We start from the raw sequence: 57671 nt of genomic DNA, 5'->3' as shown, positions 1-57671 counted from the left end.
GGACGGTGACCTCACTGCCGGCGACATCGGCTGCGAGCGGAGGGCGGCATGACATCCTGCCTACAGGCAGACGCCGCATGGGGCTCGCTGTATCCAAAAATGTGGGCAAGGCCGTGACCAGGAACAAGGTCAAGCGCAGATTCAGGCAACTTGCCGGATCCAAGGAGGACCTGCTGCCATCCTCCTGTGATCTGGTCATGCGTGCCAAACCCAGCGCTGCTAAAGCCACCTACAAGCAGTTGGAGGAGCAAGTGGACAGGCTCTTCCGTGACCTTATGCTCAAGACCGGAAAGACTGCCAGCGGTCTCTATATACAGGGACAGTCAGATCCGCAGTCCACCGGGTCCAAGCGTCAACCGGTTCAAGAGCCGGAAGTTACAGAAGGATGCCGAGCATGAGCGGCCTGGCTTCCCGGGCTCTGCAGAATGCAGTCCGCTGGTATCAGCGCCACATTTCACCCTTGTCGCCGCCGAGGTGCCGCTACTACCCGACTTGTTCCCAGTACGCTTTGACCGCTCTGAGGCGGTTCGGAGCCTTGCGTGGAACTATCCTGGCCGTCCTGCGGTTATTGCGTTGCACGCCCTTTAACAACGGCGGAATCGATGACGTGCCCCAAAGGTTTTCCATCTTCTATCGGTTCTCGTGGTCCAAGGCTCATGAGGAGGCCCGGCTGACCCCCATGGCCCCAGACAAGGAGACGGCCTGACAATGTTCCAAAACAACGACACTTTCACTTTCGATACGGGCATATACGGCTTCTTCTACAAGATCCTGTACCCGATCGAGTGGCTCATGACCTACATCATGACCTACTGCCACAAGTTCCTGACCCTGATCGGGTTCCATAAGGGTCCCGGCGTGGCCTGGGCGCTCTCGGTAGTGATGCTGGTGCTTGTCGTCAACCTGTGCGTGCTGCCGCTCTTCATCAAGCAGCTGCGATCCATGCAAAAGATGCAGGCTCTGCAGCCCAAGCTGATGAAGATCCAGAACAAGTACCGCAACAAGAAGGATCCAGCCAGCCGAGAGGCTATGAGCCGGGAAACAATGAAGGTCTACCAGGATAATCATGCCAACCCCATGGGGTCCTGTCTGCCAATGCTGGTCCAGGGCCCGGTCTTCATGACCATGTTCTACGTGCTTTCGGCTGTGCCCTTCATCGCCCGGGGTAAGCGGGCACCCCTTGGAGCCTTCAATCGACAGGTGGCGCGAGAATTCGAAGAGACCACCTTTTTCGGGCTGCGGATTTCGGACAACTTCATGTCCGCCCAGGGTGCGGGCCGCATAGTCATTGTGGTCTTTATCGTGCTCATGTGCCTGGCCATGTTCTATTCACAGTTCCACAACGTCCGGCGGAACATGCCCAGATCGGCCATGCAGGGGCAGCAATACAAGATGCAGCAGATGATGGCCTTCATCTTCCCGGTCATGTACATTTTTTCCGGCATCTACTTCCCCTTCGCCGTGCTGATCTACTGGCTGACCAACAACCTTTGGAATCTGGGCCGAACCCTCTTCCAGGTCCGCCATATGCCCACTCCTGGTTCGCCGGCCGCAGAGAGCAAAGAGGAGCGAGATCACCGCCATGAAAATGCCCGCCGCAAGCGCCAGGGGCTGCCCTCGTTGGAGGAGGAACAGTTGATGGAGGCCAAGCGGTTGGAAGAGGAGGCCCGAAACAACAAGAACGTCTCCCACCAGCGTTCTCAGCCCCATCGCAAACGTCGCGGCCGTTGATGCGGCTATTGGCGGTGGTGGCCGGCGTGGTGACCCGGCTTTCGGTCGGGCGAATACTGGAGTAGTCTGCAATCATTACGTCCGTGTATCCTCAATACTGGACACTCGATCGGTGACCAGGAATCCAGTGGACCTTAGGTTATGAATCGGATGTAAACGCGTGTAAGGAGAGCATAGATGTCTCAGTCTCTGGACCAGGGAAAGACCATCGAACAACTCAATGAGGAGGCGGATGTCGCCGCCGACTATCTTGAGGGGTTGCTGGACATCGTCGATTACGAGGGCGATATCGAGATGGGTGTGCGCAACCACCGTCCAACCGTGCAGATTGTGGCTGACGACGATACGGACATCAAGCATCTGATCGGCAAGGACGGCGAGGTGGTCGATGCTCTGCAACAGCTGACACGCTTGGCCGTGCAGCAGAAGATAGGGGAGCGCTCCCATCTGATCGTGGATGTAGACGGCTTCCTGCGGCGCAAGCGCGAACATCTTCGCGAGCAGGCCCTGGATGCGATTGACGAGGTTCGTGAGACCGGCGATCCAGTCAATATGAAGCCAATGAACTCCTTTGAGCGCAAAATCGTTCATGACATGGTTCGCGAGGAGGGACTGAAGTCACGCTCCCATGGTGAGGAACCCCACCGTTACGTCACCATCTACCTGAAAGCCAAGAGCGAAGGTGAGGACCTGCCTGACGATGTCGAGGACGAGCCAGTCGGGTATGATGCCCCGCTGGATGAGGATGAAACTGATCAGGTCGACGATTCGGCTGACTATGAGGCTGATGAAGATCCTGGGGATACTGATAGGTAGTGACTGGAAAGCCACACAGGGCTATGCATCGATGAAGTATTTATGACGTTGGCTTTTTGGATTGGTCCACTGTTCGGCGCGGTCATACTGTCGAAGTCTGTTGTGCTATCTTCCAGTGCTGTGCTTTTGGCCGGTGTTTAGTGTTGTCTGGCTGCTGATAGTGCTTAGTTTCCCATGCTGCTTAATTCGGATTGCTCTTGGTTGATGATTCTCTATCAGAGACTACCCCCTATGCTGTTCGGCTAGGATGCAGGTGTATGACTCTCGACGCTCTTTTGCGGTTGAAAACTATATGGTGGTAAAGGTCTTAGGAATGCAGCTGTTTTCGATTCTGGCATAGTGAAATCCCGCTTGATACGAGACTGCATGATGCCGTCGTTGTCTGCGGTTTTGACTGACTAGACGTGGAAAGTGAATGTGAGGAGTTGAAATGGCTGTTGTGGATGATGAGCTGAATGATAGTCCGCTCTTGAGGCAAGTGCTCGGTGATGCTCTGGTACCCATGCAGCGTTTTCACGACAAGCTCTTACGCGAAGGTGTGCAGAAGGGCATTATCGGCCCTCGCGATGAAGACATTATTTGGGAGCGGCACATACTTAATTCAGCGGCTATTGTGCCTTTCGTGCAAGAGCGACTGAACACTGACAGTCACACGGCAACTGTGGCGGATATAGGTTCCGGTGGGGGCTTCCCAGGTATTGTGCTGGCTGCCTGCCTTCCGCAGTGCAATGTTGTTCTTGTCGAACCAATGGAGCGGCGTGTAATTTGGCTGCAGGAAGTCATTGATGAGTTGCACCTGACTAATACGGTTGTGCTTCGCAAGCGTGCAGAGGATCTGATTCAACAATCCTCCAAGGCTTCGATGAGGCACAACAAAAAGGGTCCACGGAGTCGCCGTCACGGTCGTCGTCGAATCGAGGAACAGCCTGTTTCCGATAACAGCCGTGGCGGTTCTTTAACCTCAACCGCAGCCAGGAATGCTGACAGCCAACAAGGTGTAAATGGCCATGACTCTTCAACTGCGACGGGTGAAGCAGGTCTAGCAGACCCCCACTCCAATCTTTCAATTCCACAGACTTTTGATGTCGTGACATGCCGAGCTGTAGCCCCCATGACTAAGCTCGCCGGATGGACCCTACCTCTTTTACGATCGAGAGGTCAGCTTATTGCGCTTAAGGGTCGTTCGGCGCAAGCGGAGCTCGATAAGGCAGCCAAAGAGATAAAAAAATGTCATGGAGAGAATCCACGGGTTTGCCTAGCTCCAGTCGCACCCGGCCTTGAGGATACTCACGTGGTTCTCGTGGACAAGCACTAAAGTACGACGCTGATAGCTTTATTAAATAACTTTGGTGTCTGAGATACGAGCCAATCAGAAGATTTGAATAGTCTAAATAAGATAATAAATAATCAGTATTTAACATAGAGCCTTGTTGAAAGCTTGATTAGAGATGACGGATTAAGCTCTACCAGATTTAATAGGTCTTTTCCAGACGGCAGCTTAGCCGATGATCAATCGACATGAATGGAATGTTAGATTAAGGGGAAGCATGCACGTTGGTGATTTATATTGTTTGCCTCGGTTGTGCTTCCAGCCAGGATCTTTCTAGTTTTTTGATACTTAAGTTTTAAAACGGTGCAATAGATAACAGATAGAATAGAGTATATCTTATTATATTATTTAAAATAATGACATTCTATGTCTTGAATAATATTATGCACACCACTTTGCTTCTTTAGTTTGTTGGGCCGGAGATATTATTGCATCCTGATTTTGTTGTCCAAGCAGTATTAGACTGTTCGTAGGATGTTTTATCTCAGAATTAGGTATACCGCCATCTTTCTATTGTTGGATTAACCGTCTCAGGAGATGTTGTATTTTGGAAGCTGCAGGATCCATGCATTTATATACTTCATGTACCAGATCGTCGTAGTTATGCGTTTCTTATTGTACTCACTCACCTATTTTCCTTACACCAAGAGAGGTTATTGTTTCTATCCTTCGTGACGATCTTCGCGGTTTTCGTATTAATATTGGTAAGGGTAGGGCAGATTCGTGCGTATGCATGGAGACTGTATGAGTTATTGATTAATCAGCCAAGACTAAATTTTTAAAAGAGTCCCGAGAGCGAACAACCTCTGTTCCGTAAGTTAAAGAGGCCAAAGAATCGAGCTATAAGAGAGCTATTCACCAGTTTTAGATGTGTCTACGGAAGAATGTTTCACGTGAAACATTGTGAAATGTACGTTTTTTACCCAGTAACACCGAAACTGAGCATCTTTGATAGCAGGCGCAACTGGTCCAAAAGACGTGGCAGACTGTTTGAGTATGTTATACGGGAACATGCGTCCATCCGCAACTACTATATTCAAGGCATCTTTAAATACAACAATATTCAGTCTGCGCTTCCAATGGATGCTTTATATATGTAGAGATAGATCGTAATGTTTCACGTGAAACTATCAACTCAGAATGAAGCAATCAGGATTAGGGTTATTGAAGTAAAGGCAAAAGGATGTTGTAATGCCTTATATATCTTCTTCAGGGAAAGGTTGTCAATGGTCTTGCTTCTTAGTTGCTTTCTTCAACCATAATCACACGAAGTAAATATAGTGCTGACGAATACATTGAAGCATTTTGTTTAACAACTTAAAAAACTAATCCTTAAAATTGAATATCAAGTTCTGTTCCATTGATCCGTCAGTAATATCGTTGGTAGGCAAACAGATTACGAAAATAAAATATACAAAACTAAATCGCCTAATTACGTCCGTCGACAATTAACGGGGTAACGATACTTTCCAGACAATATAGATGTTTCACGTGAAACAGCACATTGCCGTACAGTTGTATGAGGTTTGTAGTTCAAAGGTTTAATTAGAGAATTACGGCAGCATTTATAATAGCTATCCAACAGGTGGATGAAATCATTGACTATAGCCATGAATAGTGCTGCTTAATTTGGTGACGTAGTTCATTTATCAATTTGCTGCTAATAAGTTATGCACAATTTTGACTTGACGCTTGAATTATCCACATCGTCGTTTGTAGACCATGGCATGGGATGTGAAGCGTCAGACTTGTCAATAATCACAAGGCAAATCTAATAATCTAGGAGAAGGGTCAGCCGGTGTGGCGTCGTTGGGTCTATCCACACTTATCCACAGTTATGAACAGTGACCGTGTATAACTATCAGCCGTTTTAACATGTCCAACTAGGACGGGAAAATTGAATGGTTATCAAAAGGAGGAAGGTTCGTGACCGCATCGAAGAAGGTGAAACCCGTTTCGAGAAATACCCCGGATCTTGGTGAGAAGTCCAAGCCGAACGCATCAGGTATGGAGTCGGCAACGGATATCCTGACTCGCATATTCGCTGACGGGACTGGCTCGGTGTCTGGTTCGGAGATGGCAGATCTTTCTGCGCGCTATCAGGCCTTACGCCAGGCTGAATTCCCTCACCCTTCAAAAACGCGCTTCATTGCAGTTGCAAATCAAAAAGGTGGTGTAGGGAAAACCACGACAACTGTCAATTTGGCATGTGCATTTGCTGAGTTCAACGAACGTGTATTGGTAATCGATATGGATCCACAAGGTAACGCTTCTACTGCATTGGGGGTAGCTCATGAATCCGGGACTCCATCAACATATGATGTGCTCGAGGGTCGTCTCGGTATTGACGACGTTAAGGTGGTTTCCCCTGGATTCCCCAACCTTGAGGTTGTCCCGTCTTCTATTGATCTAAGTGGTGCTGAGCTGGAAGTTGCGGATATGCCCAACCGCAATCAGCTCATGAAGAAAGCGGTTGCCGACTATCTTAAAATCTGCCACCAGCATTATGACTATGTTCTGGTTGATTGCCCTCCTAGTCTCGGATTATTAGTTCTGAATGCCATGTGTTCAGTTAATGAGGTATTGATCCCTGTGCAAGCTGAGTACTATGCTCTTGAAGGACTGCAACAATTGCTGCATACCATAGGACTTGTTCAGCAAAGCTATAATCCTTATCTCGTAATCTCAACCATGTTGTTGACTATGTACGACAGGCGGACGTTGCTCAGCAAGGAAGTGTTTGATCAAGTCAAGGAACATTATCCAGAGATTGTGCTTAATACGACCATCCCGCGTTCCGTCAAAATCTCTGAAGCTCCCAGCTTCCAGCAAAGCGTTGTTACCTACGACCCTAAAGGAGCCGGTGCTATCGCTTATGAAGAGGCGGCGTTAGAAATCGCACAGAGATCCGAACAAGTACTGGAACATATTGCCAATAGAAGACAGGGGGAGTGAGGACATGACAAGCCGTTCACGGTTAGGCAAGGGCTTGGGGGCTCTGTTTCCCGCTCTGCCAGGTGAAGAAGACGAAACCAATGCCGACAAAGGTCAGCAACAAGATAACAAAGTACCGAATTCCGGCAACAAGCAGCCCACTCTTCAAGGCTTGGGTGCAGAACCAGACGGACATCATCGCACAGAGACGGACGTTTCGGAAAAAGATGGAGCCAAAGGAGAACGTAGTACAACGCATTCGGGCCGTGCAAGCTCTCAACAAGCAGCTTCAGTAAAGTCTACTGAGAGCGGTCGTAAACGTTCGACCATGGGACAAAAGCGTGTCAGCATTTCCGAGTCGCTCAACGTAGATGTTTCACGTGAAACATCTACTTCGAAGAGGACTACCAAGCGTCGGTCAGTCCCGTCCATCAGCAGCCTGGAACACCCAAGTGATCTATTCTTTGGCCCTACGACGACAAATGTTTCACGTGAAACATTGCCGATGATGGAATCAAGTAAGGCTGTCGATCCTCGGACAAGAAAGACTCAGCAAAGCGTTAACCGCACACCTATTGTTGGGAATAATACTGAGCCGACTAATGCGACAAAGGGCAATAGCCAAGAGGAGCTGAAACCCGTCCAAGGTGGGTACTTGGCCGAGGTGCAGGTGGACGATATTAGGCCAAATGCTCAGCAGCCGAGACAAATCTTCGATGAAGATGAACTGTTGGAGCTTTCCCGTTCAATCAAGGAAGTTGGTGTATTGCAGCCCATAGTGGTGCGAAGATCACCTCTTGTAGACGGTCCAAGAACTATCGAGAATAAGACAATCTCAGTTGACGGCGCGAGAAGCAAATCCACGGCATTTGATAGTAAGACCGGTGAGGAACAATCTAGCCAGCTTTCAAATCAGGGCGAAACGGGTCCGAAGCAAACAACCCATTATGAAATCATAATGGGTGAACGTCGTTGGCGTGCTACTCGATTGGCTGGGTTGGATACCATACCTGCAATTGTGAAAACAACGGGCGACGACACCATGTTGCGCGATGCCTTGCTCGAGAATCTCCATAGAGTGGCTCTGAATCCGTTGGAAGAAGCAGCCGCTTATCAGCAAATGATTGATGAGTTCGGCTTGACACAGGACGGTTTGTCTAAGTCAATCTCTAAGTCCAGACCTCAGATCACGAACACGCTCCGATTGTTGAAGTTGCCCCCGAGCGTGCAGAAAAAAGTAAGCTCAGGTGTGTTGTCAGCTGGGCATGCCCGAGCCTTGCTTACTTTGCCGGATGAAAAGTCTATGACTGCTTTGGCGGACAAGATTATTGCTGAAGGTCTGTCGGTAAGATCTACTGAGGAACTTGTCGCCTTGCAGACTGGGCAGGTTAAGAAGAGGGCAAAGAAGCCTAGGGTAAACGCCTGGGCTAATAGTCCTGTACGCCAGGATCTGGAAAGTCATTTTGATACCAAGGTAGCCATTAAGGGCACTAAAAAGCACGGGAAAATAGAAATCGTATTTTCTTCGCCTGAAGACATGGACCGCATCGTTGCCATTCTTTTGGAAAAGAGTCAATCTGCAGGCAATGACAGTCATTCGGGTGATAGAGGCTGGGTTTGATCCCATTCTGAAAGTGAGACTTCAGGATTTGTTTATCCAAACCTTGCCGTTAAAGTGAGCGATTGCTTCATAACCCGATCGAGTTTGGTTTGAGCTGATGAGCAATCGCTAAACTTGTCTTAGGGCCAGAATGATTGGGCATCATAGGTATGTTCCATTCACTGATCAGATATATCAGTGCTGAAAAGTTTGACTAAACAGCATGAAGCTGGAAAACAGTCAGCCGGCAGGCAGTTGGATTGTGAATCGCTACAGACCTGGTTACTCAGGTCATTTTGTCGGGCAGCTATATCGGGTCGTATTGGTCTCTCGCCTTCATAGTTGTCAGTAGTGTGATGGGTATATTCAATCGCAAGATATACAGTTAGTGGTTGGTGGCAAAGTCACCTATTCGGCCATGATGGAATTGTTGTTTGTGTGTTTATCATCTGGTAAGTAATAAGCCCTTGCTTTTGTGCGGCTTTTCAATGAGGTTGGCCTTAGCCGTTGAGGTGAGGTGACAGATTCGTGCAGCGCAACCTTGAGAATTTCAGTTGTGGCGTTAGAAAGAGGTGGGCTCTGTTGTGGCAAGTTGCATCAGTGGAAAGTGGCTTGTGTCAGCAGAGGATGATTTGAGCTGCTGTGGGGCAGGGAATGTTCCTGTTGAGTAGGGTATCCGGTGGATGTCAATGAGGAATAAAAGGAAACTAAGTATAGGCAGCTGCGCATAATCGATAAACGAAGTGCCTGGCAATTGTAAACTGCCAGGCACGTAAATTCTTGTTTGCCGAGGCGCGTATCAAGCCCTATCGGTTATCCAAATTCGTAAGATACTCCTGAGCATCTAAAGCAGCACGGCAACCCATGCCAGCAGCGGAAATGGCCTGACGATAGATCTTGTCGGTGACATCACCAGCGGCAAAGACCCCAGGTGTAGAAGTCTTCGTTGACCCACCTTCGACCAGGATATAGCCGTCCTGATCCAGATCAACTTGGCCATTAAGGAAAGCAGTCTGAGGAGTGAATCCAATGGCTACGAAGACTCCATTAGCTGGAATAGTGGACTGCTGGTCAGTGGCTGTATTGCGGACATCCAAAGAGGTTACGCCGCTATCGTCGCCGTTGATCCGAGTGACGACCGAATCAAGAAGGAAGTTGATCTTGTCATTTGCCTTGGCACGGTCCACCATGATTTTTGAAGCGCGGAAGCCCTGGCGACGGTGGATCAGTGTAACAGAAGAGCCAAAACGGGTCAGGAAGTCCGCGTCACCCATAGCAGAGTCGCCTCCACCAACCACTACAATGGGCTTGTCCTTGAAGAAGAAGCCGTCGCATGTGGCGCAGTAGGATACCCCTCGTCCTGAGAACTCGCGCTCGCCGGGAATATCCAATTTACGATATTGCGAGCCAGTGGTGATGACGACGACTCGAGCTTGATATTCTTCGCCGCCATCGGTGGTGATCCGCTTGACGTCTCCGCTCAAGTCAACTGAGACGACATCATCGTATTCAATCTGAGCACCAAAATGTTCGGCCTGATCACGCATCTGATCCATAAGATCGGGGCCGAGCACTGCTTTAGGGAATCCAGGGAAGTTCTCTACTTCCGTTGTGTTCATAAGCTGACCGCCAGGTGTTAGGGCTCCTGCAATAACGAGTGGAGCATATCCAGCCCTGCTAAGATAAATGGCGGCGGTGTAACCTGCTGGTCCGGACCCTATAACAATCGCATCATGAACAGTTTGCTTCATAACGCTACTGTATCTATTCAGGATGACTGAGTCACATGCGGTGGGCGAAAAAGAGCGCTTGTTAGCTCACAGTAAGCTCGGTTCTGACAGGGGCAGGCTATTCTTGAACCATGGAGAAAACTGTGATAGTCGCCATCCTAACCAATCTTGGGACGATTCTGGTGCTGATCTGGTTTATGCTCCGAGTTGATCGATTGCTGCGGGAGCATCCCAGCCATCAAACAGATGATAAGAGCGAGGATGACAGCTGGCATAGCTGGCGTTTTTGGAATCCTCCAAGCCCTGATGACAACAACGACGAGTTGGGCGCCGATTCTCTGACAACAGACAAAAGCCTTGGGGCTGATGAAGATATGACTGCTAGGAGTGCCGGCCGGTGTTCATCATCAACTCAGGAAGAAACTGTTGAAAGTTCTTCGCGCGCTTCAAACAAGAGCGAGGAAAGCAAAAAAACAAGTAAGGAATCTAGCTAGGCCGTAGACAGCTCAATCATGGTGGGGTATTGTTTCAATTGTTTGTTCGATCTTACGAAAGTATGATCTTTTAACAAGGACGGATGCGCCTGTAATATGTATCCACTGATCTGCAAGGTCTCTATGGGCTCTTATTGATGGCTTTTGAGCGGTCGCGGGGGAGCGATCCGGTCGTAAGCGATATGACGCGAAAGATGAATTCAGATAGGAAGATCGTGTTCTCAGCGATGAGGACCAACAAATTACGGTTAATGAATTGACGCAACAATGCCAGTGACGGAATTGCGATTTACTGGTGCGGACTTAGCTTTCGTTCGAAGTTCTTGATGCCATAGTAGCGATGACTCGATTCTCGAAGGCAGAAAAGCAGTGATGTCTACACCTTATATGTAGTCAATTCAGCTTGATAAACATCTTGGTAAAACCATTCTGTGCCGATTGGTGCAGAACTCCCAATGATTGCTGTCCTAGAAAGGTTGTATTCATTTTTATCTGACCCATTGCTTTATTAGACTCGCACTTTTAACTGGCGGGATTCGCTGCCGGTCATAGGCGTTGTGCCGTGAAGTAAGTCGATCACCCCAGAATGTTTCACGTGAAACATTCGATATCGACCACGATTGCATGCATGGGTGTGGAGCGATACAGCAGTATATTGTGAGTTGAGTTCCGGAGAATGACCGGCCATTCTGGCATCGGCTATTTATTAGACCGCCTCTCTTCTGCAGGTCAGCCTAGTCGACAATATAAAAACCGAGACTAGGTTGAGCATACCTTTCAATCAGTGTTGGCTTTGGCTGAGTAGTGAAGGAGAAGTGGAGGTCAAGATTAACGGATAGAGGGAGCGGAATAACCGACGATGAGTGGTGACCGTTGAACAACTGACGTTTGGTGGCCAGAGAAGAATGAACGCAGAATAGAGCGTCGTGATTAACGAGTACAAACTGTTGGTCCGTGTAGTGTGCTCATCTTGTGCACTATCTGCCCTGCCTGTATTCGCAGGCTACGTATATTGCAAGTCCGCGTGATGCATATTGGGCAATTTACACACCATGCATCATGCGGACTTTCCTCATGCTAACCGAATGGTAGGCAGAACCAGATAGGCTTTGGGATTTCAGTCGGTTCGTTTTTGATTCAAAACTGATTGAACCAATGCCGTGTATAGCTCTGGCAAGTTGTAGCCGGCCGCCTGGGCTGATTGGGGCAGAAGCGAGGTGTCCGTCATGCCGGGCGCCACGTTGGACTCCAGGAATTGCGGCTGACCTTGGGCATCAACAATGAAGTCGGTGCGTGAGATATCGCGGAGTCCCAAAGCCTGGTGGGCAGTCAGTGCAGCATCGCTCACAGCCTGTGTGGTTTTGGCGTCCAGTCGGGCTGGAACATAAAACTCCGTTGGGCCGGGGGTGGAACGAGCCTCGAAGTCGTAGGTGCCTGAGGGAGTCCAGATTTCGAGCGGAGGCAGAACCAGGGGATGTCCGTCGAATTCGAGTATGGAGACGGAGACTTCAGTGCCTGTGACAGCCTGTTCGATTAGAGCCACATCACCGTAGGCGAAGCAGTTGATCAACGCCTGAGTGAGCTGACTCTGTTCAGTCACCATGGTGCAACCCATGGCTGAACCACCCATGGTGGGCTTGATGAAGAGCGGGAGCCCCAGCGAACCTAGAAGCATATCGATAACGGGTTCGACTCCCAGCTCGCGGAACATGGACTCGGGCAAGGTCACGGAATGTGGCGTCTGCAACCCGGCCATGCGGACAACATTCTTGGCGATGGGTTTGCTCCAGGCGGTCCGGGAGGCCTTGGCCCGGGATCCAATATAAGGCAGTTCCGCCATCTCTAAGACATCACGGATGGAGCCGTCTTCGCCGTTGGCGCCGTGCAGCAGAGGCCAGACCAGATCAGGGCGGGTCGACTCATCGGTCAGGTAGGGCAGGAGCGAGCCATCCATGTCGTGGACGTGGACCGTCCATCCGGCCTCCTCCAGGAATCCCTGGACGCGATGCCCCGAGCTGATGGAGACGTCGCGCTCATGGCTGAGGCCGCCGCAGATAACCAGGAGGGATTTATCGGCACGTTTGGTGGCCTTGCTCGCCAGGGAGAGGACATCGTCCATGGTGAACGGCGTGGCCTCACGAGTGGAGCGATGCGAGGTCCGCCTGGCTCTTTTGGCCGGTTCGCCAGCAGTTGTGGCCGCAGTGGTGGTTGCGGTGTTGGCCGGGCTGGCGACTGCGGTTGTCATCGCGCTCGCAGTTGTCTTGGCCTTGCCGGCTGCCGGAGTTTTGCCGCCGGTCTGCTGCCGTGGTGTCTTGCTGTGCTTGGCCGCCATGATTCAGCCCCTTTCCTTGCCGCTGTCGGGCTCGAACAGCCGGACGGTGGCGAGTTCATTCTCGATGACCGTTGACAGTCTGCGTATTCCCTCTCGGATCCGATCGGGAGTGGGGTAGCAGAAAGACAGGCGCATATGGTCCGCGCCCTCCCCGTTATCGTAGAAGGCTGTGCCTGACACGTAAGCCACCTTGGCGGTAATCGCCCTGGGCAGCATGTCCTTGGCGTTGAGCCCTTGGGGTATCTGCAGCCAGATGTAGAAGCCGCCCTTGGGCTTCAGCCACGAACAGTAGGGCAGATATTCCTTCAAGGCCTCATCCATGGCATCGCAGCGTTCCTTGTACATTCCCCGGTAGCCGTTGATCTGCGATTTCCAGTCAAAGTTGTCCAGATAGGTGGTGATGGTCATCTGGCTCATGTTGGAGGGGCAGAGAATGGCTGACTCGTTGGCCAAAACCAGCTTCTGTCGGATGCCAGGGGGTGCAACCATCCAGGCCACGCGCATGCCTGGGGCGATAATCTTGGAGAAGCTGCTCAGGTAGACAATGCCCTCGGAGTCGTAAGAGCGCAGGGCCGGATAGGTCTGGCCGTCGAAGGCCAGCAGTCCATAGGGATTGTCCTCCACTATGAGCACATGGTATTTTTTAGCGATCTCGATGACTCGTGGCCGTCGCTCGACGCTCATAGTGGCGCCGGCAGGATTGTGGAAGTTAGGTACGGTGTAGAGGAACTTGACTGCCTTGCCCTGGTGGCGTTGCTCCAGAATGGTTTCCTCCAGAGCCTCGGGAATCAGCCCGTCTCCGTCCATGGCCACGTTGACAACATCGACCTGGAAGGATTGGAAGACACCCAGAGCGCCCACATAGTTGGGCGCCTCAGCCAGCACCACATCGCCGGGGTCGCACATGATCCTGGTAATCAGGTCCAGTCCAGACTGGGAACCGTTGACGATAACTACATCATCCGGCTGGACGTCCTTGATGCCTTCCAGCTCCATAATGGGCAGCACGTCTTCGCGCAGATGGGGATCGCCCTGCGCTGACCCATACTGCCAGGCCACCTGGCCCTTGCTCCGCAGCATGTCGCCGAGCTGGTCGGCCAACTTATCAAAGGGCATCCGGCCCAGGTAGGGCATCCCGCCAGCCAGTGAGACCACCTCAGGCCGATTGGCCACGGCGAAGAGGGCACGAATCTCGGATGCGCGCATCTGCTCGGCTCGTGTTGCATAGGAGCTATACCAAGGATCGTTCTTGATAACCTTGGACGCAATATTGGGATCATCCGCCATAACTGACTTCCGCCTTCCTGCCGCCGTTGTCTAAGGAAACTGTATTACCTGCGGGCGTTATGTAGGAGGAAAAATCCAACACATTACCATTTCGGTACACCCCATGATATCGGCATATGTATGGGTGGGCAGTCATGTCTGGCCGATGGGGTCCAAGGAGCTTGCAGGCAATTGTGGTTGACAGGTGGTCTGTGAGTCGACGTCGGGGTGATTCGCCTTGTTGCCGCCGACCCATAGTCATGCTCAGAAGGCTTGGACGGAAGTGAAGCGCAGGGTGTTTCCTGGCATGCCGTCCATGGGCACCCAGACGACCAGGTCCTGAGTCGTCACCGGCTCGCGTAGGGTGACCTGGGTGGTTCCTGAGGCATCGAAGCTGAAGTCGGCCAGCGGCTGTCCCTGGTTGGGCTGAGCTGCCGTGGAATTCGCATAGATTTGGGCGTGGCCGCCACTCTGAGGCGCGACGATGGTCAGGCGAGAGACCTCTTCCGGCTGGGTCAGATGCATATACCATCCATAACCCTGAAGGCCGGCAGGCTTGTTGAGGAAGAGCTGGCGACTGGTCTGATATGCCGTGGTGTTCTTGGGCTTGGGCGGATCGGGAACCTTTCCTGCCTCCTTATCAGCGTGGCTGACCTTATCGGTATCAGCATCTGCGCCAGCCTGAGCCTGATCATCGCCGTTGTCATTGCTGGAGGGAGTTGCTTCCTCGCTCTCATTGGTCTTGCCTGGGAAGGGCACGTTAGACATGACCGGCCAGCCGCCCTCACTTTTGCCGACTTTGGATCGTGACCCAGTAATGGTCGAGAGGGCCCAGACCAGGGCCACCACAACGATTACCGCCGCTATGGCAATAACCACTGAGCGAGTTGTGAAGCGACCGAACAGGCGGGTGTCAGCCATATCGGTATCATCATTCAGATCCTTATCCTGCTCATCGTCAGGAAGTACCGAGTAAGTCACCGGCACGGGCATGGAGTGGATTTCAGGTGTGAAGCTGGGGGGCAGGGGCTCCATGACTGTGGTCTGCTGCTCCTCCTCATCGAAATCAGTGTTCTTGGAGGAGCGGGCTGCCTGGGTAGGGGCCTTGGTCTTTTCAGAAGTAGCGGAGGAGCGAGGGTGTTCACTCCGGGCTGCGGGTTCTCCTTCACTTTCGACATGAGATTTGGCGGCCGCAGCGTCTGTTTGGCGCGTATGTGAACCTCTGCTGTCCTGTGAAGCGTTCAGGTTGGACGTTGCCTTGGCCTGGTTGCTGCCGACTGCCGGACCGTTCTCCCCGCTGCTGGACTTGTGGAAGTCCCACTGGGAGAAGCCTCGTTCCACGGGATTGTTGGCAGTCACACCGTTGCCGCTGAGAGCCTCGGAGGGTTTACGCTGATTGCCTTTGACGGTCGGCACCCGTCCGGTCACAGCCTTGGACTCTTCCTCATACATGGCTGCGGGCCTGGCCGTTGTCGCCCTGAGTGCGCTCACATCCATGGCCTCCGTCTTGCGGGAGGAGCTGTTCAGCGAGCGCAGCCGCTGGCGTTCGTCAAAGAGCGAGAAGAGATCGGTATCCGTATCCTCTGGATTGAGCATCTCGATCTCGCTACGGCCGGGGAAGAGCAGTTGGTTGGTCTTCCAATGCGGCTCATAGTGAGACACGGTCTGCGCGGCAGGCAGGGCCGAGGAGGTCAGACCTGCGGGAAGCGGGAGTACGTTCTTGGGATCCACCTGGCGCAGGGCCACAGCCTCGATGGAGGCACGGCCGTCCAGCTCGGGCCAGATCAGATCGCTGTCGGTCAGTTCCTCAGGCGGAACCCAGGGGCTGAGCAGGGCCGAAAGCTCCGCCAGGGTGACCAGTGGGACCGGTACGGCTCCCTGCTCATTAGCCAGCCCCAATCCACGCATGCAGATGATTCTGAACTCTTCTGGGGTCTGCTTGGGCAGTTTCTGCAGACTGGGCTGCCGCCCGTCCTGATCGGCCCGTCTGGTCAGCATGGCATAGAGCACACCGGCCAGCTCACGTATGGCATATTCCTCGTCCGTCAGTCCCATCTCAGTTGAGACCGACGGGTGTTCAAGCATGGGCGATATGGGGGCATCGGCCAGGGTGATCGAGGCTGGAGCCAGCCTGATGGTGCTCGTGGAGACCGCATAATCGACCATGCCGGCGGCATGCAGGGTGCGCATGGCCTCGGTGACCTCTCCCATGATGGTGCCGATGGCCCGGTCGCTGAGCGTTTCCCCGGCGGGTCCGTGCATGTAGTCCCTCAGGGACATGCCAGCATCGGGGGCGGTGACGATCAGGGAGACCTTGTCACGAGTATGCAGTTGGTAGACCGGGGTGAAACGGCGGTCCTTGCTCAGCGCCAGGCTGGAGGCGTTGACGTTGATCCGGTCCATGCAGGTGGAATCCCCGGCGATGAAGAGCTGGCAGTCCCTATCCAGGACCTTGTCCTTGGCCCGCCAGGCGCTCAGACCGTTCGCGCGGCGGAGCAGGGTGACCAGGGTATATCTGCCGAGGATGGTGTCTCCGATATGCGCGTTCATGGTTGCCGAGCTCTCATCAGAAGTGGGGCGTCGCCTGTAGTCGACGACACCGTGGTGGACCTTGCTGTTCCTAGGTACAATCCTAACGGGTTGCGGGGTCGGAGGGGCCGGCGGAGGTCCGGCTATCGCGGATTCTCCATCAGTATCGAACTCAGGGGCCTCCTCAAGGTTCTCCAATGCTGCGTCTATGCCGGGCAGGGCGGAATCGGGGGAGGAGGAGTGCACCACCCTGACCGAGCGGTCGGCCAATCGGGAGGGTCGTCCTTGCAGAGCGTCCAGGCTGCGGACGGGGTGCCTGGCTGTCCTGCCCAGCCGACGGGCCAGGTCGAGCAGAAGCTGGATAAATTCTTCCGTGCGCAGGGCTACCAGGGTCACGGTATAGATAATTGCCGTCAGCAGGGTAATGACTATGCAGATGAGGAGCGCCTGCACCCAGCTCATGTGACCCTGCTGGCCCTGAATCCAGGCACCGACAAGATGGGTCACTGGAGTTTTGACCGTCAGGGCGGCTGCCAGGGCCAATCCTGCAGCCAGGAAAGCCTTGGCGTAGGTGATCAGAATCCGCCGCTCGTCCAGATTCCCCTGGAAGGGGCTGCGCAGCATGTGAGCCAGAACAGGGAAGCTGATGAGATTGCTCAGGGACAAGCTCAGCCCTACCATCGCCGCCCAGTAACGGGGAGGTAACAAGCGTATGGATACCAGAAGCACTGCCACCTGGATGGTGTTGGAGACGGCTGCGAAGATGAAGGGATGCCGGCCATCCTCGAAGGCGTAGAAGGTGCGCTGAATGAGCAGGAAGGCGCTCGTGGGAACCAGCCCCAGGGAAAGCGTTATCAGCGGTCCTGAGATAAGGACAGACTCGTGCACGCTTACCGAGGGCAGCAGGGCTCGGGTGATGGGCACCGGAATGGCCAGGAGGACTGCGGCGAAGAAGAACATGACCAGTCCGACATTGCGCAGGGCCTGGCTCAGATCATTGCGGGCATCCCCTATGCGGCCGTCAGAAACCGCCTTGGACAGCTTGGGGAAGAGGGCCGTGCTGACTGAGACGGCTACCAGCGAGTAGGGCAGTATGAAGATGGTGTAGGCGTTCTGATAGGAGCCGTTGCCGGCAATGTCGAATGGGTTGCCCTCCAGGGGGGCGCCGTTGTTGATGCGGGCATTGACCACGTTGGCCAGCTGGTTGATGACGACCACGCACATGCTCCAGGCCGCCACCGAGCCCATGGATCGCAGGCCGATTCCGCGCAGGCCCCAGCGAGGACGATAGCGGAAACCGCTCATGATCAGGGGGATGAAGAGGACCAGCGCCTGGAAGGCCACCCCCGCGGTCCAGGCTCCAGCTGTCAGGGCCACCTTGCCGTTATCCCAGAAGCCGACCGGCTGATTGCGGGCGTTGCCGAACAAGAAGATGAAGACCAGGAAGCCCAGGCAGCTGATAACATTGGCACCCACCGAGCTCCAGGCGTATGCGGTGAACCGGCCCTTGGCGGCCAGGATCTGTCCCAGGACCGTGTAGAGCCCGTAGAAGAAGACTTGGGGCATGCACCAGAGAGTAAAGGAGTTGGCCAGCGCCCGCTGCGCGGGGTTCCACTTGGAGTTCAGATAGACGGTGGTCAGCACCGGAGTGCCCAGCATCAGCAGCAGCGTCAGCAGGGCCAGGAGGACCATGGCGACCGTGATCAGCTTGTTCAGCCGGTCTGCTGCGTCCCGCTCCTTGAGGGTGCGCACAATCTGTGGGACCAGGACGGCGTTGAAGATGCCGCCCGAGATCAGAGTGAACATGACCTGAGGAATCATGGCACCGGTCTGGTAGGCGTCAGCCGCGATTCCGGTGGTGCCTATGGCGGCTGCCAACAGTATGGTGCGGATCTGCCCGGTCACACGGGAGGCCGCGGTGCCCGTGGCCATGATGGCGGAATTGCGCCCTACGGAACTCATTCGTCCGGGTCCTTCGTACGGTGGAACTGCCGCCAGAGCCCCAAAAGTCCCAGGAGCACGGCGATGACAATGATGACCATGCCGCTCATGTCGCTCAGCCGTAGATTGCTGGTGATCTGAGCCTGGCGCACCTGGCCGAAGGGTCTGCCCTGGCGGTCCAGCAGGCCGATATCCACATTGGCTCTGCCGGCTGCTGCCACCCTGACCTTGAAAGTCACCTGGGCTTCTGATCGGGCGGGAATGACCGCCTCCGCCATACGTGAGGTGACGATCTCCATGGAGTCGGTTCGCGCGCTGATGCGGGCGTGGACAGGGTAGGGGTGGCTGTTGCTGACGGTCACGGGCATGGAGGCAGTCTCGCTGACGACGTTCAGAGACTCGCTGGGCGTGATGCTGACCCCGTCCAGGAGTCGATGGGATATGGCCTCGGCCTGATCGGCCAAACCAGCGGCGGCTGCGGTTCCACCCAGTGACTTCAGAGCCAGGTCGTCGTGGGCGACAGTCAGCTGGTTCAACCACTGATGCGGATCCTTAGGTTGTCGGGCAGTGGTGTTGGCATCTTGGCGAGCCAGGGCCTGGCTGTCGGTCTTGCCTGCCGTGGCGCTGGCAGTGGGTTGGGAATCCTGCTTGCCGTCAGCCAGGATGGTGGTGGCGAACCGGTCGATCTCAGCCCGGCTGGCGGTCAGGGAGTCCAGGGTGCCTATCGAACCATCGCCATGTTTGGTGCTGCTCTTGGTGCTGTCGAGTTCCAGGGCCTTGAGCAGACTCGACGACCCGCCAGTGAAGTCGGGCGCCTGCATCAGGTTGTCCATGGACTTAAGGCTGATCCATGGGGCATGCTCCAGTTCGGTCATGATCCGGTCTGCCTGCTGGGTGTCCTCATCGGTATCGAAGCAGACCAGGAGGGAGCGTTCGGCGTAGGGCTGTTCCATCTGATAGAAAGCGCTCTGGGCTATGAAGCGGGCCGTCTGCCCGGCCTGTGTCTGCTCCCCGGTGGCGCGTGTGGAGCTGGGGTGGCCTCTGGCCAGGTTACTGAGCTCCCGCTGGGCCGACAGGACGGTCACCTTTCCAGCTTTGGTTTCGATGGTGTACTTGCCGGTGTGGGCGGAGGTGTCGGCACCGACCTCAAAGCCTTGGGGGGCGATGACCGTCTGATAGCCGGCACGGCGGGCGGTGGTGATGGACTCCATGGTCCACTCCCGTCTGCCCTGCCAGGCGTATATGTCAGGCGCGCTGTCGGTATAGAGCTTGGCCGCGGTCTGGGCGCTCCAGGATTCGGGAGTGACCCCAGCCTGGGCATAGCGGTTCTGATTCTGGGAGGCATACCCAGTGATGTCGAAGTCGGCTGGCTGAATCAGCCCCTGGATCTTGGGACGATTGACGAAGGCGGACAGATAGACCGGATCGCCCAAGGCCTGCAGGGACCCATGTTTGGACAGCAGCTGGCTCTGGTCCTCCTGGCGGCGGGCCCCCTGGCGGGTCAACGTCACACTCCGGTTTTTATCGTTGCCCGAACCTGACTGGGTCATCAGCGCTGTCATGGCCTTGTCGTCAATGTTCCAGTCCGAGGAGGTCAGTGGCAGGACCATGGTCAGGGACAGGGCTGGGGTGCCTGCGGTGGGCAGGCCATCCCAGGTCCGGGTCAGAAAAGTGAACACGTCGCTCAGGATCCGGCCCTGATCATCGCTCAGGGAAAGCCGGACGGGTTTGGGCCCCCAGCTTGCCATCTTCTTGATCGCATCTTGATCAGCCGGTACGTTGACAGCAACTTCGATGCTCTGCCCTGCTGGGATTGTCGGTACGGTCTGCGTGCCCAGCAGATCCGGGGTGGGGATGCGGGCTTGGCCTTCAGACCAGGTCTGCATGTCGGCTCGGGAGCTGAAAGAGTAGAGGGCGCTGGTGGACACGCTCAGATGGGCATTCTCCATGGGCTGGTTGGCGGTGTTGGTCACCGCAGCGCGCAGAGCGTAGCCGGACTTGTCGGTCACCACTGGCGTGGACCAGCGCAGGGCCACCTCAGCAGAGCTCTGCTGATTGGTGGCAGCCAGGGCTGGTGCCGGATGCCAAGGGGCTATCACCAAGACCAGCAGAAGGACGATCGTTAGCAGGATTCGAGCCCACCGGGTCCATCGATTGAAAGCATGGGTGCGCTGGCTGGTGCGCCCGCTCGGGCGCAGGGGGGTCTGGATCATGGCTGTTTTTTGTACTTCCTCGCGTAGAGCCAGGCTATTTTACGCTCATTGGGGTAACTAAGCACCGAGGTGAGGTCGGAGAAGTCCACCCAGATGGCATCTTCGGCCTCATGATCGGGGTCGCCTTCCACACTCAGGGAGCCGCCGATCATCCGCAGGACGAAATGATGGACCAGCTTGTGGACCCGCTGGTTGGTTCCGGTGAACCAGTAGTCGATGGTGGCGATGGAATCGGTCACCCGGCCCAGTATTCCAGTCTCCTCGTGAACCTCGCGCACCGCCGTCTGCTCGGGTGTTTCCCCCTTCTCGATATGGCCCTTGGGCAGGCACCATTCCAAGTGACCCGAGCGGGAGTGCCGGGCGATGATGGCCACCCGGTCATGCCGGTCGAAGATCAGTCCGCCCGCCGAATACTCGCGCACCACGGGTAGCTCTTGGGCATCCAGGGAGGCAAAGGTTGAAGGTCCTGGTGCGTGCTTATGCCGGGGCATGAGGGCAGGCGTAGGAGCATCATCTTCTGCCTGTATGCGCTCGCGGACCTGTGGATCCAGACGTTCGCTTACCGTTTCCACGAGATGGTCCCGCCTCTGCTGGCCGCGGGCATGGGTGTCCGCAGAGTCGGCGTCATGCGCAAGCATGCGCGCCATGTCCGCGGGCGTAATCATACTCCAACTTTACGTAAGGTAATGTGCAGGTGGGGTAACGGTATGCTAGTAGGCGCATCAACTCCGTAGGAAAGGGTGAGCGTGGATTTCCAAGTCTGGCCGGAGGCCATTGAGCTCGGGCGCCTCTTCGCCGAGCAGGGATATGAACTGGCGTTGGTAGGGGGTCCTGTACGCGATCTGCTCCTGCACCGGCCCTCCCACGACCTGGACTTTTGCACCTCGGCCCGACCCGAGCAGTTCGAGCCCATTCTGCGTCACTGGGGGTCGGGCTTTTGGGACATGGGGCGTAAATTCGGCACCCTGGGCGCGCTGCGGCGGCGTCCTGACGGCACCGAGGTCAAGGTGGAGGTGACCACCTACCGACGAGACACCTACGATCCTGACTCCCGCAAGCCCGAGGTGGACTATGGGGACAGCCTCGAGGGCGACCTCTCGCGGCGCGACTTCACCGTTAATGCCATGGCCCTGCGGGTGCCCGATCTGGTCTTTGTAGACCCCTACCGGGGGGCCAACGACCTGGCCAAGCAGGTGCTGCGGACCCCGGTGGATCCCCGCCAGTCCTTCGACGACGATCCCCTGCGGATGATGCGGGCCGTGCGGTTCGTGGCCCAGCTGGGATTCACCATCGCCCCGGAGACCGCAGAGGCCATCACCCACATGACCGATCGAATCAGCATTGTCTCGGCCGAGCGGATTCGCGACGAGCTTACCAAGCTCATGCTGGCCGACCACCCCGTGCAGGGCATTGAGGCCCTGGTGCAGTCCGGCCTGGCTGACATCGTTCTGCCCGAGGTGCCGGCTCTGCAGCTGGAGATAGACGAGCATCACCGGCACAAGGATGTCTTCGAGCACACCCTGATGGTGGTGGACCGGGCCATCGCCCTGGAGACCGGACCTGACGGACCTGTGCCCGCCCCGGATCTGACCCTGCGCCTGGCTGCCCTGCTGCACGACATCGGCAAACCCGCCACTAGACGCTTCGAGCCCGGTGGCAAGGTCAGTTTTCATCACCATGATGCAGTCGGTGCCCGGCTGGCCCGCAAGCGCCTCAAGGCCCTGCGCTTCGACCACCACCTGATCGCCGACGTCTGCGATCTGATCTCCATGCACCTGCGCTTCCATGGCTATGTGGACGAGCGCTGGACCGATGCGGCCGTCCGCCGTTATGCCCGGGAGACCGGTCCGCTTTATGAGCGGCTCAATCGCCTGACCCGGGCCGATGCCACCACCCGCAACAAGCGCAAGGCTCAGGTCTTCTCCTCCGCCATGGACGAGCTGGAGGATAGGGTGGCTCAATTGCGCCAGCAGGAGGATTTGGATGCCATCCGGCCCGACTTGGATGGGCGACAGATCATGCAGATTCTGGACCTCGAGCCCGGGCCGCAGGTGGGACGTGCTTACCGGCACATGCTGGACTATCGCCTGGATCAGGGCCCTGTCGACCGGCAGACAGCCGAGCAGGAGCTGCGGGACTGGTGGCAAAGAGAAGACGCCGATCAAGCCTAACCCGGGTCAACCCTTTCCCGGAACCCCTGGTCAGAAAGCTGCGGACATTGGCGGCGAGTATTGTGGTGGCGTTCTGCTGAATCCGGCAGTAAGCCGGATCGCCAGCATTAAGCCTTAGGAGCCTTAGGCAGGTTCTTCATGGAGGAGGGGTCGGCTTGGCATCCCTTGATGGCTTCGATCTTGCGGCCTACGACGGAAGCGCTGTCCTCGTCGTTCAGATCGGTAAAGGTGGCCCCTACGACCACGTCAATCAGATCGTCGTTGCGGTCGTCCATGATTAGAACGGCATCGTTGAATTGAGATCCCACTGTGTAGCCACGGTCAATGGCCGAGGTACCGAAACGTATCTCGGTGCGGGCTGTCTCGGTCTTGCCCGGATAGTCCGCCACATCCTGCATGTTGAATCCCCGATTGCGCAGGGCCGATGCCAGGGCAGTGGCCAAACCGGACTTGTTGGTTCCGTTGAGCACCCGCACCCGGATGTCGGGGTGGTTGACCAGCTTGGACTTGTCAGGCGGGCAGGGCACGGCGACCCCATAGTTGGGCTTGGCGATGCTGGCGTGTTTGGCGTTATGCCCGATGGACCCGAAGATGATCAGACTGCATATGACCAGGATGGCCACCAGGGCGCTGACGACTATGGTGAAGACCATCTTCTGCCGCCGTCGTACGAACTGCCTGCGGGCCTCGCGTTCGTCGAGTGGTTCGGGATTCGTCATGTTGCCTACTCTACTGTCCATGGGTGACTCGCAGGGGGACCATCCTGGGCAGGACTGGCGAGTCAGCTTCGATGATCCTGTCCACGGCATTTTGCTCCCGCCAGAGCCTTATCAGTGCGATTGCCTGCTCAGATCGAGAGGCCATGACCACCACCGAGGGGCCGGATCCAGAGACGAAGGCCGGTCCGATGCCTGCCCATCGGGCAAGGTCCAGAGCTTGGCGCGAGCGCGGATGCAGGGTGCAGGCGGTCTCCTGCAGGTCGTTCAGATCGTGGGAGCCGGGTCCGATCAGATCGAAGGCCTTGTAGACCTGGGCTGTGCTCAGCTGGCTCTCGTAGGCCCCGATCAGGAGGTGCCCGGTCAGTCCAGCCCGGGACAGCCGCTGGGCCTGTGGGCCATCAGGATCCAGGGGTTCCAGAATCTGGCCGAAACCTGTGCCTCTGCTGAGCCCTCCATGCAGGCAGAAGGGCAGATCCGCACCCAGACTGGCGGCGATTCGATCCAGGTCGGCGGCAGCCATCCCTAGATTCCAGAGCCGGTTCAGGCCCAGCATGGTTCCGGCAGCATCCGTGGATCCGCCGGCCAGGCCGGCGCCCACCGGTATCCGTTTGACGATGTGGATGGCCACATCAGGCTCATGCCCGGTGACTCGGGCCATGGCCAGGAGGGCCTTGACGGCTAGGTTGGCGCGTGGATTGGCATCCTGGCGGTTCAGGTCGCCTAGGTGCTTGCCCTCCAAGCTCAGGCGGAAGCCGCTACCAGGTTCTGTCGGGCGCAGTTCCACTCGGTCCCAAATTCCGACGGCGCTGTAAATGGTGTCCAGGCGGTGTCGTCCTCCAAGGTCAGATCGGGTCGGACCGACGCGAAGCCTCAGATTGATTTTGGCGGGACAGTAGAGGCCCACGCCGTCCCTTCTGGCTGCCGGGCTCACGCGGCCACCTCGCGGCGGGCTTGATCCAGGGCGATGAACTCCTCGATGGTCATGGTTTCCCCCCGGCGTGCAGGGTCAATGCCTGCTGCCCGGAAGGCTTCGACGGTCACCAGACCCTTCAGGGCGGCGTGCAGGGTCTTGCGGCGCTGTCCGAAGGCGGCATCGATCAGGGCGAAGACCTCGGTCCTCGTCCCCTCGTCCCCGCGCCCGCGTCTATTCTTGCCCCGGGTGAAGGAAACCAGGGCTGAGTCCACGTTGGGGGCTGGCCAGAAGACATGGCGCCCGATCCTGCCTACTTGGGCGGCATGCCCATACCAGGCCAGCTTCAGGCTGGGAGCGCCGTAGACCTTGGAGCCCGGGGCTGCCGTCAGCCGATCCGCCACCTCCTTCTGGACCATGACCAGGAACCGGCTCAGATTGGCGAACCGGGCCAGGAGGGTCAGAATGATCGGAGTGGCAACGTTATATGGCAGGTTGGCCACCATGGCCAGGTCGGTGGCCTTGCCCGCGTCGCCTGCCAGCTGAGGGGTCAAGGTCAGGGCATCCCGGTTGATCACGGTCAGCCGGTCCAGTTTCTCCGGCATGCGCTCGCAGACGGTTTGCGGAAGCTGCCGGGCCAGGACGGGATCGATCTCGTCGGCGGTCACCAGACAGCCCGTCTCCAGCAGTCCAAGAGTCAGGGATCCCAGACCAGGACCCACCTCCAGAACAAATTGGTCGGATGCCACCCCTGCCAAACGCACGATCCTGCGGACAGTTCCTGGATCGATGACGAAGTTCTGCCCCAATCGTTTGGTGGGGTGGATGTCGATCTGGTCGGCGATGCGTCGGATGTCGGTGGCACCCAGGAGGCGGTCGCTTTCGTTTTCAGTGTTCATGTCGGTTCGCTGCTCGGCAGGTGTGGTTGGGGATTAGTACGAATTATGCTGTTTTTGGTATTGCAAGGCTGTACTGGGATTCCCGTACCGCTGCGCAATGTAGTAGAGGCCCCAATCGATCTGGACAGCGGCATCGTCATGCCAGTTGGCTCCAAATAGCGCCATCTTGGAGCCGGGGTAAGCCTGGGGAATGCCGTAGGCGCCTGAATTTTTATTTTCGGCATACCAGAGCCATCCTGATTCCCTGTTCCACAGTTCCACTAGAGCCGTGAACTCCGAACCCGTCCATCCGCGCTGGGCGGCAGCACCACCGGCATAGGTCTGGGCTAAGTCCACGCTGGCGTGCCAAAGACCATTTGGAGATGGGTTCGGTGCTGGAGACGGGGCTGGTTTGTCCTCGGGCTTGCTTGGGGTGGTCGGTTTATCCGGCTTGCTTGGTTGTGTCGGCTGCGTGGTCTGCGGCGGCTTGGTCTGTGCTGGCGTAGGGGCCGGTGCTGTTGACGATTGCGAATCCTGGTTGGACGAGGGGCTCGGAGAGGGGGTCTTCTGCGCTTGTTGGGAGTCCTTGCCTGTGTCTTTGGATTGCTGCCCGCTGTTTTGCTCTTCCCTTGGCTTGTCGGGACCGACGGCCACCACCTGATCCACTGGCATGGCTACGGTCTCCTCCTTGACCACCTGCTCCGATTCGGCCTGTCCATCCACGTAGGTGACCTGGATGGTCTGCAGGCGTTGACCGGCTACGCCCGCCTGCCGCACCTGGGTCTGACCGGGCGCCAGGCTCGGATCGACCACGGTCCTCGTGGCGAAGGGGAGGGGAACCGTTCTTTGAGTGTTTCCGTGGGTGACCCGTTGGACACGCAACACAGTGGTGCCTTGGTCATGCTCCACGCTGACCCGATCCTCTTTGCCCAGCACGATACCCTTGGAGTCCAGGATGGAGGCGGCTGGAAGCTTGCCGTTCGGGGCCACCGAGGTCTTCCCGTCAGCCACGACCGTGACCGGCCCCGCCTGATTGATGACCAGACCGCCGGTCAGCTGGTTGTAGACGTTGCCCACATCCACAGTGACCTTCATGGCCTGCTTGCGGTTCTCCTCGAAGAACCCCAGCAGCTGGTCCATGCTTGTTGCCGTGGTCCAGAAGGGCACCCGCTGGCCCTGAATGACGATGTTGGTCTGATAGGCGGAGCGCACAGTGACCGCCGCATGGTTGCGCAACTGGCCTCCGGAGGTGGAATCGACCAGGTCGTGGGTCTTGACCTTGATCCCCTGCTGGCGTAGCAGGCCGTCCACGCTGTAGGCATAGGTGGTCACCATTTTGGTCTGTCCGTTGACGCTCAACGCCACGCTCTTGCGTGCGGTAATGCCAAAGGTCAGGATCATGGCCAGAACGACCAGGAGGGCGCAGGAGGCCACGCGGATCCTTCTGAGCATGACGAAACGCCTCGGTGTCCAGCGTCTGGCCATGTGCTCGCCTCCCCGTTTCTGCCTTGTCTGTACCCGGCAATTCTAGCGGTGCAGGCATGGAGCGAGGCCGCACAATTCGCAAGGTCGGGCAAACATCCACATTTGTAGTAGACGGACGGCAATAAAAAAGCCGACTTGGCCGTCATCGGTCAGTCGGCTTTTCCAGACCCGAGTCCTGGTCGGCGGGTCAACGTCAAGAGGACGGGAATGAAGGGGAATGATCCCGTCCTCGAATACGAACGGAGATGGTTGGGGAAAAGCTCCGTTCGTACTTCGGAGGACGAGCCTCCGAAATGACTTACTCGAGGGAAGTATTTGTAGTTATCCAGGCAATGTCCATTATTGTAGCCTGCCAAGAAGAAAAATGAATAGTTGGATTTAATAGTTCGTTCTTGGCGTAGAGCCTCCTGTCAGAGTCGAACTGACGACCTGCCGCTTACAAGGCGGCTGCTCTGGCCAACTGAGCTAAGGAGGCGGTCCCGGTGGTCCATTACAGCATTCCGGGCCGCGGTACGAAATGATATCCTACCATCACCATGCCCCCAAGGGGACGCTGGGCGTGAAATTTCTCTCGACCTGCCCGGCTCAGTTCAGCGAGCGAGGTTGGCCAGAGGCGCCGATGGCCGGCATGGCACCCTTGACGCCCACCTTGGAATGGTCCAGGCCCAAAGCCTTGAGCAGGCCCGAGCGGTAGTCCAAGCCAGCCTGGGACAGGTTGCCCAGCTCCCAGTAATTGCCATTGATGCGGACCGTAGGCGTGGTCATCTGTCCCTTGTTGGACCCTGAGGGATTCCAGAGCTCCTTGCGCAAGGGGGTATAGGTGTCCATGGCCTTGATCCAGTCCCGATAGTGGCCCTTGAGCGCCTGGTCGGCAACCTTGGGATCAACCCCGGCCTTGATGGCCTGCTGGCGGATTTTGTCGTTGCTGACGGGTTGGTAGTTGGATTCGTCCGGCTGGAAGTCCTTGGCGTAGAGATTGGCTATGAAGGGCAGCAGGTGGTCCGGATCGTGCTGGGCCACATAGATGGTGGCCGTGCCTGTCCTGGTCGAGTAGTTGTCCGTGGAGAGCCGGTCCATGAAGCTCATGGGGTAGATGACCAGGTTGACCTGCCCGGCATCCACCAGACCGGTCAGGGTGGAGTCCAGCCCGCGATGTAGTGCGCCGCAGCCCGGGCACATGAAGTCCATGTAGATCTCCACGGTCGGCGCCTTGGCCACCGGCTTGCCCAGCCCCTGGGAGCTGATCAGGAAGCCACCTTGGTCATTGGCGGCCGAGGGTTTTTCCTTAACCCGGGCGACAGCCTGCCGGGCCTGTTCCAGGTCCTGGGTCTTGACCGGGCGATGGCTGCGCCAGTAGAGGAATCCGCCCAGAGCGATCAGGGCGATGATCGCCACCGTGACGATGATGCCGATCATGGTCTGCTGGCGACGCTCCTTGGCCTCCTGGAGCCGCTGAGCTTCTTCCTGGGCCTTGAGCGCGGCCTGATGGTTCTGCTTGCCCTTGGACATGACCTGGATCCTTTCCTTGGCATACTGAGCATAGTGTAGCCGCCAGGGGTGAAGCGCGACCTTAGGCGCGCTGGAGGCGGATGGGTGCCCAGTCCATGGAGGGCTGTGCGATTAGCCCGGCCAAGAGGACGGCAATAATCAGCAGCCAGATCAGGAGCAGGATCCACCTGCGGCGGGGGCTGTCCGGCGTCTCGGGATCCTGACGGCCCATGGGGATGCGACCTGCCGCCAGACGAAGGACCATATTGCCGTTGTTGGCTTTGGGGGCTGAGTGGTCCTGCGTCGGCAGAGTCGTCAATAGCCAGCCGGCCAGCGTCGCCAGGGCCATGGCCAGTCCGCCGGCGGACAGGGGCCTGGCCGCCGGCAGGGGGAAGGTCAGCAGGTGCCCGCCCAGGGCCAGGCCTGCGCGAACGGTGGTGAGAGCGCCCGACCAGGTCAGCAGCAGGGCGACTAGGACCTGGACAAGGATTATGCCCGACAAGCGCAGCAGGGCGGCCGCTAGACCCTTGAGCAGGTGCCAGGGAAGGGCGGCTGCGTTCAGCAGACGATCGGTGCCACGCCGAGGGCCGTCGCGGCGCAGCTCGCGTTCTATCTGGGCTTTTATGCTCCATCCTGCGGTGCTCAGGGCCCATAGGAGGATCCCCGCGGCCGCCAGAGCCGAGACCGGAGCCAAACCTGTCAGCAGGGCAGGAAGCATTCCCAGCATAACCAGGCAGGGAGTTCCCGCCTTCAGGTAGCGCAGACGTCGCATCTGGGCGGGGGGCTGGTCTCCAAGCCAGTGGGCGTTCGCCTCATCGCGGTATCCGCTGGGCAGGGGCTGTGCCGGCGGCAACGGATCTTGAACGGTGGTGGCCTGAAGATCTTGGCGATCGGCTAAGGGTTGTTGGTCCCGCCAGACCTGCGTCTGCTCCTGCTGCTCCTGGGCTGCAGGAAAGGGATTCAAGAGGCTGGTGGGCTGCTCTGAGTCGGGCAGAAGGGTCGTTTGCTCATCTTCTTCGTTGTCTACGAGGGGCTGTGACCAGGCTGTCCGCGGACTATCCGGATCAGCCTGTGTAATAGGTGGCATGGGCATAGTGGCCGGCTCAACAACCATGGTGGGCGAGTCGGCTTGCCCCTCAGCCTCCGAAGAGCCGCCGCCAAAAGGGCGCATCGTCTCCTGATTGTCCTTGCTGGATTCCTGGTCGTCTTGCTCTCCTTGCCAGGCCTGCGGATCCATGGCATCCCGGCTAATGGCCTCCAGGAGCTCCTGGGGTGTGCAACGCGCACCCCTGTCGGGGGAGAGGGCCGAGCGTAGGGCTCTCATGGTACCGATGGGCAGCCCGGACAGATCAGCATTGCCCGAAGCCTCCCGTTCCAGTACCGCCATCATGGGTTTGTCGCCGAAGACCGCTCGTCCGGTGGCTGCATAGGCCAGAACGGCGGCCGTGCTCCACCAGTCGGTTCCCTGGTCGGCCTCGGCTCCGTCGATGATCTCTGGGGCGATGAAGCCAGGGGTCCCCATGACCAGCCCGGTACGGGTCACATGGCTCTGCCCCTGGCCCATAGCGATGCCGAAGTCCACCAGCACCGGCCCCGAGACCGAGATCATGACATTGGTGGGCTTGATGTCCCGGTGGACGATGCCCGCCTGGTGGACGGCTGCGACGGCATCGGTCAGCTTCCGTGCCAGCCGCTCCAGATCGTCGCCCTGATAGGGGCCGTTGACGGCCACGTCGTCGCGAAGGTTGCGCCCTTCGATCAGTTCAGTCACGATAAAGGCCAGGGCATCATCAAGTTCCATATCCACGATCCGGCAGACGCCTGGATGGCGGATCCGTTGCAGGGCCAGAGCCTCGCGTCGCAGGCGCTCGCGGGCTGAGGCACGTTCCCGTTCGTCGGGACTGTCTGACGAGACCTGGTCTTCCTCCAAGGATTCACGCAGAATTTTCATGGCGTAGTCTTGGCCCCCGCCATCACGTGCGCGCCAGACGGACCCCATGGCGCCGCCGCCTAGGGGCTCGATCAGGGTGTAGCCCCCGACCAGCCGTCCCGGCCCTAGGTTCAAACCCTCAAGATCGCTCATATCTCCATTGTGCCCCGACTGGTTGAAAAGCACCTGATTGCGGCCTCTGCTGTTTCTTCGCGTCCAGGGCTGCCGTAGGTGGTTCGACCGCCGGCGGGATAATACGTAAACAGGCGTTGATACGATATTATCTGCGGGAAAATATGCAAAACAACTGAAAGAAGGGGCTTCATGGAAGCTTCACGTTTTGAAAAGGGATCTGAGGCCTTGGCCGCCATCGATGGCAAGGGAGGCCAGGCTGTCATCGACTCTCTTCAGGATATAGCGCCGGACCTTGGCCGTTGGATTGTCGAATTCGCTTTTGGCGACATATACACCCGGAAAGGACTCGATCTTCAGCAGCGTGAGCTGGTTACCATAGGCAGCCTGGTGACTCAGGGTGACACAGCTCCGCAGTTGGCCGTTCACATACAGGGAGCCTTGAATGTGGGGCTGAGCAAGGCGGCCGTGGTTGAAGCCATACTCCAATGTGCTCCATATGTGGGATTCCCGCGGGTCATCAATGCGATTAACGTGGCAAGGACGGTCTTCGAGCGCGGCTCTGAAGATTCCGACAAGCCCAAGGATTGAGTCGGCAAGGGTATACACGTCGAATTCAGACCTTGGTGTATAGTGGGCACTGGCTCAAGGGAGAGTTTCTCTTAACCGCAAAATAGAAGACCGTCGCATGGCCATGCCGATGTAGGTGTTGACCCCGGGACGGAAACCACAGTGAAAATCAACCCTTCACTACGGATCGTTCGGCACGTACCTGCCGATGAAAGGATGAACAATGGCAGAAGTGGTATTCGACCACGTCACTCGTATCTACCCGGGCAACGATGAGCCCTCGGTCAGTGACCTCAGTCTGGACATCAAAGACGGTGAATTCCTTGTTCTGGTTGGGCCTTCCGGCTGCGGAAAGTCCACCACCCTGCGCATGCTGGCCGGACTTGAAGAGGTCAACAAGGGCCGCATCATGATTGGCGACAAGGACGTGACGACCATGCAGCCCAAGGACCGCGACATCGCCATGGTCTTCCAGAACTACGCCCTTTACCCCCATATGACCGTGGCCGACAACATGGGCTTCGCCCTGAAGATTGCCGGCACCCCCAAGGACGAGATTCGCCAGCGGGTGGAGAAGGCCGCAGAGGTGCTGGATCTGACCGAGTACCTGGACCGCAAGCCCAAGGCTCTGTCCGGTGGTCAGCGTCAGCGTGTGGCCATGGGCCGCGCTATTGTGCGTCAGCCCAAGGTCTTCCTGATGGATGAGCCTCTGTCCAACCTGGATGCCAAGCTGCGTGTCCAGACTCGTACCCAGATCGCCGCCCTGCAGCGTCAGCTCAACGTCACCACCCTGTACGTGACCCACGATCAGACCGAGGCTCTGACCATGGGCGACAGGATTGCCGTCATCAAGCTGGGCGTCCTGCAGCAGGTGGGCGCGCCCACCGAGCTTTATGATCGGCCCGAGAATGTCTTCGTGGCCGGCTTCATCGGCTCGCCTTCCATGAACATCAACATCCACCCCGTGGTCAACGGCCAGGCCAAGATCGGTGAGGACACCATCAGCCTGCCGCGCGAGGCGGTCGACAAGCTGACCCCCGAGGATCAGGGCAAGATCGTAGTCGGCTTCCGTCCCGAGAATGCCAGTCTGGCCAGTCCCTCCGAGCCGGATGCCTTCTCCCTGAAGGTAGCCAACGTGGAGGATTTGGGCTCTGACGGTTACATCTATGGCAACATTCTGACCGATAACAGCGCGGCTGAGCAGGCCATCGTCATGTCCGACCAGAACAAGCTGACCACCATCCGTGTAAACCCGCGCGACCTGCCCAAGGTGGGCGACGTGGTCAAGATCCACATCGATCCTGAAAAGATGCACCTCTTCTCCCCGGCCAGTGAGCTGCGGCTGAACTGAGCCTTCCTGTGACCCTGTGGTTCGGCCACGGTTTCCCGCCGAGCCGCAGGGCCCGTATCGATCATTGATATCATCTCCTTTCCTTGTTAACCGGGTGACCAGGAGCCCCGCGCGGCGCATCCGTGCGGGGCTCTTCCCGTATAGGATGGGCGGCGATGGGATGGATGAAGCATGACTAGCGTGAACATCAACCGGGCGACGGCCTCCTCTCTGGACCCTCGTGCCCTGAAAGCCACCTCGATAAAGACCACGGTCGATCCTTCCTCCGAGCAGGAGCCGGCTGCCCTGCATATCACGGCCACCAGCTCCAACCCCAGGATGTTTACCCTGCCCTGGGAGCGGCCGCTGGCCACCTGGCCCCGGGATCTGCTGGCCAACCTGCCCAGAGGCATCTCCCGGCACGTGGTTCGCTTTGTCCACGTGGGCGACGATGTCTACGCCATGAAGGAGATCACCCAGAGGGTGGCCGAGCGTGAGTACGAACTTCTGCGCAAGCTGAAAAAACTGGAGCTGCCTACGGTCAATCCCATCGCCGTGGTCACAGGTCGACACACCCGTGAGGGCGAGCCTCTTGAGGCCATGCTGGTCACCCAGCACCTCAAGTTCTCACTGCCCTACCGTGCCCTATTCGCCCGCAATCTGCGCCCGGACACGGCCGAGCGTCTGATCGATGCGCTGGCGGTCCTTCTGGTGAGGCTCCATCTGGCCGGTTTTTACTGGGGCGACGTTTCCCTGTCCAACGTGCTCTTCCTGCGCGATGCCGATGCCTTCTCGGCCTTCCTGGTCGATGCCGAGACCGGCGATCTGCATCCCAGCCTGACCGACGGCCAGCGCGAGTACGACATTGATCTGGCCAGGACCAACATCATCGGCGAGCTTATGGATCTGGATTCCGGCAACCTGCTGGCCGGCGAGGTGGACGAGGTCGGTGTGGGCAACCGGCTGGTGGACCGCTATCACTCACTCTGGAGCGCCCTGACGGACGTGGACAGCTTCGACCCGGATGAGATGTGGAAGATCGAGCGCCGTGTCAACCGGCTCAACGATCTGGGCTTTGATGTCGACGAGCTGGAGATGAAGACCGAAGAGGACGGCAACCGAGTGCTGGTACGGCCCAGGGTGGTCGATGCCGGCTACGCCTCCCGTAAGCTGCTGCGGCTGACCGGCCTGGACGTGCAGGAAAACCAGGCCCGGCGGCTGCTCAACGATTTGGATGCCTATCGTGCCTCCACCTGGCGTCAGGGCGAGGACTTGGAGATTGTGGCCACCGACTGGATGCGCGAGGTTTTCGAGCCCACTGTGCGCATGATCCCGCCGGAATACCGCTCGCAGATCGAACCGGCCCAGTTTTTCCATGAGGTGCTGACCCACCGCTGGCTGATGGCCGAGAAGGCCGGACACGATGTGCCCATGGCTGAGGCTGTGCAAAGCTATATCAGCGAGTCTCTGCCCGAGTACCGGTTGGACTCCGAGGATATGAAGACCATCAACGAAGAGGCCGATGCCGGGGTGGTCGACGACGAGATGAATTGGCAGGGCGCCCATGCCCGGGCCGGTCAAGGTGAGCAAGCCGGCCGCGATTGGACCGACAAGGATGCAAATGGCCATGAAGTGGGAGGCCAAGACACAACTGACAGTGGGGTGACTGACCAAACCAATGCTGAAGGCCAGACTAGAGCAGACACCCAGACGGACCGTGACCGGGCAGGCGGGGAAGTGCCGTCACAACCAGCCTTTGAGGATATGAATGACGGCCGAAGCTCGCTGAGATCGGTCTACGCCCCCGGCAGCCTGGATGCGGCTGCCGATCAGGACGATCAGGATGACGCGGTCTGGGCCTCCAGTTGACTTTTTGGTTAGTGCGGCGGCGGTCTGGTGAGGAGCGCAGGCTGTTGCCGCTTGGTCTGTCTGCGTTCAGATTGTTGGCGCCTGCCTGGGTTTATTCGGCTTGGCTGGCGGACCGTCGGCGTGCCATAGCTACGGCGTAGAGGCTGATGCCGGCCGCGACCGAGGCATTCAGGGATTCCACCGAGCTGGAAATGGGGATAGAGGCCAGGGCATCGCAGCTCTCACGGACCAGGCGGCTTAGCCCCTTGCCCTCGGAGCCCAAGACCACCACCAGAGGATCGGTCTCGAAGCCTGTCTCGCCTACTGTGGTGGTGCCTGCACCGTCCAGGCCAACCGCGTAGTAGCCGCGCTCCTTGAGCCCTTGAATGGCCTTGGTCAGATTGACCACGCGGGCAACGGGCAGATGGGCAGCGGCTCCGGCGGACACTTTCCAGGCCGCGGCTGTGACCGAGGCGCTGCGGCGTTCGGGCAAGACCACCCCCGAGGCCCCAAAGGCTGCTGCTGAACGGATCACGGCTCCAAGATTCTGCGGATCGGTCACTCCATCCAGAGCGATGAACAGCGGGCGGGCGGCAACCTTAGTCGCCTGGTCGGCCCCGTCTAGGGCGGCTGCGTGCTTTTCGGCCCTGTCGACCAGGCTCTGCAGGGAGGCGTACTGGTAGGGCTGCACCTTGAGGACCACACCCTGGTGGTTGCTGGATCGGGCGATGCGGTTCATCTCCAGACGATCGGCTTCCAGAAGGTTGAGTCCCTCCTGCCCGGCCAGCCGTACGATTTCTCTGGTCCTGTCGTCGTGTTCCATCCGGGCGGCCAGATAGAGCTGGCTGGCTGGTACTCCTACGCGCAGGGCTTCCAGGACTGCATTGCGGCCGATGACCAGATCATCGGAATCAGAGGTGAACCGGTCGGCCCGGCGACGGGCTGCCAGACGTGGATCTGCCGCCTGCCTGCGCTTGGCCGCCTGCCGGGCCTTGTAGGCCTTGTGGTAGACGCGATCCTCAGCCTTGGGGGTAGGTCCCCGGCCGCGCAGTTTGTTGCGGTGCTTGCCGCCCGAACCCTTGGTCGGGCCTTTCTTGTTAGCCATGTCTTCAGTGTAAGGGCAGGCGGGAACCGGCCAGATGTCTGTCGGACCCAATATCTGCAGGGCGAAGACACGCTGTACCTTCGTAGATTAGGACGTTCAGATTGGCCCTGCGAGTCATCCCAGAGCGGCCACCTGGTCAGGATCTGGGAACTCCATCCACTCGACAGGGGACTGTCCGCTCGAGGCCGGGGTGACGGCGATGTGGGTCATTGACGACTGTCTTGAGGCGCCATGCCAGTGCCTGATGCCTGCCGGACAGAAGACTACGTCGCCGGGTTCCAGTCTACGGGGCTGGTGGCCCTCCTCCTGCTCCCACCCCTGCCCGGCAGTTACGATCAGGAGCTGGCCGTGCGGGTGGGTGTGCCAACGGTTGACGCATCCGGATGCGAAGGTCACATTGCTGGCTGAGCATTCTGCGTCCGGATCAGTCAGTCGGTGCAACCAGACGTGACCAGTGAAGTTGGGTCCGTCAGCCGAGTCTCCCAAGGGATAGGGCCCTGAATCGGGCTCGGTTCCATTTGCGGTTGCAGGGGGTTCTTGGTTCTCGTCATCATGTTCGCCCTCACCGTAGATCTCCTTGGCCAAGTCGAAAGCCGACCATGCCTTGGGCCAGCCTGCATAGAAGGCCAGGTGGGTGATCAGTGCCACCATTTCAGTGCGGGTGACGCCATTGCCTTTGGCCATGGCCATATGGCTCTTCAACTGGGGGAAGAGTCCCATGCTCATCAGACCTGCGCATGTGATCATGCTGCGGTCTCGAGCCGAAAGCTCGTCCTCGCGGGACCAGACCTGGCCGAAGAGCACATCATCATTGAGTTGTGCGAATTGTGGTGCGAACCGACCGAGCTGGTCGTGGCCCGCCGTCTGTTTGATTGCCATGGGTTGATCTCCTTGCCATTATCTTGGCCGGGTCATTCCGGCAGATTCAGCTATACCCCTTCGAGTGCGCTCGAAGTCAAGATGATGGCGGAGGCGACTGTTGGCAGTCAGTCCGAGACGTCGGCCTTGTAGAAGTTGACGTAGGAGCGGGAAGGAGTTGGACCGCGTTGGCCCTGGTAATGGGAGCCGTTGTGCTTGGAGCCATAAGGATACTGAGCCGGCGAGGAGAGCTGGAAGAAGCACATCTGGCCGATCTTCATGCCAGGCCAGAGTTTGACCGGAAGGGTGCTCACGTTGGACAGCTCCAAGGTGATGTGCCCCTCAAAGCCGGGATCGACGAATCCGGCAGTGGAGTGAGTCAGGATTCCCAGACGGCCTAGGGAGCTCTTGCCCTCTAGTCGCGCCGCTAGTGTCGAGTCCAGCTTGACGTACTCCCAGGTGGATCCAAGAACGAACTCGCCTGGATGCAGGATCCAGGGTTCGTCCTTTGGTACCTCGAACTGCTCGGTCAGTGCACCCTGGTCCTCCGCCGGATCCACGTAGGTGTACTGATGGTTGTTGAAGATCCGGAAGTAGCGGTCCAGACGCACGTCCACGCTGGAGGGCTGAACCATGGCGGGCGTCCACGGGTCCAGATTCAGGTGTCCTGCCTGGTGGGCATCCAGAATGTCATGGTCGCTGAGCAACATGCCGAGGTATCTCCTTTAGGTTCATTGGTCGAGGTCTCTCGTCAGGCGGGAAACCATCCGAAATCCAGTCTAACTGGCCCTATACCCGCCTTTGACCTGGCTGGATTCACAGAGAATTCTCAGATAACACTATCGTCCCCATAAGGTAGCTGTTCTTTACTATAGATATCGGCTCAAAAACCGAACGGGCGGTTGACCTCCGTCCGACAACTGATTTCCCTTTCTTCTCTCTCGCCCGGCGGTGTTCACACACCGCCGGGTTCTCTTCATTTTGAGGGGCTTTTGATACGCCGACGTTTCACGTGAAACCGCATGGCCGATGGCTCGCTTGAGTTCATTAAGGCCTGCTACAGGATGGTCAGGCGTGTGCAACCCATGAGTCGTCTAATGCTTGGCTGGGACGGTTATCTGCTCGTTTAGCCTCTGTCTCCTTTGGATCCGAGACTCAAGTTTGGTGAATCTCCAAACCGGGATCGAAAGTTCCGCGCAGTCGCATTCTCAGGTTCAAATTCTTCTTCTCCGGCGTTTGTATAAAAGTCGTGTTTCGATGCACGGCCCGAATCATAGGCACAGAATTTAAAGACAGGAACTGAAGATATGGAAGAACCCCCGTCAGTTATGGCTATGACGGGGGTTCTTCACCGTGGGGAGGGGCGGCGATCTTCTTGTCTTCGGCGGCTGAGGGAAGAGGGGGACTATCACTTTGCCGAAAGCAGTCCGAACTCCGCTCCCTCCCCGGTTCGAGCGGCCGGGTGCCGGTGCTGGGCCTGACTCATTCCCGAGGACAGGAAGAGTGGACCAAGCAGCGCGGCTATCCGACCAAGTATGTGTGGGTCACACCAGCCTTACTCCTGGGGAGCCTTGGCTGACATGGCCTTGTGGAAGACGGCCACAATAATCAGGGCCAGCAGGGCGGCCAGCGCCATGACCCAGAACATGTTGGCAACCTGGGCCTGGATACCGGTCTTGACGCCCGCCAGAGCATGCGACCCGAATTGGGGATTGGCCATGAGTCCGCTGTAGACAGCCATGCCGATGGAGGCCGAGGTGTTCATCATCAGATCCCCGATGCCGATGCCGCGTCCGTTCTGGTCTACCGGCAGGGTGGCCGAGAAGGAGTCGTAGAGGGGCGTGTAGGACATGGTGATGCCGGCGATGAAGACCGAGGCCAGCGCGGTCAGGACCCAGAAGCCCGAGGTGAGCATCAGGGCCGAGCCGGCAGCTCCGGCGATCATGAGCAGGGCGGACAGGATCAGCATGGGCAGGCGTCCCATGGCGTTCATGATGACTCCGGACAGGCAGCCCACCAGGGTGGCCACGATATAGACGATGGTCAGGCAGAGGGAGACCTGGCTCAGGGAGATCCCGTAGATGCGGTCGCCGATCACGTTGTAGATGGGCACACAGGCGAAGTTGAAGAAGTAGAAGACGAAGAGGGCCAGCAGGACAGCCATGTAGGCGCCATTGGTCACGAACCCGCGGCTCAGGAAGGGGTTGGCGCCCTTCCAGACGTAGCCGGCGAAGATCAGGATCAGGACGGCCAGCACTCCCAGCATCCAGGTGGCCGGGAAGGAGAAGTAGACGGCCACGAATCCGGCGATCAGCGCGAACAGGGCGATGCCGAAGACGTCGATGCGCTCGCCCTTGATGCCGGTGTCGGGCGTGTACTTGAGCACCGGGGGAATCAGCAGGATGGAGACCAGCGGCACCAGGAAGAGGTAGCGCCAGTCGATGGAGGTGATCAGGCCGCCGGCGAAGATGCCCACAGCAGAGGATGCGTAGTAGACGGCGTTGAAGATGCCCAGGTAGAAGGCACGCTCCTTGTCGCTCAGGTACTTCATGGCCATGACCAGGAAGACTGAGCCAGCCACCTGGCCGCCCGCGGTCTGGATCATGCGGGCCAGGACCACGGCCCAGAAGTTCGATGCACCGAAGAAGCCCAGGAGGCTGCCGACGATCAGGGCGCCCACTCCGAACAGGGTCATCTTCCGGGGGGAGATGTAGTCGCAGAGGGTTCCGTAGAGCATGCAGACCACGCCTAGGACGATGCCGGGCAGGGTGCTGATCAGCGAGGCGTTGGCGGACATCCCCAGGGAGTCGCCCACATTCTGGAAGACCAGATTGAAGGCCTGGATCATCAGTGTGCCCAGCAGGAAGATGGTCAGCAGGGCGGGCAAGGCCCGTTTGGTGCTGCGGCGGTTCTCGTCCATGGTTGCTTCTGTGGTCGCGGTGGTGATGGATTCGCTCATGACTGCCGTCCTTCTATCGTTCACTCTCGGTCTTGCGCACCAGGGTTAGGAGCCTGTCCATGAAGCGCCGGGTGAACCGCTCGGTGTCGACCGACAGGGCCACCTTGGTGTTCTTGACCGTGTCCAGAAGCCTGCTGGGATCGCCGATGGTGCGGGCCCGCTGCGGCCCCTCGGTCTCGACCATCAGGTTGGTGGCGAAGGTGGTGACCAGGCTGGGGTCGATGGCCACGGCGGCGGCTAGGGGGTCGTGCAGGTTGCAGCCGCCCAGGTAGACCCCGCTCTCCTTTTCGCTGATGTCGATGTAGTAGTCGGTCATGTCTGCCAGGAAGCGGCCGGCGCTGGTGCCTGTGGCACGCAGGGCCTCAGTGTCCTCGCGGCTCATCAGAGCTTGGGTGGTCACGTCCAGGCCAACCATGGTGATGTCTGCGGTGGTGGCGAAGACCCGGTTGGCGGCCTCGGGATCCTGGTTGATGTTGGCCTCTGCGAAGGGGCCCACGTTGCCCGGCTGGGTCAGGGTGCCGCCCATCATGACGATGCTGATGCGGTCGACGATGTCGGGGGCCTTTTCCAGGGCGGCGGCGATGGTGGTCAGAGCGCCGGTGGGCACCACGACCAGCTCGCCCTTGGGATAGCGGCGGACTGCGTCGATGATGAAGTCCACCGAGCTCTGCTGGCTGGCTTGTCGGTCGGTCTGTGCGGGGATTTCGATGTTGCCGGTGCCGTTGGCCCCGTGGAAGATCTCGGAGTCCGGCGGAACGCTGAATGAGTCGGCCGTGCTGGGATGATCGATCCCCTTGAAAACCGGGATGTCCTCCCTACCGTACATGGCCAGCAGCCGCAGATCGTTGTCGACGCCCCGGTCGAGCACCACGTTGCCGTAGGTGCCGGTGATTCCAATCAGTTCGGCGTCCGGGGATCCCAGAACGTAGGACAGAGCCAGCGTGTCGTCGATGCCAGTGTCCAGATCCAGGATGATCTTGCGGACAGTTTCCTTGTTTGCTGACACGTTGGTCTCCTTCCCAGAAGGATGGGCGGCCCCAACCTTCTGCTTACCTATGTCGTGCCTTCCCTAGGCTGATTCGTTACTGCCGTGAAACAAACAACCTGTTTGATGTAACGTTTCATCAAACTGTACGGAGTTAACCTACCTGTGGCGAGGAGGCTTGTCAAAGCGCGTCGGGGGGTGTTCGCCATCAGGGCAGAGACCCTCAAATCTATCGGTGATCATGCATTCGCGGGTTGACGGCTGTTTTTCTGTGCAGTCGACGATAATGAGGGTATGACTTTAGCGACTCCTGAACAGTATGTGGCGATGCTTGATGCGGCCAGACGGGGGTCCTACGCCTATCCCGCCATCAATGTGACCAGCAGCCAGACTCTGAATGCGACCTTGCAGGGGCTGGACGAAGCCCAGTCCGACGGAATCATCCAGGTCTCCGTGGGAGGTGCCGCCTACCTGTCCGGACAGCGCCTGGCCGACCGGGTGGCTGGCTCCATCGCCTTTGCCAAGTTCGCCCACGAAGTGATCGCCCGCTATCCAAGCATCACCGTGGCCCTGCATACGGACCACTGCGCCCCGCAATATCTTGAAGAGTGGGTAAGGCCCCTGCTGGCCTACGAGAAGGAGCAGGTGGCTCACTGTCAGGAACCGCTCTTCCAGTCGCACATGTGGGACGGTTCTGGCCTGCCCTTGCGGGAGAATTTGGCCACGGCGGCAGAGCTGCTGGAGCAGTCCCGCGCCGCCCACACCGTTTTGGAGATCGAAGTGGGAACAGTCGGCGGCGAGGAGGACGGTCACTCGGCGGCTATCGACCAACGGCTCTATTCCTCGTCCGATGATGGCCCCAGGGTGGTCGATGCCCTGGGTCTGGGTGAGCGCGGCCGCTACATGGTGGCTTTCACTTTCGGCAACGTGCACGGGTCCTACAAGCCCGGTGTGGTCAAGCTAAGGCCCGATCTGCTGGGGCAGATCCAGGCCAGGACGGCCAGAGCCATATCCGATGGGGAGGTTAGCGGTATCCCCGCGCCGAGCGCCCCTGCCAACAAGCCCTTCCTGCTGGTCTTCCACGGGGGCTCTGGCTCGCAGCCGGAGGAGATCGCCTCGGCCGTCGCTCATGGTGTGGTCAAGATGAATGTGGATACTGACACTCAGTACGCCTTTACCAGGGCCGTGGCAGGGCACATGTTCACTAACTACGACAAGGTCCTCAAGGTGGACGGGGAGGTTGGCGAAAAGAGCGAGTACGACCCCCGTTCTTGGGGACGCCAGGCCGAGGACGAGATGGCGGCGCGCGTGGTCCAGGCTTGCCAGCAGCTGGGCAGTGCAGGACGGGCCATGCGATGAAACGGCATACGCGTTCCAAACCACGCCAGCCCAGACAGGGAATACACAAGACTGCAGCTTGGGGACTTCTTGGATTCGGTGTATTGCTGATGCTTGATTCCTCAACGACCCCGATGATCGGCCGTCCCTTATGGGCCCAATGGCTGGTGCTATTGGTCGCCATCCTCCTCGTGGGCTTCGGCATCTGGTTTTATGCCAAGGTTGTCATGGTGAGGTGGGCTGAACGTCAGCCTACCGAGTTGACGGCTCATGGTTTCTTCGTCTCCTCGTTGGGCGGACTGGGCATCGGCTTCGGATTGATGGCTCTTTCGGCTTTCATCCTCATAATCCTTGGGTTTTACAGGGTGGATGGTTTCCGCCCATTCGGTGTCTCCCAGATCCTGACCTTAGGAGTTCTGGCTTGCGCGTCGGTTTTTGAAGAACTCATAATGCGGGGCGTGGCTCTCCATGCTTTGGACCGCTGGCTGGGATGGGTACCTGCTCTGATTTTGACTTCGCTTCTTTTCGGGTTCATGCATGCTCTCAACCCTGGGGCTACCCTCTTCTCGTGTCTGGCCATAGCCATCGAAGCCGGTCTTATGCTGGGCTCCATCATGGTATCCAGGCATAATCTCTGGATCTGCATAGGCTTTCATATAGGGTGGAACCTTACTGAGGCCCTGTTGGGAATTCCGGTCTCCGGCCAGAATATATACGGCTTCATGGTCATGAATGTTCAGGGACCGACCCTGCTGACCGGTGGAACATTCGGCATCGAAGCATCCCTGATCCCGGTCATCCTAGGGCTGCTCGTCAGTGCGGCCTTCCTGCTCTGCCGGGGCCGGGACACCATGATTGGCTCCAGGACCTGACCAGTCTTTTCCAATTTTGGATCGGCCCATGCTGATTTGAAAGGCCTGAAAGACCTCCAGCTCCATACATGGGGTTAGGCTCGTCTATGGATGGTCTGCCTTTGTTTTCCTCGAATGGCGGCCAGTGGATAAGGAGCATCGTATGCCGGGAATCGTGATCGTCGGGGCCCAGTGGGGCGACGAGGGCAAGGGCAAGGCAACGGATCTGATCGGCGAGCATATGGACTACGTCGCCAGGTTCAACGGGGGCAACAATGCCGGCCATACCGTGGTGGTGGGCGACCAGGAATACGCCCTCCATCTTCTGCCTTCGGGGATCATTCACCCGGCCATTACCCCGGTCATCGGCAATGGCGTCGTGGTTGACCCGGCCGCCCTCTTCGAGGAGATTGATGGGCTCCAGTCCCGCGGCGTGGACTGCAGCCGGCTGAGGATCAGCGAGTCCGCGCACATCATCGCTCCCTACCATCGGACCTTGGACAAGGTGACCGAGCGCTTCCTGGGCAAGCACAAGATCGGTACAACAGGCCGCGGAATCGGCCCGGCCTATGCCGACAAGATCAACCGTGTGGGCATTCGTGTGCACGATCTGTTCAATGTCGACCACCTGCGCGACAAGGTGGAAGCAAGCCTGCACCAGAAGAACCAGATGCTGGTCAAGCTCTACAACCGCCGGGCCATCGAGGTGGAGGCCACCGTTGAAGAACTGGCGGGATACGCCGAGCGGCTCAAGCCCTACGTGGCCAATACCTCGTTGATGCTCAACCAGGCTCTGGAGCAGGGCAAGAACGTCCTCTTCGAGGGGGGACAGGCCACCATGCTGGACGTGGACCATGGCACCTACCCCTTTGTCACCTCATCCAACTGCACAGCCGGGGGCGCCTGCACCGGCACTGGCGTGGGACCGACCAAGATCGACCGGGTGGTCGGCGTGGCCAAGGCCTATGTGACCCGCGTGGGAGAGGGGCCCTTCCCCACGGAGCTGGACAACGAGCAGGGCGAATGGCTGCGCCGTCAGGGCCACGAGTACGGGGTGACCACCGGCCGCTCCCGCCGCTGCGGCTGGTTCGATGCGCTGGTCAGCAGGTATGCGGTGCAGATCAATGGCCTGACCGACATCGTGCTGACCAAGCTGGATGTCCTCTCTGGCCTGGAGACCATTCCGGTCTGCGTGGGCTATGACATCACCCGGTCCGATGGCGCCCGCGTCAGGATGGATCAGATGCCCGTGGACCAGGCTGAGTTCCAATCCGCCCAGCCGGTATACGAGGAGCTGCCGGGCTGGCGCGAGGACATCTCCGGTGCCAAGAGCTTCGACGAGTTCCCGACCAAGGCCAAGGACTACATCCATCGCCTGGAGGATCTGTCCGGCTGCCGCATCTCGGCTGTGGGTTCAGGCCCGGGCCGCGACCAGATCGTGCAGATCCATTCTCTGATCGACTGAGGAAGATTCATGAGTTTGGCCCTGTCTGCCCGCCTTTCCCGGGGCGGTCAAGAGTCGGGTTCAGCGGCGTGAGTCACTGGCCGCTGATTTTAGGTGCGGGCCCCATGGTCTCCCTCAGTATGAATGTGGCTTTAGCAGTAATACGGCGGTGGGGCAGTTTATTTCCATTGGCCAAGCAAATAGCCATTTGTGCAGCTGTCCGGCCGTAGGCGTTTGGCTCGTGGTGCACTGTTGAAATGCCTAGAGGTCCGGCCAGTTCTCTGTCGTCAAACCCCACCACTGATATGTCATTCGGTACCTGGATTCCCAAACGGCGGAGTTCATGAATCAGGCATATGGCCACTTCGTCGCTGATGCAGCACACTGCTGTCGGGCGTGGGGTCAGTGCCAGAATTGCACTGGCTGCCAGCTTGCCGATGTCTCCTTGGTAGGGGATTGCAATCTCGTAGTCGTCTCTTCTGGGAATGGCTCCCTCTTCAAGTCCAAGGTGGTAGCCGGTTATGCGCTGGTCGGCATCCCAGACGAAGTCCTTGTTGAATTGTGTCCGTTTGAGATATGCGATGTTGGTATGACCGATAGCGATCAGACGGCGAATCAGATCCCTGGTAGTGGTGACTTCGTCGACTCCGATTGATGCATTGCTGTAGCGGTCATCCAAATGCATGGTGTTGACACCTACGATGGGCATGCCGGTGCTGCGCAAGGTTTGCCCCTCTTGGTCGGTAAGGGCAAAGGACGAGATGATCATGGCATCGGCGTTGCGCTTGACTGGCATCGAAGAGAAGAATTCAGCGCGTTGTTTTTTATCTGCTACCCGATAAGACAGCAGGTCATACCCTTCTTCGCAGAGTGCTGAATAGACTCCTTCAGCAAGTTCGGAACTGTACCATCCTGAAAGGTGATTACCGACAATCAGCGCTATTCTGCCTGTCTTACCGCTGCGGAGCCTTGATGCTTCCTTTGAAGCGGTGAATCCAAGCCTTGCGCTCGCTTCAAATACTTTGGCTCTGGTGTTGTCTGAAACACGGTTCTTGCCTTGGAGCGCTCTGGAAACCGTTGATGCAGACACCCCAGCTTCCTTGGCTACATCATAAATAGTCGGCTCTCTCATCTCTTACGCCCCTTGGTTGGTGTCACAGTATGTCGCAGTGTTAGTACAACCGATTTTACAACGGTAACTTCTGATGAACAGAGACGATTAGAGCCGGCCAATGCCGCAATCAGTCATTGTTGTGGTTGGTGAGTCATCGGCAAGCATCCAGGAGGATCGATTTGACATGTGAGGAAGTGTTTTATACACTGTGTGCAACCGATATTACAAATCTATCAATATTAGGAGGATAGGTCACAGTTTATCGTTTATTTGGCATGAATAAAATCGGTTTTACATGTTCATCAGTGTTGTGAACATTTGAGGAGTAGAAACAATGATGAAATCAGTGATTAAGCAAGGTGGCGTGGCCCTGCTTGCAACAGGCATGATTCTTTCGCTTGCAGCGTGTGGGCCAGGTTCCACTGGCTCATCCGAGAGTAGCAATGAGCCGTCCTCAGTCAGTACGGATTTGGGCTCGAAGTCGTATGAGCTTAAACTCTGGGACGGCGCAGGGCTCAAGACAGTAGACGATGCGCTCATCAAGGGGTTCCAGAGCAAATACCCCAACATTCATATCAAGGCAAACTATGATCCGGACAATGTTTCGGCTCAAAATGGACCGCGTGTCATCTCTTCCACCGATGCTCCGGATATAGCGCGCCTGACGGATGTCAACACTGCGGTCAGCGGTCACCATGTGATATCCCTCGAACCGTATGTAAAAGCATACGGATGGAAGGTCCCCAAGTCCCAAACGCAACTGTATAGGGCTGATGCCAAGGGCAGACTCGGTGATGGCGACTTATATGCGCTGCCCAATTCCTATTCGGTTTCAGGCGTGTATGTCAATACCAAGCTGACGGCTAAGGCAGGAATTGCCGATCTTCCCCGCACCTTGGATGAATTTGAATCGGATATGGGCAAAGCTAAGGACGCAGGCCTCATTCCTATGATGACCTATGCGAAGGACGGCGGGACATCATTCGCTTTCCAAGCGATGATGACCAACACTGACTCGGTGCAGTCGGTGCAGGACTGGATATTGCAAAAGCCAAAAGCTGATTTCAGGACCAAGGGTTCAAAGAAGGCGGCGCAAAAACTTCAGGATTGGAATAAAGAGGGGTATTTGCCACAAGGGGTCAATGCCATCGATGCTTCCACTGCCTTAAGCAGATTTACCGCCGGCGAGGGTGTGTTCTTCCCCAGTGGAAACTGGAATTTAGCAACGGTGGCTAAAGCCATGGGTGACGATGTGCAATTCATTCCCTTCCCGGCGAATTCTGCCAATGAGCAGCCAAGCATTGCAGCCAATGCGGGAAGCTTCTTCGGAATTCCTAAGAACTCCCGAAACAAAGACGCAGCAGCCTGCTTCCTCAATTACACGCAGAGTGATGAAGCCCGGCAGATCATAGCGAATGTCAGCGGGTACTACCCGAAGACAGTCGAGGGCCAATCCCTGCCCAAGGCGCAGAGTGCTCTTCAGCGCAGCATGTTTGACTATTACAAGGATGTTTTCGATTCGGGCAGATCGACTGACTTCATCAACAACGCCACAGCTGGAATCCAGTCAAGTGGGTTCATTCCCAACTTCCAGCTCTTGCTCGACAACAGTCTTACCGCTCAGCAGTTTACGGAAAAGATTCAGCAGGAGTACAGCCAAGAGGTGCGGCATTGAGCAAGCATCTCACAAATCGGCAGCGTGCGAGGTCGATATCGGCCTCGCGGGCTGCCGATGCCCTCCCGGCTCGTGGCAGGAGTCTGAGCTCCACCCTGGCAGGTTGGTTGTTTCTGCTTCCCGGGCTGGCCTTCTACCTGGTCTTTGTGTTCTGGCCGATCATTCAGACTGCCTGGTATTCCTTCTATGACTGGAACGGAATTGATGCCAGCACTTGGGTGGGCGTGAAGAATTTCGTCAAGGTCTTCACTGATCCTGTGTTGCTGGGAAGTATAGGGCACTCGTTCTACCTGGTTATCTTCTTCTCGTTGATACCCATCGTTTTGGGAATGATCATCGCATCCTTGATCCGTGATATTCGTGCCAAAGCTGTCAGCACTTTTGCTCAGGTCTGTCTGTTTTTGCCTCGTGTCATCCCTGGAGCGGCGGCGGCCGTGGCTTGGACCTGGATGTTGGCACAGGACGGCATCGTCAATCAGATGCTCAGTGCAATGGGGCTGGGGGAGCACGCCACCTCATGGTTGGGCAACCAGCACACCGCGCTGACGTCAGTCGGCGTCATTGGTTTCTGGTTGCAGCTGGGCTTCTGCATCGTGCTGCTATCGGCCGGCATCGGAGGCATCGATAAATCCTTATATGAAGCGGCCAGCATTGATGGAGCAGGTTGGTGGAGCCAGCTCTGGCATATAACGCTGCCTGGGTTGCGCGGACAGATCGCTGTCTGCCTGACTATGACGGTTGTGGCAGCTCTGGCCAGCTTTGACGTGGTCTTCATGGCCACCCAGGGAGGTCCTGGCTACAGCACGATGGTACCTGGCGTCATGGTATATCGCCTGGCCTTTACGCAGAACCGGGTCGGTCTGGCTTCGGCGCTCGCCCTGGTGCTTATGGTGCTCGTGCTGCTTGTGGTGGGCCCGCTCCAGCGACTGGTGCAGGGAAAGGAGGAAGCGTGAAACAGTCACTCTCTGTGCGTGTGCTCGGGAACCTCACCCTGGCCGTGACTATCATCTTCTCAATACTGCCCTTTGTCAGCATGTTCTCGGCAGCCGTACAGCCGCAGGGTTCCATGCCGCACGGGATCCAATTCACGGCACACCCTCATTGGGAGAACTTTGCAGCTGCCTGGAAGGTAGCGAATATCACCCCCTTGCTGATATCTAGTGCAATCCTTGTCCTCGTTGTAGTGCCGGTTGTGCTCATTTGCTCGGCAATGGGCGGTTACGCCATGGGTTCTCTTCATGTGAAGGGTGGATGGATCGCCTATGGCCTGCTCTTTGTCGGTCTGACTCTGCCCTTCGAAGTGCTCGTTACTCCTCTTTACTATGAAATCCAATCCATGGGGCTGCTCAATACCAGATGGGCGCTCATCTTGCCGATGATCGGGCTCAACATGCCATTTGGCATGGTCTGGATGCAAGCCTATTTCTCGCAGATGCCCAAGGATCTGATTGAGGCGGCAAGCATCGACGGTGCTAACCATTTCAGAATCTTCCGCAGTATTCAATTACCCTTGGTCGTTCCTGCCCTGTCTTCATTGGGCATACTGACCTTCTTGGCTACATGGAACCAATTCCTTCTTGCCGTCGTCCTCATTGACGACCCAACCAAGCGGACTATGGCCGGTGCGTTGCAGTCTTTCGTTGGTCAGTATTCCACTGATGTGGTCCTTTTGAATGCGGGCTCTCTGTTGATCATGGCGCCGACAATGATACTGTTCATTTTCCTGCAAAGATACTTCATCAAGGCCATGCTGGATGGATCGGTAAAGGGCTGAGAGTCGTGACAATAGATAACATGCATGATCCGGACTGGTGGAGGTCTGCCGTCGTCTACCAGATTTATCCTAGGTCCTTCCGAGATTCCGACAATGACGGCATAGGGGACCTGCGAGGAATTGAGAGTGGGCTGGAGTATCTGGCTGATCTTGGTGTGGATGCAATCTGGCTGAGTCCCTTCTATCCCTCTCCTATGGTCGACGGTGGTTATGATGTAGCCGACTATAGGGATGTGGATCCCCAACTGGGCACGCTGGCGGATTTTGATTCGATGATGGAGCATGCCCATTCCCTCGGCATCAAGGTCATCATCGATATCGTGCCTAATCATTGCTCGGACCAGCATCCCTGGTTCAGGCAGGCCTTGGAAGAAGGACCTGAATCGTCCATGAGGTCCAGGTTCGTCTTTCGGCGAGGACGTGGGAGACATGCCGAGTTGCCGCCGACCAATTGGCGTTCTGAATTTGGCGGCAGCGCCTGGGAGCCCTGCGGATCCGGTTGGTATTACCTTCATTTGTTTTCCAAGGAACAGCCTGATTTCAACTGGGACAATCCAAGCGTACGGGAGGAATTCCTTTCGGTTCTTCGATTCTGGAGCGACAGAGGGGTCGATGGTTTCCGTGTGGACGTATCGCATGGGTTGGCCAAAGACCTTCATGATCCTCTTCGTGACAGACCGGATCCGGAGGTCATGGCGCCTATGTGCGATGACGGCAGCGATCCATTGTTCGACAGAGATGAAGTCCATGAGATTTATAGATCGTGGCGGACGGTCTTGAACCAATACGATCCTCCCCGCATGGCCGTGGGGGAGTCCTGGACTCCTATCACTGACCGGGTCTTTGCATATGCACGCTCGGATGAGCTTGGATCGGTCTTCGATTTCTCATTAGCAAAGGCTTCTTGGAATTTGGATGAGTATGCGTCAGCCATAACCAGGACATGCCGCGGTTTCAAGAAAGTCGGAGCCACGCCCAGCTGGGTCCTTGGCAATCATGATGTCCCAAGGCTGGCTTCGCGGTTGGCTCTGCCCAAGGGTGTCGATGAACTCGCTTGGGTGGCTTCGAATGGAACTGATCCCGTTGTTGATCGCGAGGTCGGGTTACGGAGAGCACGGTCTGCCGCGATGATCATGCTGGCTCTGCCGGGAACCGCATACATCTATCAAGGCGATGAGTTGGGGCTGCCGGAAGTCACCGACCTTAAGTCGACAGATATCCGCGATCCTCAGTGGGAACGATCCGGGCACCGAATCAAAGGGAGGGATGGATGTCGTGTGCCGATTCCATGGACGAGCGAGCATGACAAATCCTTCGGCTTCAATAAGGGTGCTGCCCCATGGCTACCGCAGCCTGCTTGGTTTGATGACTACTCCGTAGAGTCTGAAATGCGATCGGACAAGTCGGCTCGTTCCCTGATTAAAACGGCTCTGGCTTTGCGCAGCAAGTGGGTCGAAGATGATATGGATGTGAAGGTTAACGTTGTCGATGACGGGCTGACCCACACCTTAGAACTAATCTTGGCTTCCGGCTTGAGGAGCATGACTAATTTTGGTAGGTCGTCGGTGAGGTTGCCGGTCTCGGCCAAGTGTTTGTTGAATAGCAGTGTCGTTGAATCAGCAAATGGAGCGGTTTGGCTCGCGCCTGATGCCACGATCTGGTATACGACAAAGATATGCGAGTGACAGATACGTGATGACGGATGTCGGCATAGAAAGGATGGGTATGCGTTCGCAGCTGGCAGGAGATCCATTGGGGCTGGCGCTCGTCAAATCCAGCGTAAGCAGGTCGATTAATGCTGAAAATCCCCGTGGCGAGAAAGGTCGGGGAGCCATGTCAGCAGGAGAGCTTGGCCCAGGCAGGAAGGGCAGCCCCTGCATCAGGAATCTGGAGCCAGGTTCGTCTGTGGTATTGGCTGATATTGAAGGTACAGGGGTCATTAATCATCTGTGGTTCACAGTGGCGGATAGAACCAGTGATGCGGATCGATATGTTCTGCGTGATCTTGTGCTCAGGATTTACTGGGATGATGAGCAGACTCCCTCGGTTGAGTGCCCCCTGGGTGATTTCTTCTGCTGTGGCTTTGGCCAGGTCTGTCGAGTCAACTCCCTGCCCGTACAAGTGGTGCCGACAGGAGGGATGAACGCCTACTTCCCCATGCCGTTTGGCAGACACGCCCGTCTCGTTTTGGAAAACCAGCATGTGAATGTTGTGCCTGCCTTGTTCTACCAGATCGATTACTCGTTGCAGGACGATCCGCTGCCAGCGAGTACGGGGTATTTCCATGCCCAATGGCGCAGGCAAAAAGTAACTGTTCCTGGACAGGACTACGTCGTTCTGGACGGGGTCCGGGGCAGAGGCCAGTACATAGGAACCTATCTGGCCTTGAGTGTGCTTGAACGCTACTGGTGGGGAGAAGGTGAATTCAAATTCTATATCGATGGGGACGAGGCATACCCAACGATATGCAGCACTGGCACTGAAGATTATTTTGGAGGAGCTTGGAGTTTTGCCGTTCCTAGTGCTGAAGGGACCAGTGAACAGACATACTGTGCGCCCTTCTGCGGGTATCCCTTCTATAGCAACCATGATTACTCGATTCGCAATCCCTATCACAATGATGATTGCCCTCCAATGCGGGGGTTGTATCGGTGGCATATACCAGATCCGATCCGATTCGAACAAGATCTACGCGTCACTTGGCAACAAATTGGGTCCGGTTTCCAAGGCGCTTTTGAACGAAGCGATGATGTGTCCACAGTAGCCTATTGGTACCAGTTGGAACCTCATGGCGATTTTCCTGCTCTTCCCTTAGCACGTGATCGATGGCCGCGTTGACGCGAAGGAAGAGTGCTGGAGAATAGAATCGCTGTATGGCACATGCTTTGTCTTCTGCAGACCATGGTTCTGGTTCCTTGGGCGGTCTGGAATCTCTGCCATATGTTCTGAGCTTTCCCCAGGCCCTGGGTACAGGAATCATCATCAATACGGCAAAACTGGTGCCAGCCGAGCTTCATAAGAGAATGGCGGATCTGATAGAGGATTATGAGTCGGCGCTTTCCCGATTCCGTAGCGATTCATTGCTCGCTTCCATGGCAAAGGCTGATAATGGCGGAGAATTTGTTTTTCCTTCGTACTGCTGTCCTCTTTTTGAATTGTATGACCGGTTTTATGCCTTGACTGAGGGGCGGCTTGACCCTGCCGTGGGTGCTGACCTGGTGGCACTTGGTTACGGTCCGGATATGAGTTTCGTTATGCAGGCAGGCGCTTTGGGAAAATTGGGGCGCATACATGGTCGTCCAACCTGGGCTCATGATGTTCGGCGAAACGGAGCGACCTTGATAACGGCAGGTCCGATCCACCTGGACTTCGGGGCCATAGGCAAGGGGTTTCTAGTTGATCTGTTGGGCGCCTTCTTGGCGGATGCTGGCGAGTATGTGATCGATGCGGGGGGCGATATGGGGGTGCAGACGTCAATTCCGATCACTGTTGCCATGGAGGATCCCGATGATCAAGCAAATGCGGTGGGTGTCGTCTCGCTGTCATCGGGTGCTTTGTGTGCTTCGGCTCCCAGTCGCAGGCATTGGACCTCTCGCTACGAAAGGGATGGTGAAGCTGGTCTTATCAGTCTCCACCATATTCTCAATGCAATTGACGGTACGCCCGTGCGGCAGGTTCTTGCTACATGGACGCTTGTCGGTTCTGGCTCTTTTCCCGTTGCAGTTGCGGATGGACTGGCGACGGCCCTATTCCTGATGGATCCGTCGGTTCTGGCGCTTCATGTGGATTATTCCTGCGCTGTGCTTCGTTCGGATCGACGGTTCATCGTCTCATCCGCATTTCCTGGTGAGGTGTTCACCAACTTGGATAGTCATCCTATAGCGTCGCGATGAATCTGCCGTTTCGCATATTGGACTATCAGGCACCAATTCAGGTAGTCGGATTTATGGTCAGAGACATTGCGGATGGTGGTTTCATCTGCTGGAAGACGATGGAAGGAGGTTTGCTGCGATGACGTGGAAGTATAGTACGGCAAGTGTTAGTGCCCTGTCAGTTCGAATTATTAGCCCGTCTTCGCAGGCGGACTGATTCGTCGATCTTCGGATTGCGCGACCCCGCCGGAAGGCAGGGCCGCTAAGTAGATCAACTTCATCTCATCGGATCCTGCTCATGTCGGGATCTTTTCATAAATGCCGGTTAGACAGTTAAAGAAATCGGCTGGAGAGAAAGAGATGATGGTGATGGAGAAACACACAAACGAAGTGGAGAGTCCGAGCGCGGCAAGTAGACCAGCGGTCTCTCGTAGCTCGGTCCGCACAGTCATCGGGGCCTCCATGGTCGGCACGGCCATCGAGTTCTACGATTTCTACGCTTACGGGACGGCTTCAGCCAACTATTTCCCCAAGCTCTTCTTCCCCAAAACCGATCCGACCGTGGCCCTGCTGGCTTCTCTGCTGACCTTCGCCATCGCTTTCATTGCGCGGCCGTTGGGATCCTTGATCTTCGGACACTTTGGGGATCGCCAGGGACGCAAGACCACGCTGGTGGTCTCCCTGCTGACCATGGGGTGTTCCACAGTTCTGATCGGCGTCCTGCCCACCTACGCCACCTGGGGTCTCTGGGCCGTGGCGGTCCTCTGCCTCTGCCGGTTCGTGCAAGGTATCGGCCTGGGCGGCGAGTGGTCCGGCGCGGCCCTGGTGGCCACCGAGAACGCTCCGGAAGGCAAGAGGGCCCTCTATGGCTCCTTCCCTGAGCTGGGCGCCCCCATCGGCTTCTTCCTGGCCAACGGAACCTACTTCCTGCTGGAGATGTTCTGCACCCCCGAGCAGATGCTGAGCTGGGGCTGGCGCGTGCCCTTCCTGCTCTCCGCCATCTTGGTGGTCGTGGGGCTGGCCGTGCGCGTCTCCATGCAGGAGACCCCCATCTTCCAGATGGCCCTGGATCAGCAGAAGGTCGTCAAGACCCCGCTGTTGGAGGTCTTCCGCAAGAGCTGGCGCCAGGTGCTCCAGGCCACCTTCCTGGTCGCGGTCACCTACACCCTCTTCTACACCCTGGCCACCTGGTCCCTGGCCTATGGCACCAAGCCCAAGTCCCAGGGCGGCGGCGGACTGGGCTTCACCAACCAGGAGTACCTGCTCATGCTCATGGTCTCCATCCTGGTCTTCGCCCTCTTCATCGTGCTGGCCTGCGTCTATGCGGACCGCATCGGCCGTCGCCGGGTGCTGATCGGCAGCTCCGTCATGCTGGTGGTCTTCAGCCTGGTCTTCCCCTACCTGCTCATGGCCCATCACAACACCTTCCAGGTCATGGTCTTCCTCTGCGTCGGGTTCGCCCTGATGGGCATTGCCTTCGGGCCCATCGGCGCTTTCCTGCCGGAGCTCTTTGACGCCAATGTGCGCTACTCGGGTTCCGGTATCGGTTATAACTTGGCGGCCATCGTGGGCGCGGCCTTCGTGCCTACCATCGCCACCTGGCTCTCCTCCCACTGGGGAGTGCGCTCGGTCGGGCTCTACCTGGCCGTCATGGCGGTCTGCTGCCTGGTGGCAGTGCTGACCTGCCACGAAACCAAGGATGTGGACTTCACCAAGTAGTTTTCGTTTTCTCCCGTAAGATTCATAGGAATCTCAACAAGATGGCGGCCTTAAGAGGCCGCCATCTTTTCTGCGATCCACCCTGGTCTTGATTGACATAGTAATGCCTAATCGTTTATACTAAACAAGCTATCTAAGCGTTTAGCTACCTGAGCAAGGAGGTTCAGATGAGATCGCGGTTGACGATGGTGGTAGCCGGAATAACGAGCATTGCTGCTATGGTTTCCTTGGCTGCATGTGGCCGTACAGCTGATTCTGGAGCAGAAAAGGACAACACGGCAGTATCTCATATCGGTGACTCCAAGGCCAGTGGTCAATTGACCATTTGGGCCATGGGCAACGAGGGTGAGAAGATGAACGGCTTCGTAAAGAAGTTCGAGCAGCAGAATCCCGATGTAAAGATATCCGTCACTTCCATTCCTTGGTCCAGTTACAAGGACAAGTTCCAAACGGCCATAGCAGCAGGTACTGGTCCGGATGTAGCCATGATGGGCAACACTGACATGGCTACCTACTCAAAAGCATTGTCCGCGGTGCCGGCTGACCTGGACATGAGCGATCTGAATGCCGGGCTTAAGGCCAGTGGCAAGGTCGGCAAGACTCAGCTTGGAGTGCCCATGTATGTTGACACCCGAGTGCTGTATTACCGTACCGACATTGCCAAACAGGCCGGCTGGGATCATGCGCCAAAGAGCTGGGATGAGCTCAAGGCTATGTCCAGCGATTTGAAGAAGGCCGATGGAGTGAAGTACGGATTCTTCATGTTCCCTACAGGGACTGACAGCTTCCAAGGCATGTCGCCTTTTGCCTTCTCGGATGGGGCCCAGTTTGTCAGCAAGGACAATAAGGCTTATACCTTCGACACTCCCGAATTGAAAGACGCTCTGAAGTACACGACCAGCCTTTTCAAGGATGGGCTAGCGGATGTGAATGCTGATGTTACCCCAGGTTCCAACATGCAGCAGTTCGTCTCAGGTGCAACACCGATGATGATCGAGGGCCCAACGGCTGCTGGTCAGATTGAGGAGCTTGGCGGGCCAGGCTTCGCAGACAAGTACGCCACTGCTGTGGTGCCTGCCAAGAAGTCGTCAACTTCTTTTGTCGGGGGTTGCAATTGGGCGGTTTTCAAAACATCGAAGAACAAGCAGTCAGCATGGAAGTTCATCCAGTGGTTTGCGCAGCCGCAGACCCAAGTTGATTGGTATAAGGCTACTGCCGATCTTCCGGCCTCAGGCAAAGCATGGAAAGACAAGGAACTTGCAGGTAATGTCAAGCTGCAGGCATTCGAAGAGCAGCTCAAGCATGTTCACTCCATGCCAGTCACCTTCACATGGGGCGAGATGGGCAAAACCGCAGATACCATCTATGAGAAAATGAACAGGGGAACCGTATCCGTCGAGGATGGTCTTAAGGAGTTGCAGCAACAGGCTGACTCCATAGGGACAGGAATGTAGCTCTGCTATGAATTCTTCGTCGCGTATCCGTGCAGAACGAAGACGATCCATGAAGGCGAGCGGGTCGTCGATGAGACTCGCTCGCCGCAGAAGGACTCTGGTCGCCTGGGGGTTCTCGCTGCCGTTCGTGATTGTCTTTGCTATATTTATGCTGATTCCTTTGGCTACTTCGCTGGTGATGTCGTTTACTGACATCACTGCCAGGGATATCCAAACACCCTTTAACGTCAACTTCATGGGGCTGAGCAATTACTTTAAGTTGTTCCGGGACCCCAGGTACTTGCATTCCCTGGGGACTACAGGCATATTCGTGGTTGTCGGGCTTCCGCTGACCATGGTTGTTGCCCTAGCCTTCGCAGTTGCGCTCAATAAGGGGCTCAAGCATGTCAACGCTTTCTTCCGTGCCTTGTTCTATGCTCCCGTGGTTGCGAGCACTGTGGCAGTCTCGGTGGTGTGGCGCTACATCCTGCAAAAAGATGGTCTGCTAAACACCCTTCTTGCAATTATCGGAGTCCAGGGCCCTGACTGGCTGCATGATACCAGGACGGCCCTGCCGGCCTTGATGGTCATGACCTTATGGCGGAACATGGGCACCCTGATGATCATCTTTTTAGCTGGTCTGCAGGCCATACCTGAAGAGGTTCTCGAAGCCGCAGAGATGGATGGTGCATCGGAATGGCGCAAGTTCCGCAGCATCACTCTTCCTCTGCTTCGGCCCACCCTTCTCCTTGGCGCCGTCCTGCAATCGGTGCTTTACTTGCAGTTCTTTGAAGAATCCTTCGTCATGACCCAGGGAGGTCCTTTGGATTCAACCCTTTCGGCCTCCTATTACATTTATGAAAAGTTTGGATTCGGGCAGTATGGTATGTCGTCGGCGGCAAGCTATGTGCTCTTCGCCATCATCGCCTTGGTGAGTCTGCTCCAGTTCAGAATTCTCAAGTCTGAAGATTAGGAGGGGAATATGTCAACCGCTGCAGTAACGATGTCGCCGGAAATATCAGAGAACAAACCGAGTCTGTGGACGAGATTTCGAAAGGCCCATGGCATTACCTATGTAGTTCTTTCTTTGGTCGGCATAATCTGGGTCTTTCCCTTTTTCTGGATGGTTCTGGGGTCGCTCAAGACTCAGCGTGAAATTATGGCGGTACCGCCCACACTCTTGCCTAAAAACCCAACCCTGGGTAATTTCACGCAGTGGTTTACTCAGCTTCATTTCGGCAACTATTTTATTAACAGTCTTGTAGTGGCCGTGGTGACGATGCTGGGTAACCTGGTCTTTTGCTCCATGGTCGGGTATGCGCTGGCGAAGATCGACTTCGCAGGCAAGAACGTGCTCTTCCTGCTGGTCATGGTTACGCTCATGGTACCAAGTGTCGCTACTTTTATACCTTTGTTCGTGATCATTTCGAACCTGCATATGCTCAATAGCTATTTCGCGCTCATTCTGCCTTTCCTGACTCAACCCATTGGTGTGTTCCTGATGCGTCAGTTCATGCAGAGTATCCCTGATGCCCTCTTGGAAGCTGGTCGGATAGACGGAGCGGGTGAGTTGCGGATCTTCTTCCAGATAGTTTTGCCGCAGTGCAAGCCGCCTTTGGCCACGCTTGCCGTCTTGACTTTCCTATCTTCTTGGAACAACTTCCTATGGCCCTTGGTTGCTGCCCAGTCCAACAAAATGTACACTTTGCCCGTTGCTCTGTCTCTGTATTCCACGGGGCAAAATGCGACCAACTACAGTGTTCTGCTGGCTGGAGCCGTCCTTGTGGTCACGCCTATCCTGCTGCTGTTCGTCTTCCTTCAGAAATACTTTATCCAAGGTGTGACCATGAGCGGCATCAAGTAAACATCAATTACCAGTTACAGATACAGAGAGGGAAGCAGCCTATGACAGGTGCCTTGCAATTTCCAGATGACTTTATCTGGGGGGCTTCCACGGCCGCTCATCAGGTCGAGGGAAACAATATCAACAGTAATTGGTGGGTTCGCGAGCATGCTGATGGGACTGACATTAAGGAGCCGTCAGGAGATGCCTGCGATAGCTATCATCGGTATGATGAAGATATATCACTATTGGCAAATTCGGGTTTGCAGATGTACCGATTCTCCATTGAGTGGGCTCGGATTGAGCCGGAGGAGGGTTGCTTCT

General features: G+C 57.1%; 43 protein-coding genes, 1 tRNA gene and 1 pseudogene (2 of these 45 only partly in view). 26 read left to right on the top strand and 19 right to left on the bottom strand.

What is annotated here, in order from left to right; genetic code table 11:
* The 7 genes from rnpA to ACUIAI_RS08100 all read left to right on the top strand — a co-directional run.
* Positions 1-398: the 3' portion of a ribonuclease P protein component gene (rnpA, locus tag ACUIAI_RS08130; RefSeq protein WP_445342113.1), read on the top strand. The gene continues 106 nt to the left of window position 1, outside the view; only the last 398 of its 504 coding nucleotides appear in the window; its start codon lies off the left edge, out of view; it ends in the stop codon at positions 396-398.
* Positions 395-706, top strand: a complete 312-nt coding sequence (gene yidD, locus ACUIAI_RS08125) for a membrane protein insertion efficiency factor YidD (RefSeq protein WP_254477651.1) — start codon at positions 395-397, stop codon at positions 704-706. Before rnpA ends, yidD begins: the two co-directional genes overlap by 4 nt.
* Positions 707-708: 2 nt before the next feature.
* Positions 709-1731, top strand: coding sequence for a membrane protein insertase YidC (gene yidC, locus ACUIAI_RS08120; RefSeq protein ID WP_445342112.1), 1023 nt, complete (start codon positions 709-711; stop codon positions 1729-1731).
* Positions 1732-1908: 177 nt separating this feature from the next.
* On the top strand, positions 1909-2547 hold the full coding sequence (locus tag ACUIAI_RS08115; protein ID WP_445342111.1) for a Jag family protein: 639 nt from the start codon (positions 1909-1911) through the stop codon (positions 2545-2547).
* A gap of 430 nt (positions 2548-2977) precedes the next feature.
* A complete protein-coding gene (locus tag ACUIAI_RS08110; RefSeq protein WP_445342110.1) occupies positions 2978-3862 on the top strand; it encodes a 16S rRNA (guanine(527)-N(7))-methyltransferase RsmG in 885 nt (294 codons plus the stop codon).
* Positions 3863-5884: 2022 nt separating this feature from the next.
* Positions 5885-6832, top strand: coding sequence for a ParA family protein (locus tag ACUIAI_RS08105; RefSeq protein ID WP_445342853.1), 948 nt, complete (start codon positions 5885-5887; stop codon positions 6830-6832).
* Positions 6833-6836: 4 nt separating this feature from the next.
* The gene (locus ACUIAI_RS08100; protein ID WP_445342109.1) at positions 6837-8432 is read left to right on the top strand and encodes a ParB/RepB/Spo0J family partition protein; all 1596 of its coding nucleotides are present in this window, start codon (positions 6837-6839) and stop codon (positions 8430-8432) included.
* A gap of 785 nt (positions 8433-9217) precedes the next feature.
* On the opposite strand, the gene trxB is transcribed toward ACUIAI_RS08100, so the two are convergent.
* Positions 9218-10162, bottom strand: a complete 945-nt coding sequence (gene trxB, locus ACUIAI_RS08095) for a thioredoxin-disulfide reductase (RefSeq protein WP_445342108.1) — start codon at positions 10160-10162, stop codon at positions 9218-9220.
* 110 nt (positions 10163-10272) lie between these two features.
* On the opposite strand from trxB, the gene ACUIAI_RS08090 reads away from it, so the two are divergent.
* Positions 10273-10635 (top strand): hypothetical protein, encoded by a 363-nt coding sequence (locus ACUIAI_RS08090; protein ID WP_445342107.1) that lies wholly within the window; start codon positions 10273-10275, stop codon positions 10633-10635.
* 1117 nt (positions 10636-11752) lie between these two features.
* Here ACUIAI_RS08090 and ACUIAI_RS08085 read toward each other — a convergent pair.
* From ACUIAI_RS08085 to ACUIAI_RS08065, 5 genes are all read right to left on the bottom strand, one after another.
* Complete coding sequence (locus ACUIAI_RS08085; protein WP_445342106.1) at positions 11753-12967, bottom strand: D-alanine--D-alanine ligase family protein; 1215 nt, start codon at positions 12965-12967, stop codon at positions 11753-11755.
* 3 nt (positions 12968-12970) lie between these two features.
* The gene (locus tag ACUIAI_RS08080; RefSeq protein ID WP_445342105.1) at positions 12971-14254 is read right to left on the bottom strand and encodes an aminotransferase-like domain-containing protein; all 1284 of its coding nucleotides are present in this window, start codon (positions 14252-14254) and stop codon (positions 12971-12973) included.
* A 243-nt stretch (positions 14255-14497) separates the two neighbouring features.
* Entirely contained in the window at positions 14498-18724 is a 4227-nt protein-coding gene (locus ACUIAI_RS08075; protein WP_445342104.1) for a lipid II flippase MurJ, read from the bottom strand.
* Positions 18721-20916 (bottom strand): DUF6049 family protein, encoded by a 2196-nt coding sequence (locus ACUIAI_RS08070; RefSeq protein WP_445342103.1) that lies wholly within the window; start codon positions 20914-20916, stop codon positions 18721-18723. Before ACUIAI_RS08070 ends, ACUIAI_RS08075 begins: the two co-directional genes overlap by 4 nt.
* A complete protein-coding gene (locus tag ACUIAI_RS08065; protein WP_445342102.1) occupies positions 20913-21554 on the bottom strand; it encodes an NUDIX hydrolase in 642 nt (213 codons plus the stop codon). Before ACUIAI_RS08065 ends, ACUIAI_RS08070 begins: the two co-directional genes overlap by 4 nt.
* A gap of 108 nt (positions 21555-21662) precedes the next feature.
* Here ACUIAI_RS08065 and ACUIAI_RS08060 point away from each other — a divergent pair, with 108 nt between their 5' ends.
* Entirely contained in the window at positions 21663-23087 is a 1425-nt protein-coding gene (locus ACUIAI_RS08060; protein WP_445342101.1) for a CCA tRNA nucleotidyltransferase, read from the top strand.
* Between the two features lie 107 nt (positions 23088-23194).
* On the opposite strand, the gene ACUIAI_RS08055 is transcribed toward ACUIAI_RS08060, so the two are convergent.
* The 7 genes from ACUIAI_RS08055 to ACUIAI_RS08025 all read right to left on the bottom strand — a co-directional run bounded on the left by ACUIAI_RS08055 (position 23195) and on the right by ACUIAI_RS08025 (position 30650).
* The gene (locus ACUIAI_RS08055; RefSeq protein ID WP_445342100.1) at positions 23195-23806 is read right to left on the bottom strand and encodes a LytR C-terminal domain-containing protein; all 612 of its coding nucleotides are present in this window, start codon (positions 23804-23806) and stop codon (positions 23195-23197) included.
* A gap of 10 nt (positions 23807-23816) precedes the next feature.
* On the bottom strand, positions 23817-24737 hold the full coding sequence (locus ACUIAI_RS08050) for a 4-(cytidine 5'-diphospho)-2-C-methyl-D-erythritol kinase (RefSeq protein WP_445342099.1): 921 nt from the start codon (positions 24735-24737) through the stop codon (positions 23817-23819).
* A complete protein-coding gene (rsmA, locus tag ACUIAI_RS08045) occupies positions 24734-25615 on the bottom strand; it encodes a 16S rRNA (adenine(1518)-N(6)/adenine(1519)-N(6))-dimethyltransferase RsmA (protein ID WP_445342098.1) in 882 nt (293 codons plus the stop codon). The genes ACUIAI_RS08050 and rsmA overlap by 4 nt, the downstream gene beginning before the upstream one ends.
* Positions 25616-25648: 33 nt before the next feature.
* Complete coding sequence (locus ACUIAI_RS08040; RefSeq protein ID WP_445342097.1) at positions 25649-27079, bottom strand: G5 domain-containing protein; 1431 nt, start codon at positions 27077-27079, stop codon at positions 25649-25651.
* Positions 27080-27480: 401 nt separating this feature from the next.
* A tRNA-Thr gene (locus ACUIAI_RS08035) sits at positions 27481-27554 on the bottom strand.
* A gap of 110 nt (positions 27555-27664) precedes the next feature.
* Complete coding sequence (locus ACUIAI_RS08030; protein ID WP_445342096.1) at positions 27665-28588, bottom strand: thioredoxin domain-containing protein; 924 nt, start codon at positions 28586-28588, stop codon at positions 27665-27667.
* Positions 28589-28649: 61 nt separating this feature from the next.
* Positions 28650-30650, bottom strand: a complete 2001-nt coding sequence (locus ACUIAI_RS08025; RefSeq protein ID WP_445342095.1) for a serine/threonine-protein kinase — start codon at positions 30648-30650, stop codon at positions 28650-28652.
* Positions 30651-30821: 171 nt separating this feature from the next.
* Here ACUIAI_RS08025 and ACUIAI_RS08020 point away from each other — a divergent pair, with 171 nt between their 5' ends.
* From ACUIAI_RS08020 to ACUIAI_RS08010, 3 genes and pseudogenes are all read left to right on the top strand, one after another.
* Positions 30822-31220: a carboxymuconolactone decarboxylase family protein gene (locus ACUIAI_RS08020; RefSeq protein ID WP_046323555.1), complete on the top strand. Its 399-nt coding sequence runs from the start codon at positions 30822-30824 to the stop codon at positions 31218-31220.
* 202 nt (positions 31221-31422) lie between these two features.
* Positions 31423-32550, top strand: coding sequence for an ABC transporter ATP-binding protein (locus ACUIAI_RS08015; RefSeq protein WP_110413637.1), 1128 nt, complete (start codon positions 31423-31425; stop codon positions 32548-32550).
* 171 nt (positions 32551-32721) lie between these two features.
* Positions 32722-34083: pseudogene (locus ACUIAI_RS08010) on the top strand (DUF4032 domain-containing protein); the annotation flags it as partial.
* 406 nt (positions 34084-34489) lie between these two features.
* On the opposite strand, the gene rlmB reads toward ACUIAI_RS08010, so the two are convergent.
* The 5 genes from rlmB to ACUIAI_RS07985 form a co-directional block, all read right to left on the bottom strand.
* Positions 34490-35482, bottom strand: a complete 993-nt coding sequence (gene rlmB / locus ACUIAI_RS08005) for a 23S rRNA (guanosine(2251)-2'-O)-methyltransferase RlmB (protein WP_445342094.1) — start codon at positions 35480-35482, stop codon at positions 34490-34492.
* Between the two features lie 114 nt (positions 35483-35596).
* Positions 35597-36361 carry a carboxymuconolactone decarboxylase family protein gene (locus tag ACUIAI_RS08000; protein WP_445342093.1) on the bottom strand — a complete coding sequence of 255 codons (765 nt, stop codon included), beginning with the start codon at positions 36359-36361 and terminating at the stop codon, positions 35597-35599.
* A gap of 107 nt (positions 36362-36468) precedes the next feature.
* Entirely contained in the window at positions 36469-37050 is a 582-nt protein-coding gene (gene dcd / locus ACUIAI_RS07995; RefSeq protein ID WP_445342092.1) for a dCTP deaminase, read from the bottom strand.
* Between the two features lie 845 nt (positions 37051-37895).
* Positions 37896-39299, bottom strand: a complete 1404-nt coding sequence (locus ACUIAI_RS07990) for an MFS transporter (RefSeq protein ID WP_445342091.1) — start codon at positions 39297-39299, stop codon at positions 37896-37898.
* A gap of 13 nt (positions 39300-39312) precedes the next feature.
* The gene (locus ACUIAI_RS07985; RefSeq protein ID WP_445342090.1) at positions 39313-40305 is read right to left on the bottom strand and encodes a nucleoside hydrolase; all 993 of its coding nucleotides are present in this window, start codon (positions 40303-40305) and stop codon (positions 39313-39315) included.
* Positions 40306-40578: 273 nt separating this feature from the next.
* Between ACUIAI_RS07985 and fbaA the strand changes: the two genes are divergently transcribed.
* From fbaA to ACUIAI_RS07970, 3 genes are all read left to right on the top strand, one after another.
* Positions 40579-41643 (top strand): class II fructose-bisphosphate aldolase, encoded by a 1065-nt coding sequence (fbaA, locus tag ACUIAI_RS07980; protein WP_445342089.1) that lies wholly within the window; start codon positions 40579-40581, stop codon positions 41641-41643.
* Positions 41640-42494 carry a lysostaphin resistance A-like protein gene (locus ACUIAI_RS07975; RefSeq protein WP_445342088.1) on the top strand — a complete coding sequence of 285 codons (855 nt, stop codon included), beginning with the start codon at positions 41640-41642 and terminating at the stop codon, positions 42492-42494. Before fbaA ends, ACUIAI_RS07975 begins: the two co-directional genes overlap by 4 nt.
* 142 nt (positions 42495-42636) lie before the next feature.
* A complete protein-coding gene (locus ACUIAI_RS07970; RefSeq protein ID WP_445342087.1) occupies positions 42637-43938 on the top strand; it encodes an adenylosuccinate synthase in 1302 nt (433 codons plus the stop codon).
* Between the two features lie 73 nt (positions 43939-44011).
* Here the strand turns inward: ACUIAI_RS07970 and ACUIAI_RS07965 are convergent, their stop codons facing one another.
* Positions 44012-45049 (bottom strand): LacI family DNA-binding transcriptional regulator, encoded by a 1038-nt coding sequence (locus ACUIAI_RS07965; protein ID WP_445342086.1) that lies wholly within the window; start codon positions 45047-45049, stop codon positions 44012-44014.
* A gap of 319 nt (positions 45050-45368) precedes the next feature.
* Between ACUIAI_RS07965 and ACUIAI_RS07960 the strand changes: the two genes are divergently transcribed.
* The 11 genes from ACUIAI_RS07960 to ACUIAI_RS07910 all read left to right on the top strand — a co-directional run.
* Positions 45369-46706 carry an ABC transporter substrate-binding protein gene (locus ACUIAI_RS07960; protein ID WP_445342852.1) on the top strand — a complete coding sequence of 446 codons (1338 nt, stop codon included), beginning with the start codon at positions 45369-45371 and terminating at the stop codon, positions 46704-46706.
* A gap of 83 nt (positions 46707-46789) precedes the next feature.
* Complete coding sequence (locus ACUIAI_RS07955; protein ID WP_110413698.1) at positions 46790-47659, top strand: carbohydrate ABC transporter permease; 870 nt, start codon at positions 46790-46792, stop codon at positions 47657-47659.
* Positions 47656-48480, top strand: coding sequence for a carbohydrate ABC transporter permease (locus ACUIAI_RS07950; protein ID WP_015022642.1), 825 nt, complete (start codon positions 47656-47658; stop codon positions 48478-48480). The genes ACUIAI_RS07955 and ACUIAI_RS07950 overlap by 4 nt, the downstream gene beginning before the upstream one ends.
* 20 nt (positions 48481-48500) lie before the next feature.
* Complete coding sequence (locus tag ACUIAI_RS07945; protein WP_445342085.1) at positions 48501-50165, top strand: glycoside hydrolase family 13 protein; 1665 nt, start codon at positions 48501-48503, stop codon at positions 50163-50165.
* 40 nt (positions 50166-50205) lie between these two features.
* Positions 50206-51318 carry a glycoside hydrolase family 172 protein gene (locus ACUIAI_RS07940; protein WP_445342084.1) on the top strand — a complete coding sequence of 371 codons (1113 nt, stop codon included), beginning with the start codon at positions 50206-50208 and terminating at the stop codon, positions 51316-51318.
* 35 nt (positions 51319-51353) lie between these two features.
* Positions 51354-52373 (top strand): FAD:protein FMN transferase, encoded by a 1020-nt coding sequence (locus ACUIAI_RS07935; protein ID WP_121914889.1) that lies wholly within the window; start codon positions 51354-51356, stop codon positions 52371-52373.
* A 348-nt stretch (positions 52374-52721) separates the two neighbouring features.
* Entirely contained in the window at positions 52722-54071 is a 1350-nt protein-coding gene (locus ACUIAI_RS07930; RefSeq protein WP_445342083.1) for an MFS transporter, read from the top strand.
* Positions 54072-54238: 167 nt separating this feature from the next.
* Positions 54239-55525 (top strand): extracellular solute-binding protein, encoded by a 1287-nt coding sequence (locus ACUIAI_RS07925; protein WP_445342082.1) that lies wholly within the window; start codon positions 54239-54241, stop codon positions 55523-55525.
* A gap of 178 nt (positions 55526-55703) precedes the next feature.
* Positions 55704-56477 carry a carbohydrate ABC transporter permease gene (locus ACUIAI_RS07920; RefSeq protein ID WP_445342851.1) on the top strand — a complete coding sequence of 258 codons (774 nt, stop codon included), beginning with the start codon at positions 55704-55706 and terminating at the stop codon, positions 56475-56477.
* Between the two features lie 9 nt (positions 56478-56486).
* On the top strand, positions 56487-57368 hold the full coding sequence (locus tag ACUIAI_RS07915) for a carbohydrate ABC transporter permease (RefSeq protein ID WP_181414967.1): 882 nt from the start codon (positions 56487-56489) through the stop codon (positions 57366-57368).
* Positions 57369-57409: 41 nt separating this feature from the next.
* Positions 57410-57671: the start of a glycoside hydrolase family 1 protein gene (locus ACUIAI_RS07910; RefSeq protein ID WP_445342081.1), read on the top strand. Its footprint extends 923 nt past the window's final position; the window shows 262 of its 1185 coding nt (coding positions 1-262); the start codon lies at positions 57410-57412; its stop codon lies off the right edge, out of view.

It is taken from the genome of Bifidobacterium sp. ESL0827 (assembly GCF_052606685.1).
The sequence above is the reverse complement of the archived record's forward strand: the minus strand, read 5'-3'. Positions and strand labels throughout refer to the sequence as shown.

Excerpts from the sequence above, each read along its gene's own strand:
- yidD (WP_254477651.1), top strand. The coding sequence starts at position 395 with ATGAGCGGCCTGGCTTCCCGGGCTCTGCAGAATGCAGTCCGCTGGTAT.
- yidC (WP_445342112.1), top strand. The coding sequence starts at position 709 with ATGTTCCAAAACAACGACACTTTCACTTTCGATACGGGCATATACGGC.
- ACUIAI_RS08115 (WP_445342111.1), top strand. The coding sequence starts at position 1,909 with ATGTCTCAGTCTCTGGACCAGGGAAAGACCATCGAACAACTCAATGAG.
- ACUIAI_RS08110 (WP_445342110.1), top strand. The coding sequence starts at position 2,978 with ATGGCTGTTGTGGATGATGAGCTGAATGATAGTCCGCTCTTGAGGCAA.
- ACUIAI_RS08105 (WP_445342853.1), top strand. The coding sequence starts at position 5,885 with ATGGAGTCGGCAACGGATATCCTGACTCGCATATTCGCTGACGGGACT.
- ACUIAI_RS08100 (WP_445342109.1), top strand. The coding sequence starts at position 6,837 with ATGACAAGCCGTTCACGGTTAGGCAAGGGCTTGGGGGCTCTGTTTCCC.
- trxB (WP_445342108.1), bottom strand. The coding sequence starts at position 10,162 with ATGAAGCAAACTGTTCATGATGCGATTGTTATAGGGTCCGGACCAGCA.
- ACUIAI_RS08090 (WP_445342107.1), top strand. The coding sequence starts at position 10,273 with ATGGAGAAAACTGTGATAGTCGCCATCCTAACCAATCTTGGGACGATT.
- ACUIAI_RS08085 (WP_445342106.1), bottom strand. The coding sequence starts at position 12,967 with ATGGCGGCCAAGCACAGCAAGACACCACGGCAGCAGACCGGCGGCAAA.
- ACUIAI_RS08080 (WP_445342105.1), bottom strand. The coding sequence starts at position 14,254 with ATGGCGGATGATCCCAATATTGCGTCCAAGGTTATCAAGAACGATCCT.
- ACUIAI_RS08075 (WP_445342104.1), bottom strand. The coding sequence starts at position 18,724 with ATGAGTTCCGTAGGGCGCAATTCCGCCATCATGGCCACGGGCACCGCG.
- ACUIAI_RS08070 (WP_445342103.1), bottom strand. The coding sequence starts at position 20,916 with ATGATCCAGACCCCCCTGCGCCCGAGCGGGCGCACCAGCCAGCGCACC.
- ACUIAI_RS08065 (WP_445342102.1), bottom strand. The coding sequence starts at position 21,554 with ATGCTTGCGCATGACGCCGACTCTGCGGACACCCATGCCCGCGGCCAG.
- ACUIAI_RS08055 (WP_445342100.1), bottom strand. The coding sequence starts at position 23,806 with ATGACGAATCCCGAACCACTCGACGAACGCGAGGCCCGCAGGCAGTTC.
- rsmA (WP_445342098.1), bottom strand. The coding sequence starts at position 25,615 with ATGAACACTGAAAACGAAAGCGACCGCCTCCTGGGTGCCACCGACATC.
- ACUIAI_RS08040 (WP_445342097.1), bottom strand. The coding sequence starts at position 27,079 with ATGGCCAGACGCTGGACACCGAGGCGTTTCGTCATGCTCAGAAGGATC.
- ACUIAI_RS08030 (WP_445342096.1), bottom strand. The coding sequence starts at position 28,588 with ATGTCCAAGGGCAAGCAGAACCATCAGGCCGCGCTCAAGGCCCAGGAA.
- ACUIAI_RS08025 (WP_445342095.1), bottom strand. The coding sequence starts at position 30,650 with ATGAGCGATCTTGAGGGTTTGAACCTAGGGCCGGGACGGCTGGTCGGG.
- ACUIAI_RS08020 (WP_046323555.1), top strand. The coding sequence starts at position 30,822 with ATGGAAGCTTCACGTTTTGAAAAGGGATCTGAGGCCTTGGCCGCCATC.
- ACUIAI_RS08015 (WP_110413637.1), top strand. The coding sequence starts at position 31,423 with ATGGCAGAAGTGGTATTCGACCACGTCACTCGTATCTACCCGGGCAAC.
- rlmB (WP_445342094.1), bottom strand. The coding sequence starts at position 35,482 with ATGGCTAACAAGAAAGGCCCGACCAAGGGTTCGGGCGGCAAGCACCGC.
- ACUIAI_RS08000 (WP_445342093.1), bottom strand. The coding sequence starts at position 36,361 with ATGGCAATCAAACAGACGGCGGGCCACGACCAGCTCGGTCGGTTCGCA.
- dcd (WP_445342092.1), bottom strand. The coding sequence starts at position 37,050 with ATGTTGCTCAGCGACCATGACATTCTGGATGCCCACCAGGCAGGACAC.
- ACUIAI_RS07990 (WP_445342091.1), bottom strand. The coding sequence starts at position 39,299 with ATGAGCGAATCCATCACCACCGCGACCACAGAAGCAACCATGGACGAG.
- fbaA (WP_445342089.1), top strand. The coding sequence starts at position 40,579 with ATGACTTTAGCGACTCCTGAACAGTATGTGGCGATGCTTGATGCGGCC.
- ACUIAI_RS07975 (WP_445342088.1), top strand. The coding sequence starts at position 41,640 with ATGAAACGGCATACGCGTTCCAAACCACGCCAGCCCAGACAGGGAATA.
- ACUIAI_RS07970 (WP_445342087.1), top strand. The coding sequence starts at position 42,637 with ATGCCGGGAATCGTGATCGTCGGGGCCCAGTGGGGCGACGAGGGCAAG.
- ACUIAI_RS07965 (WP_445342086.1), bottom strand. The coding sequence starts at position 45,049 with ATGAGAGAGCCGACTATTTATGATGTAGCCAAGGAAGCTGGGGTGTCT.
- ACUIAI_RS07960 (WP_445342852.1), top strand. The coding sequence starts at position 45,369 with ATGAAATCAGTGATTAAGCAAGGTGGCGTGGCCCTGCTTGCAACAGGC.
- ACUIAI_RS07945 (WP_445342085.1), top strand. The coding sequence starts at position 48,501 with ATGCATGATCCGGACTGGTGGAGGTCTGCCGTCGTCTACCAGATTTAT.
- ACUIAI_RS07940 (WP_445342084.1), top strand. The coding sequence starts at position 50,206 with ATGCGTTCGCAGCTGGCAGGAGATCCATTGGGGCTGGCGCTCGTCAAA.
- ACUIAI_RS07935 (WP_121914889.1), top strand. The coding sequence starts at position 51,354 with ATGGCACATGCTTTGTCTTCTGCAGACCATGGTTCTGGTTCCTTGGGC.
- ACUIAI_RS07930 (WP_445342083.1), top strand. The coding sequence starts at position 52,722 with ATGGAGAAACACACAAACGAAGTGGAGAGTCCGAGCGCGGCAAGTAGA.
- ACUIAI_RS07925 (WP_445342082.1), top strand. The coding sequence starts at position 54,239 with ATGAGATCGCGGTTGACGATGGTGGTAGCCGGAATAACGAGCATTGCT.
- ACUIAI_RS07920 (WP_445342851.1), top strand. The coding sequence starts at position 55,704 with ATGTCGTTTACTGACATCACTGCCAGGGATATCCAAACACCCTTTAAC.
- ACUIAI_RS07915 (WP_181414967.1), top strand. The coding sequence starts at position 56,487 with ATGTCAACCGCTGCAGTAACGATGTCGCCGGAAATATCAGAGAACAAA.